The 57,671-nt window shown below is 54.8% G+C and carries 38 protein-coding genes (1 of these 38 running past the window's edge); 21 read left to right on the top strand and 17 right to left on the bottom strand.

Annotated features, from left to right (window positions below; translation table 11 throughout):
- A protein-coding gene (locus tag M504_RS20625) for a PIG-L family deacetylase (protein WP_052201144.1) crosses the window boundary here: on the bottom strand, nt 1–1,299 show its 5' portion. Its footprint begins 1,575 nt before the window's first position; only the first 1,299 of its 2,874 coding nucleotides appear in the window; the start codon lies at nt 1,297–1,299; the stop codon falls past the left edge of the window.
- Between the two features lie 208 nt (nt 1,300–1,507).
- On the opposite strand from M504_RS20625, the gene M504_RS20620 reads away from it, so the two are divergent.
- The 4 genes from M504_RS20620 to M504_RS20605 all read left to right on the top strand — a co-directional run bounded on the left by M504_RS20620 (nt 1,508) and on the right by M504_RS20605 (nt 8,674).
- Nucleotides 1,508–2,692 (top strand): ROK family protein, encoded by a 1,185-nt coding sequence (locus M504_RS20620; protein ID WP_052201143.1) that lies wholly within the window; start codon nt 1,508–1,510, stop codon nt 2,690–2,692.
- Between the two features lie 99 nt (nt 2,693–2,791).
- Nucleotides 2,792–5,656 (top strand): TonB-dependent receptor, encoded by a 2,865-nt coding sequence (locus tag M504_RS20615; protein WP_084214593.1) that lies wholly within the window; start codon nt 2,792–2,794, stop codon nt 5,654–5,656.
- A 79-nt stretch (nt 5,657–5,735) separates the two neighbouring features.
- Nucleotides 5,736–7,214: an argininosuccinate lyase gene (gene argH / locus M504_RS20610; protein WP_047498202.1), complete on the top strand. Its 1,479-nt coding sequence runs from the start codon at nt 5,736–5,738 to the stop codon at nt 7,212–7,214.
- Between the two features lie 74 nt (nt 7,215–7,288).
- A complete protein-coding gene (locus M504_RS20605) occupies nt 7,289–8,674 on the top strand; it encodes an APC family permease (protein WP_047498199.1) in 1,386 nt (461 codons plus the stop codon).
- A 25-nt stretch (nt 8,675–8,699) separates the two neighbouring features.
- Here M504_RS20605 and coaBC read toward each other — a convergent pair whose 3' ends face one another.
- From coaBC to panB, 3 genes are read right to left on the bottom strand one after another with little or no spacing between them, the layout of a single operon-like run.
- A complete protein-coding gene (coaBC, locus tag M504_RS20600; protein WP_047498196.1) occupies nt 8,700–9,905 on the bottom strand; it encodes a bifunctional phosphopantothenoylcysteine decarboxylase/phosphopantothenate--cysteine ligase CoaBC in 1,206 nt (401 codons plus the stop codon).
- A complete protein-coding gene (panC, locus tag M504_RS20595) occupies nt 9,902–10,774 on the bottom strand; it encodes a pantoate--beta-alanine ligase (RefSeq protein ID WP_047498193.1) in 873 nt (290 codons plus the stop codon). The genes coaBC and panC overlap by 4 nt, the downstream gene beginning before the upstream one ends.
- The gene (gene panB, locus M504_RS20590) at nt 10,765–11,682 is read right to left on the bottom strand and encodes a 3-methyl-2-oxobutanoate hydroxymethyltransferase (protein WP_369792926.1); all 918 of its coding nucleotides are present in this window, start codon (nt 11,680–11,682) and stop codon (nt 10,765–10,767) included. The genes panC and panB overlap by 10 nt, the downstream gene beginning before the upstream one ends.
- A gap of 186 nt (nt 11,683–11,868) precedes the next feature.
- Between panB and panD the strand changes: the two genes are divergently transcribed.
- Nucleotides 11,869–12,213 (top strand): aspartate 1-decarboxylase, encoded by a 345-nt coding sequence (panD, locus tag M504_RS20585; protein ID WP_156994094.1) that lies wholly within the window; start codon nt 11,869–11,871, stop codon nt 12,211–12,213.
- A gap of 30 nt (nt 12,214–12,243) precedes the next feature.
- Here the strand turns inward: panD and M504_RS20580 are convergent, their stop codons facing one another.
- From M504_RS20580 to M504_RS20570, 3 genes are read right to left on the bottom strand one after another with little or no spacing between them, the layout of a single operon-like run.
- Nucleotides 12,244–12,792: a hypothetical protein gene (locus M504_RS20580; protein ID WP_047498188.1), complete on the bottom strand. Its 549-nt coding sequence runs from the start codon at nt 12,790–12,792 to the stop codon at nt 12,244–12,246.
- Entirely contained in the window at nt 12,792–15,134 is a 2,343-nt protein-coding gene (locus M504_RS20575) for a tetratricopeptide repeat protein (RefSeq protein WP_084214592.1), read from the bottom strand. Before M504_RS20575 ends, M504_RS20580 begins: the two co-directional genes overlap by 1 nt.
- Before the next feature lie 17 nt (nt 15,135–15,151).
- Entirely contained in the window at nt 15,152–16,954 is a 1,803-nt protein-coding gene (locus M504_RS20570) for a CRTAC1 family protein (RefSeq protein ID WP_232296397.1), read from the bottom strand.
- A 174-nt stretch (nt 16,955–17,128) separates the two neighbouring features.
- Here M504_RS20570 and M504_RS20565 point away from each other — a divergent pair, with 174 nt between their 5' ends.
- The 6 genes from M504_RS20565 (at nt 17,129) to M504_RS20540 (ending at nt 28,635) form a co-directional block, all read left to right on the top strand.
- A complete protein-coding gene (locus M504_RS20565) occupies nt 17,129–18,157 on the top strand; it encodes a LacI family DNA-binding transcriptional regulator (protein ID WP_198137732.1) in 1,029 nt (342 codons plus the stop codon).
- The gene (locus tag M504_RS20560; protein ID WP_052201140.1) at nt 18,154–19,725 is read left to right on the top strand and encodes a sodium/solute symporter; all 1,572 of its coding nucleotides are present in this window, start codon (nt 18,154–18,156) and stop codon (nt 19,723–19,725) included. Before M504_RS20565 ends, M504_RS20560 begins: the two co-directional genes overlap by 4 nt.
- Before the next feature lie 95 nt (nt 19,726–19,820).
- On the top strand, nt 19,821–21,677 hold the full coding sequence (locus M504_RS20555) for a beta-galactosidase family protein (RefSeq protein WP_047498271.1): 1,857 nt from the start codon (nt 19,821–19,823) through the stop codon (nt 21,675–21,677).
- 267 nt (nt 21,678–21,944) lie between these two features.
- Complete coding sequence (locus M504_RS20550; RefSeq protein WP_232296396.1) at nt 21,945–25,442, top strand: TonB-dependent receptor; 3,498 nt, start codon at nt 21,945–21,947, stop codon at nt 25,440–25,442.
- 87 nt (nt 25,443–25,529) lie between these two features.
- A complete protein-coding gene (locus M504_RS20545) occupies nt 25,530–26,981 on the top strand; it encodes a tetratricopeptide repeat protein (RefSeq protein ID WP_047498182.1) in 1,452 nt (483 codons plus the stop codon).
- 25 nt (nt 26,982–27,006) lie between these two features.
- Complete coding sequence (locus M504_RS20540; RefSeq protein WP_052201139.1) at nt 27,007–28,635, top strand: DUF5597 domain-containing protein; 1,629 nt, start codon at nt 27,007–27,009, stop codon at nt 28,633–28,635.
- A gap of 34 nt (nt 28,636–28,669) precedes the next feature.
- On the opposite strand, the gene M504_RS20535 is transcribed toward M504_RS20540, so the two are convergent.
- Together M504_RS20535 and M504_RS20530 are read right to left on the bottom strand one after the other, a co-directional pair.
- Entirely contained in the window at nt 28,670–29,875 is a 1,206-nt protein-coding gene (locus M504_RS20535) for a hypothetical protein (protein ID WP_052201138.1), read from the bottom strand.
- A complete protein-coding gene (locus M504_RS20530) occupies nt 29,872–31,029 on the bottom strand; it encodes a hypothetical protein (protein WP_047498179.1) in 1,158 nt (385 codons plus the stop codon). The genes M504_RS20535 and M504_RS20530 overlap by 4 nt, the downstream gene beginning before the upstream one ends.
- A gap of 78 nt (nt 31,030–31,107) precedes the next feature.
- Here M504_RS20530 and M504_RS20525 point away from each other — a divergent pair, with 78 nt between their 5' ends.
- On the top strand, nt 31,108–31,788 hold the full coding sequence (locus M504_RS20525) for a response regulator transcription factor (protein ID WP_047498176.1): 681 nt from the start codon (nt 31,108–31,110) through the stop codon (nt 31,786–31,788).
- A gap of 122 nt (nt 31,789–31,910) precedes the next feature.
- Complete coding sequence (locus tag M504_RS20520; protein ID WP_198137731.1) at nt 31,911–33,188, top strand: cell wall metabolism sensor histidine kinase WalK; 1,278 nt, start codon at nt 31,911–31,913, stop codon at nt 33,186–33,188.
- Between the two features lie 25 nt (nt 33,189–33,213).
- Here M504_RS20520 and M504_RS20515 read toward each other — a convergent pair whose 3' ends face one another.
- The gene (locus M504_RS20515) at nt 33,214–35,664 is read right to left on the bottom strand and encodes a hypothetical protein (protein ID WP_047498170.1); all 2,451 of its coding nucleotides are present in this window, start codon (nt 35,662–35,664) and stop codon (nt 33,214–33,216) included.
- A 231-nt stretch (nt 35,665–35,895) separates the two neighbouring features.
- Here M504_RS20515 and M504_RS20510 point away from each other — a divergent pair, with 231 nt between their 5' ends.
- The 5 genes from M504_RS20510 to M504_RS20490 all read left to right on the top strand — a co-directional run bounded on the left by M504_RS20510 (nt 35,896) and on the right by M504_RS20490 (nt 42,474).
- Nucleotides 35,896–37,782, top strand: a complete 1,887-nt coding sequence (locus tag M504_RS20510) for a GMC family oxidoreductase (RefSeq protein ID WP_047498262.1) — start codon at nt 35,896–35,898, stop codon at nt 37,780–37,782.
- 141 nt (nt 37,783–37,923) lie between these two features.
- Nucleotides 37,924–38,364: a hypothetical protein gene (locus M504_RS20505; RefSeq protein ID WP_047498167.1), complete on the top strand. Its 441-nt coding sequence runs from the start codon at nt 37,924–37,926 to the stop codon at nt 38,362–38,364.
- Between the two features lie 71 nt (nt 38,365–38,435).
- Nucleotides 38,436–39,674, top strand: coding sequence for a hypothetical protein (locus M504_RS20500; RefSeq protein WP_198137730.1), 1,239 nt, complete (start codon nt 38,436–38,438; stop codon nt 39,672–39,674).
- Complete coding sequence (locus M504_RS20495) at nt 39,671–40,972, top strand: hypothetical protein (RefSeq protein ID WP_047498164.1); 1,302 nt, start codon at nt 39,671–39,673, stop codon at nt 40,970–40,972. Before M504_RS20500 ends, M504_RS20495 begins: the two co-directional genes overlap by 4 nt.
- Before the next feature lie 17 nt (nt 40,973–40,989).
- The gene (locus tag M504_RS20490; protein ID WP_047498161.1) at nt 40,990–42,474 is read left to right on the top strand and encodes a hypothetical protein; all 1,485 of its coding nucleotides are present in this window, start codon (nt 40,990–40,992) and stop codon (nt 42,472–42,474) included.
- Nucleotides 42,475–42,576: 102 nt separating this feature from the next.
- Here M504_RS20490 and M504_RS20485 read toward each other — a convergent pair whose 3' ends face one another.
- The 5 genes from M504_RS20485 to M504_RS20465 all read right to left on the bottom strand — a co-directional run bounded on the left by M504_RS20485 (nt 42,577) and on the right by M504_RS20465 (nt 48,975).
- Nucleotides 42,577–43,674: an amidohydrolase family protein gene (locus tag M504_RS20485; RefSeq protein WP_084214588.1), complete on the bottom strand. Its 1,098-nt coding sequence runs from the start codon at nt 43,672–43,674 to the stop codon at nt 42,577–42,579.
- Nucleotides 43,675–43,755: 81 nt separating this feature from the next.
- Nucleotides 43,756–45,192, bottom strand: coding sequence for a hypothetical protein (locus M504_RS20480; RefSeq protein ID WP_198137729.1), 1,437 nt, complete (start codon nt 45,190–45,192; stop codon nt 43,756–43,758).
- 261 nt (nt 45,193–45,453) lie between these two features.
- Nucleotides 45,454–46,509: a glutaminase A gene (gene glsA / locus M504_RS20475; RefSeq protein WP_047498159.1), complete on the bottom strand. Its 1,056-nt coding sequence runs from the start codon at nt 46,507–46,509 to the stop codon at nt 45,454–45,456.
- 81 nt (nt 46,510–46,590) lie between these two features.
- Nucleotides 46,591–48,036 (bottom strand): DcaP family trimeric outer membrane transporter, encoded by a 1,446-nt coding sequence (locus M504_RS20470; protein WP_156994092.1) that lies wholly within the window; start codon nt 48,034–48,036, stop codon nt 46,591–46,593.
- Between the two features lie 381 nt (nt 48,037–48,417).
- Nucleotides 48,418–48,975 (bottom strand): DUF4136 domain-containing protein, encoded by a 558-nt coding sequence (locus M504_RS20465; RefSeq protein WP_047498156.1) that lies wholly within the window; start codon nt 48,973–48,975, stop codon nt 48,418–48,420.
- A 629-nt stretch (nt 48,976–49,604) separates the two neighbouring features.
- Between M504_RS20465 and M504_RS20460 the strand changes: the two genes are divergently transcribed.
- Complete coding sequence (locus tag M504_RS20460; RefSeq protein ID WP_232296395.1) at nt 49,605–50,402, top strand: OmpA family protein; 798 nt, start codon at nt 49,605–49,607, stop codon at nt 50,400–50,402.
- A gap of 395 nt (nt 50,403–50,797) precedes the next feature.
- Here M504_RS20460 and M504_RS20455 read toward each other — a convergent pair whose 3' ends face one another.
- Both M504_RS20455 and M504_RS20450 read right to left on the bottom strand, forming a co-directional pair.
- Nucleotides 50,798–51,805, bottom strand: a complete 1,008-nt coding sequence (locus M504_RS20455; RefSeq protein ID WP_047498151.1) for a DUF2950 domain-containing protein — start codon at nt 51,803–51,805, stop codon at nt 50,798–50,800.
- Between the two features lie 34 nt (nt 51,806–51,839).
- Complete coding sequence (locus M504_RS20450) at nt 51,840–53,375, bottom strand: DUF3300 domain-containing protein (RefSeq protein WP_047498148.1); 1,536 nt, start codon at nt 53,373–53,375, stop codon at nt 51,840–51,842.
- A gap of 441 nt (nt 53,376–53,816) precedes the next feature.
- Here M504_RS20450 and M504_RS21635 point away from each other — a divergent pair, with 441 nt between their 5' ends.
- Nucleotides 53,817–54,710: a transporter gene (locus tag M504_RS21635; RefSeq protein ID WP_052201136.1), complete on the top strand. Its 894-nt coding sequence runs from the start codon at nt 53,817–53,819 to the stop codon at nt 54,708–54,710.
- Between the two features lie 1,048 nt (nt 54,711–55,758).
- Nucleotides 55,759–57,288 carry a SulP family inorganic anion transporter gene (locus M504_RS20440; protein ID WP_047498145.1) on the top strand — a complete coding sequence of 510 codons (1,530 nt, stop codon included), beginning with the start codon at nt 55,759–55,761 and terminating at the stop codon, nt 57,286–57,288.
- Nucleotides 57,289–57,671: the final 383 nt, after the last annotated feature.

Below are 57,671 nucleotides of genomic sequence, written 5' to 3'. Positions count from 1 at the left end.
GAACTGCCCTTCCTTCACCTGCAGCTCATGCAATGCGTTGTAACGAGCTTCATCTGGAAGCTTTGAGGCCTTCAACTCAGCAATAAGACCTCGCGTCAAAGAGAGGCCTTTTGCCAACGCCGGCGCACTTACCGACGGATCATTCGCGTTGTACTTCTGTGTTGCCTCATCAACGGTGGCGGTAATCGCCTCTAGCTTAGCGCGAACTTCAGCCTGCGCCTGCGTCGGGAGATATCCAGCAATTCCCGCCAGCGATGTATCGATGCCATCGAAGAAAGACTCTTCATGCGTGGGCAGCGTTGATGTCACACGCGATGCGTAAAGATGATACGGGCTGTCAAATTTCCCCGGCGCTGGAATAGCCACACCGCCCGTTTGCGACTTCTGCTCGTTCAGGCCCTCTCGCGCCACCTGCAGATAGTTCCGGCCATACAACGCGTTGTATTCGCTCTCTGGGACAGTCAGCGTTACTGACGGAACACCCTGAATCGGTTCTCCGGTCACATAGTTCTTAAACGCAACAGGTTCCCACTTGTTGGTTGCATAGTCGAAGATGCCCTTTGGAGTCACCTGCGCAAATGGCACACGCGCATAGACCTTCAAAGGCTTCCATGGCAGTAGGCCTTCTTTGATCTGATCAGGAAACATCTTCGGATCTGCAGCTGCATTGAACACTTCCTGTGCCATCACGCCGGCTGTTTGATGATGCCCGTGTCCGTCAGAGACGTATCCCGCAAAGACGCTGGTCACCACCATTGGACGAACCGTTCTAACGACGCGAACCACATCTTCCAGAACGCGATCGTGGTTCCACTGCTTCAAGGCCTCCTCAAGCGTCTTTGAGAAGCCAAAGTCCGCAACACGCGTATAGAACAAGTGCGAACCGTAGTAGCGGTTTGCCGCCTGATGCTCCATGGTGCGCAGAATGCCGAGCTGGTCCCAGAAGTCACCGGTCATCACGTTCTGACCGCCTTCACCGCGATTCAGGGCAAGCAATGATACGTCCGCACCTACGCCGCGGCTCTCGTACGCCAACATGCCTCCGTCCTCATCGTCCGGATGCGCGTTGATCTGGATAAGGCTTGCTCGGGTGTGCAACTCGCGCAGCGACTCCGCGAGTCCCGGTGCACCTCGTTCAATCGGCAACGTCTGAGCGTAGGACGCGTCCACAGCAATCTTCATCGGCTCAGGCACAGGTGTTTGCGCGGCCGCCTGTACCGCTACGACGGATAGCGGTACACAATAGACGAACATCTGTACGGACCTCTTCCAGCTCTCACTGCTCACCAATCGCTTCATCGAACGCGCTTGCCCCCAGATCTATCCCACGCCCCACCGGGACGGAATCACTTCGTTGACAACCTTTCTAAATGACAATTAAAAAGTTTTCACCAACTTTTTAAATATTCCTTATAATCCTTCTCAATCCGTGAAACGCCGTCTGGTCCCAACTCGTCGTCGCTCTTCGACTCGCACCACAGCCTCTCTGCGTTCGAAGACAGAGGTAATGGCCGAGCCCGCGCGTCCGGCGCAATTGCGCAAGACAAATCAGCGGTTGCTGCTTCAACTGATTCGTAAGCATTCGCCCTGCTCTCGCGCTGAACTAGCGCGTATCTCCGGGTTGGCCGTCCCGACAGTCACACTGGTGGTGTCCGACCTGATTGAGCGCGGAGTTGTAGAGGACGGAGGAGAAGGCGTATCTTCCGGCGGTCGTCCACCGGCCATGCTCCGCTTCAATGCATCGCATGGTTATGTCGCTGCAGCAGACATCGGCGGGACGTACGTCCGGATGATGCTTGCTGATCTGAACGGCAATCCCGTTGCCGAATGGGAAGAAAAGCTTAATGAAAAAGGGAAAACGCCACGCGGTGTCATTGCCCACATTCGTCAGGGCCTTGATGCCATGATGGCTGGGCTTCCGGAAAAGCGTAGAATTCTCCACATCACAGCCGGCGCACCCGGTATGACAGATATTGATCGCGGCGTTGTGTTAGCCGCTCCAAACCTTTCGGGTTGGAATGACGTTCCCTTTAAGACTTTGCTGGAACGCGATTTAGACATTCCCGCCGGTGTTGATAACGATGTGAACCTTGCTTCCGTAGGCGAATTTGCAGAAGGCGTGGCGCGCGGCGTTGAAGACTTCATCTTCATTGCAATCGGAACGGGAGTTGGCGCTGGCATCTTTTTGCGAGGCTCACTCCACCGTGGCGCGAACTGGTCTGCGGGAGAAATCGGTTATCTACCGGTCGTAGGCATGGATCGCCAACGCGTTCGTATGCGCGATACAGGGCAACTCGAACGTGTCATCGGTGGCGAAGGCGTTGAACTGCAGTGGAAGAAGCTGCTGCGGCAGGCTGGCGTAAGCGATCGGGCACGCACGCAGATGCGCGCAACCCAGATCTTCGACCTGGCTCTTGAAGGCGACCCCACTGCCGAACAGGTTCTTGAGAATACGTCACGTGTATTGGCAGACGCTCTCAGCAGCATCTCGCTCCTGTTCAACCCAGAGCTGATTGTTCTGGGAGGAGGCGTGGGAGCACACCCGGCGCTCTGTAGCGCCACAGATCGATGTTTACGCGAAAATGATTTCGCTTTGCCAAGGTTGCGTTCTTCGTCTCTGGGCACAAAAGCTCAGTTGTTCGGGGCCATCGCGCAATCCCTTGCTGCTACGGAAACGAAGCTGCTGTTCTGACCGTTCCACGGTGTTCGCCAGAAGCCATTGGCGCTTTCTCACATTACTTGCAGTTGCAGCACGCGGTTCATTGTCTTGTCTCTTTCAAGGAGGAGTTTTATGTCCAGGCTGTCTAGGATTTGTGTCTCATCCGCAATTCTCTTTTCGACGGCTCCCGCTATGTGGAGCCAGTCGCAGTCCATTAACGGAACCATTCGCGGCAGGGTCTCTGACCCCACTGGCGCGGCGATCGCGGGAGCAACCGTCACTGTCACGAATCCTGCGGTTGGCGTATCCCGCACTGTAACCACCGGATCTGATGGCTATTACGTGCTCATCAATTTGCCGTTGGGTGCATACACGGTGAACATTACGTCCTCCGGTTTCTCGCCACTGAATGTTTCTTCTGTCAATCTGAACGCGGGTACCGAATCTGTGATCGACGGTGAACTTAAGGTCGGTTCTGCGGATACTGCAGTGACAGTGGAAGCATCCGAAGTGGCAATCGATCCCACGAACCTGAACGTGCAGCGTACGCTCTCCACGGCTGAAATCCAGAACGCGCCGCTCACTTCGCGCAACCCATACAACTTCATCGTCTTCCAGCCGGGCGTTTCGGGTCACCCGAATCCCGAGCTTGGTATTCCTCGTACTCTGAACACCAACGGCTTGATGGATCGCATCAACTACCAAATGGACGGCATGGTGAACACCGAGGCGGATCGTATCGGCCTGCGTCTCTTCCCGATCGGCAATGTCTTCGTGAAGGAAGTACAGACCATCTCGAACCCGGCTGCACCTGAGAATGGATGGACCACCGGTAACGTTTACAACGTGATCTCGAACTCGGGTAGCAACCAGTTCCACGGTAAGTATGAGTTCATCAAGCGCTGGGTAGATGCAACGGCATACCCGCTGTTGCAGAACAAGACAACGAGCCCGACGAAACCAAATCTGATTCTGGAAGACCATGCAGTCAACATTGGCGGCCCTGTAAAGAAGAACAAGCTCTTCTTCTTCGGTTCCTATGAGCATGTTCTTCGCGGAAGCCCAGCAGTCGTCACGATTACGCCAGCGAACGCCGCGTTGATTGGTCTTCCATCATCAGAACTGGCTACGGCGCCGGGTCTGCTCCATGGAACTTTCATGGACTTCCGTGTTGACTACAACATCAATTCCAAGAACTCCGTCTTCCTTCGCTATAACTACTTCAAGAACAGCTTCCCGTTCAATACTCAGGTCGGCGGCATCAATGCCACCAGCGCGGGTGTGGACTATTCGGATCGCGCCCACGTGGCCGGTGTTCAGTGGATTTCAACCATCAGCGATCACCTGCTGAACGAGCTACGTTTCTCCGTGCCGTACCGCACGAACACTCACTTTGCCGGGCCCAACACGGGGAAAGGGCCAGCCATCGTGATTACTGGCATTGCGGCTTTCAATGGCAGCAGCAACGCGGGTGATATCTACACCGACAAGCAGCCCTCAGGATCTGAAAACATCAGCTATATCCGTGGGTCGCATACATTCAAGGCAGGCTTCCTGCTGGCCCAGATTCAAAATCGTAAGCGTCTGGTTTCCTTCAACCGCTATACCTTCGCTTCCGTTGCAGCTTATCTGAGCGCGAAGAACGGTACGAACCTGTACTCCTATGACAATTTCGCGTCGCAGACCGATGTGAACGGTATTGGCTATGCTTCGCTGTTCTACGGTGGTTATGTGCAGGACACCTGGGCTCTATCTCCGCGTTTGACTGCGGTATATGGTCTGCGTTGGGACCGCTTCGCCTCTCCGAAGGCAAACCCAAATGCGCCGTATGCCGATTCGCGCAACTTCAACGTTCCAAACACGAATTTTGCACCGCGCCTCGGCCTTAGCTATCGTGCAACCAACACGACGACGGTAAAGCTCTCGACCGGCATCTTCTACGGACAGACACCGACCGATCTTTGGGCCAACGCGTTGAACCTTGATGGTTCAAACCGCACGTCATCGTACACTTACACGCCTACCACCGCTGGCGCTCCGGCCTATCCGACGATTCCATCCAGCCTAGGAACGGTTGCAACTCAGAACGTAACAACCGTGAGCCCAACCTTCAAGAACGAATACACCTGGAACGCGAACCTTCAGGTCGCTCAGCAGCTCACGAATAAGACGTCGCTCACGCTGGGCTACATCATGTCGAATGGCCGCAACCTGATGTGGATGCATAACATCAATGGGATTCCAACGGGCACGTTGGCAGATGGTCGTCCTACCTTCTCCAGTGCGGTCAATAGCTCTACACGTTATGACGCCCGCTACAACCAGGTAAATCGCGTGGACTCCGGCGCAAATTCGAGCTTCAATGCCATGTTCCTCAACTTTGTCATGGCTCCGATACGCGGTATGTCTCTGAACGCAAGTTACACGTGGTCGCACACCATTTCGGATGCACCGGACGTGAACTCATTTGAGCAGAACGCAAATGTCACGAACACCTTGAATCGTAAATTCGATCGCGGAAACTCCAACGTCAATCACCCGAATGCATTCAATCTGACGGGAGTTCTAGAGCCGCAGTTTAACTTCACTAACAAATTCGGCCGTGAACTTGCCAATCACAACATGCTGTCAGTCCTCGGAAACCTGATGTCAGGTGATCAGGCAACAATTCTTGCTGCCAGCCAGACGTTCTACAACGATGCCTCGCAGACTGTTGCCCGACCAGCCTTCGTTGGACGCAACACGCTTCGTAGTCCCGCTGTCTATCAGGTAGACGCTCGTTATACGCGTACCTTCCCGAAGATCTGGGAACGAATTGCCCCTTCGTTCCTGCTCGAGGCGAACAATATCTTCAATCACAACAACGTCACGAACATCTCGTACACACAGGCAGTAGCGGCGGCGACGGGCATCTCCACCAGCGCAGCGCCCACCATCAACCGCAGCACCGTACTGGAACAGCGCATCGTGCAATGGGGTGTCGCTGTACAGTTCTAATTCACACCATGAAGAGGAGCGGCAACCACCGCTCCTCTTTTATCCTCTTTCATCCAAGCAGCAACGGTGGAGTTACCCCGTGTCGAACGTCTCGTCCTCTTTCCCCGCGCACATCTATCGTGAACAAGTTCTTGCGCACATCTTCGCCGACGCGCAGCATCTTTTTTTGCCGTCTCTATTGGAGATCGATCGCGCGCACGCAGTCATGCTTTACCGCAGCGGCATCATCTCGCGCGACACGGCATCCGCATGCTTGCAGGGTATTGACGCACTGAATATAGAAGAGCTTCGGTCTTCCATCTACGATGGTTCAGTGGAAGATCTCTTCTTCCTCGTCGAAAAGAAGCTCGCCGACATCGCGGGTGAAGAACATGCCGGAAGACTCCACACCGCGCGTTCGCGAAACGATATCGACCTCACCATGTACCGCATGGTTCTTAGATCCAATCTGCTCAATATCCTCGATGCCTCTCTCACGTTACGTTCAGTGCTGTTGGCAATTGCGACGCAATACCGCGACGCGCTGATGCCGGCTTACACACATAACCAACCGGCGCAGCCAACAACACTAGGGCATTACATGATGGCGATGGTTGAGGTTCTGGAACGTGATGCGGAACGTCTGATCGCCTGCTTTTCCAGGGTGAATCGTAGCCCTCTTGGGGCCTGTGCGATCACGACCACTGGCTTTCCCATCCAGCGCGATCTCACCATGCGTCTACTTGGATTTAACGGTCTTGTAGTGAATAGCTACGGAGCCATCGCAGCAGTCGATTATGTAGCAGAGACGTGCAGCATGCTGGCGACTGCGATGCTTAGCCTTGGCCGATTCACACAGGACATGTTGCTATGGTCCACTGCTGAATTCAACTTCCTGCGCCTATCCAACGGGTACGTGCAGATCAGCAGCATCATGCCGCAAAAGCGCAACCCTGTCCCCCTGGAACACACGCGAATCCTTGCATCCCGGGCGCTTACTGAATCGCAGTCCGTGCTCGGCTCACTGCATAACACCCCCTTCGCCGACATGAATGATGGAGAAGACTCGCTGCAACCTCTCGTTGCCCTTGCCTTCTCTGACGCACAACGTGCGCTCACACTGATTGCTGGCGCACTCTCGGAAGCGACCTTCAACACAGAGCAGATGCGAGTGCGTGCGGGAACCAGCTTTCTACCCGTCACCGAGGTCGCCGACACTCTCGTGCGCCAGACAGGGATTTCATTCCACGCAGCCCACACAATCGTCTCCGCCGCCGTTAAGTCTGCGAGTTCGGATGATGTCTCAGCTTTTGTGGACGATCTCTTCTCGCGTACACAAGCATCGGGGCTCAGCATTACGAAGGACCTACTGCAACAGGCGATGGATCCGGAGTATTTCGTTGCGATCCGCAACATCGCTGGCGGCCCTGCTGTCTCTGCGATGCAACCACAGATCGATCGCGCATCTCGTCAGCTACTACTTGATCAGCAATGGATGACCGCGACGCGAGCCAGTCTTGGAGAGGCGAAGGTGCTTCTTCAGAGCGAGTGCGAGTCAATTATCCAAGCCCATTCATAGACCGGCAACTGTAGGATTATCGAAACGAAACCAGCTCGACCAAATTTCCTGCATCCTTCCACTCAGAGAGCCAGATGAACGCAGTCAATCCATCCGAGTCACACCTTCGCCGACAACTCGGATTTACGGGAGCGCTCTCTGCCAACATCATTGATATGGTCGGCGTGGGTCCGTTCATTACATTGCCGCTCATTGTGACGGCAATGGGGGGACCGCAGGCCATGTTGGGATGGTTGCTCGGAGCGCTGCTGTCACTAGCTGACGGCTGCACGTGGAGTGAACTCGGAACGGCATATCCCGAAGCAGGGGGCTCATACGCCTATCTGAAGGCCGCCTATCCGCCAAAACTTGGCAAGGCTTTCAGCTTTCTCTACGCCTGGCAGCTTATCTTCTCCGCCCCGCTTTCCATCGCCTCCGGTTGCATTGGCTTCGCACAATACGCCACGTGGTTTCTACCGGGCTTTACCCATACCGCGCAAACCGTTCTGGCGCTTACGGCATGTCTGGCGTGTACCGCGCTCCTCTTCCAACCTATCCGAAAGATTGGCGCGGTAACGCGCATTCTGGGCGGGGTGGTGATCGCGACCCTGCTTGGCGTCATTGCAATCGGCTTCACACACTTCTCACCATCATTGGCATTTAGCTTCCCACCCAACGCCTTTCACCTGAACGGTGCATTCTTTAGCGGCCTTGGTGCTGGACTGCTGGTTGCAGCATACGACTACTGGGGCTACTACAACGTATGTTTCCTGGGAGCTGAAGTCCGCGATCCAAGCCGCACCATTCCGCGCGCGGTGATCGGCGCAATCGTCATCGTCGGCACGTTGTATTTGCTCATGAACATTAGTGTGCTGGGCGTTCTTCCGTGGCAATCGCTCACACATAGCAGCAGCGGCGAACGGCAGTACACCATGGCCGTCTTCGTACAGACGGCGTTTGCTTCGCACGCATGGGCGCATGCAGCCGCGTCTACAGCGGTCATTCTCATTGCCATTGCATCATTAGCCTCTGTGTATGCGCTTTTACTAGGCTATTCACGCATCCCGTATGCAGCCGCACGCGACGGGAACTTCCCTGCTATCTTCGCGCGCCTGCATCGTCGTCACGGATTCCCCGTAGTCTCACTTTGCGTACTCTGCCTTGTCACTCTGGTCTGTTGCCTCTTCCGGTTGCAAGAGGTGATCGCGTCACTCGTGGTACTACGCATCGTCTTTCAGTTTTTGCTGCAGGGCATTGCCATTCTGCTTCCAAAACATAGGGCTGAACGCGCACGCGCTGGGCGATTCCGCATGCCGCTCTATCCGCTGCCCAGCCTCATTGCTACAGGCACATTCGTTTTCATTCTTTTGTCTCGCCCAAAGATTATTAGCGAGTTCCGTTTGGCGCTCTTCGTACTAGTCAGCGGCCTCATTATCTATGCCATGCGATCTCTTCATCAACGCAAAGAAAAGAGCATCTGAATCGCAGTTCGCGGATCGTTGAAATTCAGCGTTCGCGAGCGCGAATAGCGGATCGAGCCCAGGTTAAGATTCGATCTGCCAACTCTCGCTTCGAACTGCGCGGCATCACTTGTTCTTCATCGTGAGAGATGAGAATGCCTTCGTTCATGTCAGCTTCAAAGCCACTGCCTGCGCGAGAAACATCGTTCGCAACAATCAGATCAACGCCTTTTGCGCGAAGCTTGCGTCTTCCCTCTTCCAAAACATTCTCAGTCTCAGCCGCAAACCCAATGACGATTGTGCCCGCACGCCGCTGCTCTGCGACCTGACGAAGAATATCCCGAGTCGGTTCCAACTCCAGTGTCAATGAGCTTTTCTTTTTGAGTTTCTCCGACGCTGGGTGCATCAATCGATAATCCGAAACTGCAGCAGCCATGATGACCATGGACGCCTCAGGGAGACGCTCGAGCACAACGGTCTCCATCTCTCCTGCTGTAGTCACACGGATCGATTCACACTGCGCCGGTGCTGGCACAGCCAGCGATGCACCGACAAGAATCACCTTTGCACCACGCTCTAACGCGGCTTCAACAAGTGCCACTCCCATCTTCCCGCTGGAACGATTGCCAATGAATCGGACAGGATCGATGGGCTCACGTGTTCCTCCAGCAGTGATGAGGATCGTTTCGCCAACAAGATCCTGAGCGTGCTTCGCCGTGGCGAAGACGTGATCTGCAATCACACTTGGATCGGCGAGTCGCCCTGCACCCACCATTCCACATGCGAGTTCGCCACTCTCGGGAGAAACAACCCGGACGCCACGCTGTCGCAGTATCTCCAGATTTTCCTGCGTCGCCGGATGCTCCCACATATGAAGGTTCATCGCAGGTGCGACCACAATTGGAATGGTCGCGGCCAAAGCGGTTGCAGACAAGACGTCATCAGCAAATCCATGAGCCATCTTGGCGAGCATGTTAGCCGTAGCAGGAGCCACAACCAGTACGTCTGCGTCTTGCGTCACCTGAATGTGTTCGATGTCAAAACTCTGCTCACTGTCCGTTGAAACAGGCTGCCACAGCGACGTCATCACCTGGGAGCCGCTCAACGCCGCAAATGTTAACGGTGTGACGAACCGTTCAGCATTTGCTGTCATTACGACTTGAACTATCGCGCCGCGACGTTGAAACTCGCGGAGGAGTTCAGCGGCTTTGTAAGCTGCAATACCTCCGCACACTCCAAGAATGATCTTCATAAGCCTGCACCATCAATTCGCAACGTGCAGTTGTCAATCAATCGCGTTGAACCGATCCACGCCGCTACTGCGACGAGGGTCTCAGTAGGTAACTCAACCGCTTCCAGCGTCTCAAGCGTGAGTGGATCGACGAGTTCTGCATAGTCGACTTTCAATAGATCCGAATGTGCGAGTTCCCTTTGCAGAGCTTCACGTAGCACCTGAGTGCCACGCTCGCCTTGCAGCACCAGACTCTCCACTGTGCGGAGTGAGCGAGAGAGAGCATCCGCTTCGACTCGTTCCTTTTCGCTTAGGTAACGGTTCCGGGAACTCATGGCTAACCTGCTTGCTTCGCGAACCGTTGGACACACAACCAGACTCAAATCAAAATTCAGATCGAGAACCATTTTACGAAGCACCGCAACCTGCGCAGCATCCTTCTCTCCAAAGAAAGCAGCGTCCGGCTGAACAATGTTGAAGAGCTTCGCAACTACCGTGGCAACGCCACGGAAGTGTCCTGGTCGAGATGCCCCATCCAGCCGCGCGCCCGTCACAGGGACGTCCACAATAGTTTCTGTTCCTGCCGGATACATCTCCTCGGGAGAAGGTGCGAAGAGGAGATCAACTCCTTCTTCTTCCAACAACGCGCAGTCTTGTTGAAACGTGCGTGGATAGCGTGCCAAATCTTCTGTAGGTCCAAACTGAAGCGGATTGACGAAGATGCTGACAACAGTGCGATCGCAGCGCTGCCGTGAAGCACGCACTAATGAGAGATGTCCCTCGTGCAACGCTCCCATGGTCGGCACCAGGCCAATCGTTTGTTGCGCATTGCCGCGTTGATAAGCCTTACAGGCAGCACGCATTTCCAATGGCGATGAAATTATTTGCATGCTGCTACTTCCCGCTGATGCGCAGAACCGATGTACCGTTCTGGGGATGCCTCCGCCTTTGGCATGTGATAGCTCTCACGATCATCGGGAAATGTTCTTGCCACCACAGCATCACGAAAGTCGCGGATTCCTTGTTCCATCAGCGAACGTCCATCCCCAAAAGAGCGCACGAACTTCGGCTTCCGTGTGAACGACAGAGAGAACACGTCATGGAATACAAGGATTTGACCGTCACAATCAGGACCAGCGCCAATCCCAATCGTTGGGATAGAGATAGCGTCAGTGATTTGAGCCGCGAGTTCTCTGGGAATTCCCTCAAGCACCAACGCAATCGCACCTGCTTCTTCGAGAGCTTTGGCGTCATCGCGCAGACGTGTCGCCGCTGCATCAGAAAGCCCTTGCACACGATAGCCACCCATGCGATGGATTGACTGCGGAGTTAATCCGATATGTCCGACGACAGGAATCTCCGACTGCGTTAATGCCTTGACATGAGGGACGTAAGCAATCCCACCTTCCAGCTTGACTGCTTCGCTGCCACTCTCTTTGAAAAAGCGCAGTCCGTTTCGAACAGCGTCTTCAATTGACACTTGATAGCTGCCGTAAGGCATATCCACAACGAGCATGGCTCGCTGCGTTCCCCGCCGTGCAGCACGCGCATGATGCAACATGTCGTCCATGGTTACGCTAAGCGTATTGTCGTATCCGAGAACAGCCGTGCCCACGGAATCGCCCACTAGGATCATGTCGATTCCTGCTTCGTCTGCCAGACGAGCGGTCGGATAATCGTAAGCGGTAAGTGCTGTAAGGGGGGTGAAAGCGCGCTTGCTTTGTAGCAGCGTTTGCGGCGTGACCTTTGCCACAGCCGCGGGACGCAGAGCATCCCTGATCTCAGTTTGACTCATCATGACTCCAGTGCCACTCCGTCACATACGCGGATGCAGCCCGTAGAACAAGTATAGTCACTCACGCCAGGACAGCCAAAATCGCACCCGGGTAGAGTCTTTTGCGCACACGCCTTACACTGAAGTGAGGCAGGCGACCGCTCACCACGAGCGGCGACAAGCCGGAGGATTATGGAAGTAAGTGTGAAAATGATGAAGTCGAAGCTGCACCACGCAACGGTGACGCAGTCGGATCTTCACTACGAAGGCAGCATTGGCATCGATACGGATCTTCTGGATCAATCAGGCATCCTGGTAAATGAAGCTGTACATGTGTGGAACGTAAATACCGGCCAACGCTGGGAAACGTACGCCATTCCTCAACCTGCAGGCATGGGACAGATTCAGGTGAACGGCGCCGCGGCAAGACTTGCACAGGTGGGCGATGTCGTCATCATCGCTGCATTCTCATGGATGCCAGAAACTGTCGCGAAAACACATGCGCCGCTTGTTGTTCTCTTGAATGAGGACAACAAGCCAATTTCGGACAGATAACGGATCAACGTCGTCTGTTAAGATCTCACGTCAAAACATGGAGCCGGCAATCTGCTCCGCGATAGCTTGCACGACTGCCTCTGAGGTCACATCGCTTCCTTGCCAATGGATGCTTTCCTTCGTGGGACGAGTGAATCGCAACAGCATGAGCCGATTGCGGACGTACGCCACCACTCGGTCTTCGACTCCAACATTCCTTGCTGACGAGCAGGCGATCGATTGATTCCCCACTCCGGTCAGCGAATGAGACGTACCAGGGCAGGACGATCGGATAGCGGCTGCGTAGTCTTTCTTTGGATTGCTCATTGTCGTGACGTTGATCCGCAGAGCCGACCGTTGGTCAGGCGTTGAGAACTCACACATACCGTCTGGCCGTGGATCACTTGCCGGATAGGGTGTCTGTGGCGATCTTGACGAATGCGGCGAACCAGGCAACAACGTAACGTGCATGGCCACGTCTGCTCCCAGCGCACCGCTGGCTGTTGCCTGGTTCAACCACGGACACAATGATTGCGCGCCTGAAGAACGGATTAACGCGACGAACAGCATCAGCGTGAACCAACGGAGTGAAACACGCATCAATGTGAACTCCCCATAGGTGTTTCCGTCACGGCACTGCCGTCTGCAGAATGCGTGTGATGCAGGCCAGAATGGACATGCCATGGAATACTCTCGGTAGAAATCTCTGGATGCATTCTCAGAAAGTCCTGCGAGTACGTCGGTGCTCCTGGGTCAGTCTTCTTGAGAGCGAACAGTGCTCCTTGCAACTTCGCACTGTCTTTCATGCCGCTGCGACGATACAGCAACGACAAGTTATAGTGTGCAGCTACGTCGTCGGGATCGATGTTTTGCAGCGCCTGGAACTGCTCCATAGAGGACTTCTGATCGCCGGACTGATAGTACGAAACGCCCAGTTCTCTTCTCGCATCGATGGACCTTGGATACTGGGCGACTACCTGTCTCAGGTCAGCGATCTCTTGCGATGTATTCCCGTCACGCCGTTCCACAAGTGCAAGGTAGTAAAGCGCACGCGCATTGGCGGGACTCAGTTCCAACGCCTTCTCCAGTGCAGTGCGCGCTGGTTGAAACTTTTCCCACTGAATGTTTGTGAGCGCCATGTTGGTGTAGCCATCCGCATCGTTCGGGTGAAGCTTCAATGCTTCATGAAAGGCGTTGAGCGAATCGCCATACTGCAGTTGATCCAGCAACGCGATGCCGAGATTATTCCATCGCATCCACGCCGGGTTATCGCCTGCAATTGCAGGCTCCGCATGGTTATCGCCCATGGCAAGAATGCGAGTACGAGAAGCGATTTCAACTACTGGTAATTCTTTGTAACCGCTTACCTTGCCAAAGATATTGTCGGAATAGCTATGACGAAGATGCCGATAGTTAACGCGCGCCGTGATGGAAACGCCCTGCTTCACATCAGCCGGCACGCGAAACTCATAACGCACAAGGACAGAGCGACCGGCCTGCACAGTGTTGTCGTAAGCGACTGAATGAATCGTCCATACCTTATGGTTGTCGACGAAAGTACCGCCAGTATTCACAGGCCGGTTCGTGAAGCTGTGCGCCGATTCGTCCAGCGATCCATCCGGTTTCAGATAACCGCTGTGATAAATCACCTTGCCTGTCGTAGAGTCTTTCGCTTCGAACTCCATCCATGCTTCGAAAAGATCGCGCACTTCAGGAATAAGTGAGTGTCCAATATTTTTGTTTTGAACAACAACGTATGCTTCAACAACATCGTTCGGTTTCACGCTGAAGTTCTGCTCGCCTAGCGGTGCGACAAGGTTCTTCCCATTGATCTTCACACCAAACAGATCGACGTTGAGGAACGTGCCGCGCTTCAAAAACGCAAGCGTCTTGTCGATCTGTTCATCAAAGGCGTAGTAGGTCGGCACTGCGGTGTTTCCAGCAGTCCAGCGATGCGATGCAAAACTGCCATGCTTAGCTCCCGGCTCGGGAAGAGCTACGTCAAAGCGCTCCATATGGCAGCCCTGGCAAGGCAAGTAATTCCCCTTATAAAACGTGAGCGGATTCTGCTCTGAGAACTTCGAGTTCTGCCACTCGTCATACGTCGTGAACGCGCGAATCCATTTGTACTCATTCAATGAATCAGGCAAGTTCGCTTTGTGACATGCCGCGCAAAACTCCGGCTGCTTCATCAGTGGACGCATCACCGCAGCAGCATGACGATCAGGATGCGCGAGGATGTCCTTGTACGGAACCTGCCCCGATATGCGATTTCCCTGCGCATCTGTTACGACGGAAGGCACACTCATCACATAACCGCCATTGCCCAGCGTGGATTGCACCTTCCCGATGGAGTGGCACGTCATGCAGGTAACGCCGTCCTGATCGAAACGGCGGTCCACCATCGAGTTCTTCGTTAGAGCACCGGAAAGCACCGCAATAGGGTTGTGGCAGCTATCGCAATGACGCGAAAACTGAATGCCTTTCGTATTGATAACGATGTTGACGCTCGTCCGATAGAACGGCGTACGAAACGAGTTGGAATGAAGCGACTGACGCCATTCCGCAAAGGCTTCCTTATGGCAATATCCGCAATACTGCGCCGTCGGAAAAGCTCCGGGCTGAATAAAGTCACCACCTTCTACCTGCGCATTACCCGGCAGAGAGATGTTGTCCGACATCACACCGAAGTCATAACTGTGGCGGATCATTTCAGCCCATTTCTTACGTTCTGGATCAAGTTCCGCATGAGCAGGGATCGTCGCAGGAGTATAGACCGGAGTGGTGTACTGCGGTGGTGTCGCGGTGTTTCCCTTCGCGCTCTGTTGGCCCGCAAACGTTTTCCCAACTGGCAAAAGAGCGAACACAAGCAGAGCGGGCATCCCGAATACTAGAAGGAGACGACCTGCGGTTTGCGGATGGAGACGGCGTTTCATAGCCATAGTGTTTGTACTTCCGCTTACTTTTTCGGAACGGCATGAACTGGCGCAGGAGCATCGTACACCCCGGCAATCACCCCATGTCCTTGTTCAATGGTGTAGAACCGGTCGACAGTCGGCAACTTGAGTTTTTCAATGCTGCCGTCAGTCCAGTGAATCTCGACACCATCGATACTGCTCGAACTACCAAGTCCGAAGTGAACACGGGGATCATTGTTTGACTCGTAACTTCCACCGCTCAGCACATCGCCACGCTGCCGCAAGCCTCCAGCTGTCAAATAAACCGTCGTTCCCGTAGCATCTTTCGGTGTTTTCGCTGCACCCACAAGTTGCAGCCCAACCCAGTGATTCGTATTGTTATCGACATTGCGCAGCAGCGACGGCGCCTGATCCAGGTTGTTAATAACCACGTCAATCCTGCCGTCATTGAACAGATCGCCAAACGCTGCCCCGCGTCCCGGAATGACTTCGGCGAGTCCTGACCCCACTACCGGCGGCATCATGATGAACTTCGTTCCCTGATTCGTGTTGTGGAACAGAAGCGGCCTTTGTTTGAACGACGTTCCCCAATCTGAATGATCGGCCTGCGGATACACGTGTCCATTTGCCAGGAAGATGTCCTTCCACCCATCGTTATCAAAGTCGATAAACCCGGTGGCCCACGTCAGGAAGGGATAGGTCGGTGCGGCAAGTCCCATCTCCGGTGTGATCTCAGAGAAGTTCAGATCGCCTTCATTACGAAACAGCGGCTTGTAATCGTCAGAGAACGTACCTGTGTACAGGTCAAGCAAACCGTTGTTGCGATAGTCACCAATCGCTAGTCCCATGTTGGCTTGATCGCGTCCCTGCTGGTTCAACGCGAAGCCGGAGATAAGACTGACGTCTTCAAACGTGCCATCGCCCTTGTTGCGATAGAGGTAGTTCGGCGACGAGTCATCGGTGACAAGCAGGTCCTGTTTGCCATCACCATCCATGTCCACAAACGTGGAACTGAAGCCGTAGTTGCCCTTCTTGTCTGCGACTCCGGCTTTTTCACTCACATCGGTAAACGTACCGTCACCATTGTTATGAAACAGATGATCCGGCTCACCGCGAAGCCCTTTCGGGCCACACATAGTATGTGTTCCGCGAAACGAGCAATTCAGAAATCCCACCTCCGCAGAGCCCGACAACGGCAGATGGTTCATATCGAAATGAACATAACCAGGCACAAAAAGATCCAGCCGGCCATCGCCATCGTAGTCACCGAAGGTAGCGCCCGTGGACCAGTTACCAAGTGTCACACCCGCCTTCTCCGCCACGTCCGTGAAGGTGCCGTCATGGTTGTTGTGATATAGCCGGTTCTTACCGTAGTTCGAGACATAAAGATCAGGCCAGCCGTCGTTGTCGTAGTCGCCCACGGCCACAGCAAAACCCCAGCGATCATTCGCAACGCCAGCTTTTGCCGTCACATCCGTAAAAGTACCGTCGTGGTTGTTATGAAACAGCGCTGCATGCGGTGCGCGGGCCTTCCCCTTCTCCGCGTCCCAGGTGGAGCCGTTTACGAAGTAGAGGTCCAGCCAACCGTCGCGATCATAATCGATCATCGCGACGCCGGAACCTGTTGTCTCCAGGATCAGAGATTTCTCTGGCGTCCCCATCGTGTGGTGCCAGCTCGTTAGCCCCGCAGCCGCCGCATCTTCTTTAAAAACAACGGGCCCAGACTTAACGAAACCGCTCTCCGTTATGGGTTTGTGATCCTCGCCATAGATGGGCGCAGCGGGTGGTCCACTAGACGATCCTCCCTGCGCGTGGCATCGGGCCACCACCACGGAAGACAACATCAGACAACACAAAAAGCCCAGTCTCAAAGGCATACACCCGGTCCGGAAAATGCTTGCAATCAGAAATCGCAGCAGTGATGTGCAGACGAGCATAGAACCTATCATGGTCCCGACACGCGCCACAACGGGCAAATCGGTTCAGACGTGTCCGGTTATAGTGGATGCGATATGAACATGCGCGAGATCGCACGGCGGGCAGGCGTTTCCAGTGCTACGGTTTCGCGCGTCATCAACGGCTCAACGATCGTCCGCGAAGATACAGCGCAGCGCGTTCGCAAGGTCCTGGCAGAAGTCCAGTTCATCCCCAACCCAAGCGCTACCACGCTGAAGTACGGACGCAGCAAAACCTACGGACTCATCGTTCCGGATATGCTGAATCCCTTCTTCGCGGAGTTCTTCGGTGCGTTTGAGGATTTGCTGGTTGAGATTGACCACGAAGTCCTTCTGACCAGCGCGCAGGATGCGGAAAAATTGCTCAAGTCCATCCGTCGGATGCTGATGCGGCAGGTGGACGGAGCGGTGTTGATGGCCTCCGAATTCGATACGCAGTCTGTCGAGCCCCTGTTGCGGCGGCGCGTTCCCTTAGCCACCGTGGATCGCAGAACGGTTCATGCAGGTTGCAGCGACGTCTCCATCGATTACGAACTCGGTTTCGTGGAGGCTGTGCGCCACCTCGTGTCGCTTGGGCACACTCGCATTGGTTATATCGGCGGTATGAAGGGACCTCATACAACAGAGGTTCGCGCAAACGCTTTCAAAATGGCCGTTCGCAATGCGGGACTCACTCTGCATTCTGAGTTGATGCGCCTTGGCAATTACCGCGTCTCCGGTGGAGAGCGCGAAGTGACCGCATTGATGAAAGTAGCAGAGCCCCCCACCGCGATCCTTTCGGCAAACGATCTGACCGCCTTTGGAGCTACGCAGGGGTTGCACAGACTCGGTCTGTCGACACCACGCGATCTGTCTATCGTGGGCCTGGACGACATTCTTCTCAGTGAAGTCTGCCAGCCCCCTCTATCGACCATCCGTACACCGCGAAAACGGCTCGCGAAAGTCTGCCTTGAGGCGCTCGATTTCTCGAAAGCAAATATCGAAAGCCAGGGCATCCAGCTTTCTGTTCCAACGGAACTGATCGTGCGTGAGACAACAGCCCCGCCACGGCACAAAAAACAGACCAGCAAAACATCGCGCCGGAAATCATGATCGACGGAGTTTCTCGCTTCGGCATAGGTATCTGGTTTCTCCCGGCATACGGCCTCATCACCATGCTGATCGGCTGGAAGTCGCGCAGGCGATTTGCCACGGCTGGCGACTACCTGAACGCCTCGCACACTCTGCCGTTGCCAATTGTCATCATTGCGTATCTCGCTTCGAACTGCGGCGCACTCGAGATTGTCGGCCTCAGCGCCATGGCTGCGCATTACGGCGCACTCGCATTTCACTTCTATCTCATCGGGGCCATCCCCGGCATGATCTTCCTTGCGTTGTGGATGATGCCAGTCTATCTACACAACGGCGTTACCAGTGTCCCAGAGTACTTAATGGTTCGGTACGGTCCACGCATGCGTCTATTGAACGCATGTGTCACCGCCTGCATGATGCTCCTGCTGTCTGGCATCAGCCTGTATGCCATGGCGCAGGTGCTTACCGTCACCATCGGTATGTCATTCGAGTGGGGAATTCTCTGCTGCGCATTCATTGTCATCGTCTATGTCTTCCTTGGGGGCATCCGCGCCACCATCTATAACGAGCTCTTCCAGTTCTTCGTGATTGTTGCCGGCCTTTTGCCACTGGCGTTGCGCAGCTTTCGGTTGCTACGACTTCACGGACAAGCTGACGTGTCACAGAATCTGCATCTATGGCACGGCATGCAAGCCTTCGCACCGCAGGCACGCATGGATGGTTTCGGTGTAGTAGCAGGTCTGGGCTTCGTACTGGGTTTCGGCTACTGGTGTACGGACTTTGTCATGATGCAGCGCGCCTTTGCCGCACGCACTGAGAATGACGCGCGACAGGTTCCCCTTTGGGCTGGTTTCGGCAAACTGCTTTTTTCGTTGTTAGTCGTTGTCCCGGGGCTTGCAGCGCTACATGTTCTGCCACAAACCGCTGAACACTATGACCGAACTTTGCCGCGGATGATGACGGTTCTCTATTCCCCGTGGTTACAAGGGCTAGGGCTGACTGCGCTGGCGGCTAGTCTTATGTCCAGCCTTGCATCCAACGTGTCCGCTTTCGCTGCGCTCTGGACGGAAGACATTTATCGCACCACCATTTGCAAGAACCGCGATGATTCCCACTATCTCCGCATGGGACATTTCGCAGTAGTGGCTGCGACGTTCCTGAGTCTGTCTGCCTCCTATCTGAATTTTCTTTTTCGCGATCTCATGGAACATATCCAGTTGATCTTCTCAGTGTTCGCTGCCCCATTCTGGGCTGTGTTTCTGCTGGGAATGTTGACACGCAGGACAACCGAGCGCGGAGCCATCTTCGGCTTCGTTCTGGGTTCCAGCTTTTCGTTTGCACACTCCGTAGCCGTATCGCGTGATTGGTTGCACTACGGCAGCACCATGACAGCCAATTTCCATTCCGCAATCTATGCCTTCACCATTGCGGCAATTGCAGCATGGTGCCTGAGTCCACAAGGAAACGCCGCTGTAGAAGGCCGCTTACGATGGAACATCGTCACAGTTTCCCGCACAAATGCGTATCTTGTGGCGCTCGCGTTCTTGCTGCTCATCGCATGCGTCTGGTTCAACATGCGGTGGTTTTAACGATCCGAGTGCGCTGCGAAACGCACTCGTGAATAACTGATCGGACCGCAAATCATGAATCCGTATACAATTCTTCCAAATTGCGCGGTGTTCCCATGACTTTGCCTGTCCTTCGTGCTTCTCTCCTCGCTGCCTGCGTGCTCGCCTTCCTCCCTGCTGCTTCTCAAGCGCAGCGTAGGACGATCCACACCTTCACTGTTTCTGGACGAGACTTTCTGATGGATGGCAAGCCCTACCAGGTCATCTCCGGCGAGATGCACTATCCGCGGATTCCCCGCGAATATTGGCGCGATCGCCTGCAAAAGGCAAAGGCCATGGGCCTGAACACCATCACGACCTATGCCTTCTGGAACCTGCATGAGCCGCGTCCGGGCGTCTACGACTTCAGCGGGCAGAACGACCTTGCAGCGTTCTTGCGCGATGCTCAGGCCGAAGGTCTGAATGTGATTCTGCGGCCTGGGCCGTACGTCTGTGCCGAATGGGAGCTTGGCGGGTATCCTTCCTGGCTGCTGAAAGACCGCACCCTTACTCTGCGATCCACCAATCCTGCGTATCATGCGGCCGTACAACGATGGTTTCAGCGGCTGGCCACTGAGGTGAAACCGCTGCTGCTGAAGAATGGTGGCCCTATCATCGCCGTTCAGGTTGAGAACGAATATGGAGCCTTTGGCGACGACCTCAACTATCTGCGGCAGGTGAAGGATGACATGTTACATGCGGGTCTCGGCGACGGCCTTATGTTCACGTCAAACCAAGCATCAGACCTGGCCAAAGGCTCGCTTCCAGATCTTCCCGCCACCGTCAACTTCGGCTCTGGCAATGCAGAAGCTTCCACCGCCATGCTGGAAAAGTTTCGACCCAATGGACCACGCATGGTGGGCGAATATTGGGCCGGATGGTTCGACAAATGGGGCGAAGAACATCACGAAACGGACGGCCGCAAAGAAGCGCAGGAGTTTCAGTGGATGCTGGAACACGGTTACTCCGTCTCCATGTACATGTTCCACGGCGGCAGCAGTTTTGGATGGATGAACGGTGCCGACTCTCACACCGGCAAGGACTACCATCCGGACACGACCAGCTATGACTACGACGCTCCGCTGGATGAATCCGGCTCGCCGCGCTACAAGTATGCGTTGCTGCAACAAGCCATCGCGACCGCAACGCACACCAAGCCGATGCCGGTACCGAAAGCCTCTGAACGTCGCGTCTTCCCCATTGCAGCGGCAAAGGAATCAGCATCGCTCTGGGACAATCTGCCTGCATCCGTACACTCTGAGACGCCGTTGACCTTCGAAGATCTGGATCAGAACTACGGCTACGTGCTCTATCGCTCCAAGCTGCCTGCACATGCCGGAGGCACGCTGACCATCAATGGCCTGCATGACTACGCAGTGGTCTACGTTGACCGGAAGCAGGTCGGCATACTCGACCGCCGCTTGGATCAATCCACTTTGACACTGCCTTCGAATCTTCGTGAGGGTTCTGCCCTCGACATACTGGTGGAGAACACAGGCCGCGTGAACTACTCGCACGCCATCTTGACGGAACGAACAGGAATCACGGGAACGGTTCTGCTGGGTGGCGCAGAGGTAGAGGGGTGGGAGATGTTTTCATTCCCAATGCAGGACCTTTCACACTTGCAGTTCCGCTCCGGTCCATGCACTGGCCCGTGTTTCTTCAGAACCGCCATGTCAGTCGACCAGCCAGCAGACACATTCCTCGACACACGGGGACTTCACAAAGGACAGCTCTGGCTGGGAAGCCACAACCTCGGTCGCTTCTGGTCGATTGGACCGCAATTCACGTTGTATTCGCCCGCCCCGTGGCTTCACTCCGGAATGAACACCATCACGTGGTTCGACCTTAAAGGCGATAGCCGAAACGAAGCGCTGACCTCGGTACATGACCCTGTCTACGGAGCCGTAACGCACAGCCGCGAATCACAATAGCCCCATATATCACCCCAAGGCTGCACCGAACGAACGTTATCCGGCCTTTGAGACGACTCAAAATAATGTACTTGACACTCTATTGTTCGGCTGAGTAGTTTCTCTGGCCACGTAGATGTATACGGATTCAGCGGCTCTGAAACGCCCCTCTTGTATACGAATTCAGAGACTCTGCATCACTTCTTGTTCCTCTTACCGTTTTGAGGTCAATTTGGCATGAAAGCAAGCAGGGATTACTCAGAAACACACAGCAGAAGCAGGCAATGGATGTGGGCCGTACTCCTGGCAGCACTCCTCCTCACGCTTCCCACACTTCACGCCCAGGTAGATCAGGGCACAATCACCGGAACAGTGACCGACCCCTCAGGCGCCGTAGTACCCAACGCTGCGGTCACGGTGACAAACGTCGATACCGGTTTCACAGTGTCCGACAAGACCGACGCAGGAGGCGTCTACACCTTTTCGCCTCTGAAGATCGGGCGTTACAGCGTGAAGGTGGCAGCACCCGGTTTCATTACGAAGCAGCAGGACAATGTGCAGCTTCACGTGGGCGAACGCACCGGCATAAACATTGGCCTTGCAATCGGCTCAGAGGAAACAGTTCAGGTCACAACTGAACCTCCGCTACTGCAGACGGAAGACGGTTCAACGGGGCAGGTAGTAGATGCGCAGACTATCGTGGACACGCCGCTCAATGGCCGTAACTACGTCTTCATCGCGCAACTATCGGCTGGCATCGCGCCGGGCAATGGTTCGCGCGGTTCCGGCAAAGGCGACTTCTCCGCTAACGGCATGCGTTCTGAGCAAAACAACTTCCTGCTTGACGGCGTCGATAACAACGTCAACGTGGTGGACTTCTTCAACGGTGCGTCCTACAGCGTGAAGCCGCCACCGGAAGCACTGGCAGAGTTCAAGGTTCAGACCGGTTCCTACAGTGCAGAATACGGTCACTCCGCAGGCGCAGTTGTGAACGTGTCTGTGAAGTCTGGCACCAATCGCATTCACGGTTCCGCATGGGAATACATCCGTAACGATGCGTTTGACATTCACGAGTGGGCATCGTTCGGCAATCGCGTTGTTCCCAAATACCGTCAGAACCAGTTTGGCGGAACGATTGGCTTCCCGATCTTCAAGGACAAGCTCTTCCTCTTCGGTGATGTGGAAGCAAACCGCATCATCTTTGGTGAGAGCGGAAACTACACCGTTCCCACAGCGCTGATGCGGCAGGGTGACTTCTCGGAGTTGCTAAACACAAACCTGACTGGTGCAACCCCTGTACAGCTTGTACAGCCTAACTCCGGTAACCAGGCGACCCCGCTTTCATGCAACGGCAGACTCAATGTCCTTTGCCCTGCCCAGATCAACCAGACCGCTCTGAATATTCTCAAGATGTATCCGGCACCAAACCAGAGCGTAAATGGCCTGATATCCAACAACTACTTCAGCAACCGGAATGCGGTGGACAACACTACGCAGTTCGATATCCGCATGGACTACAACGCCTCGCAGAAGGACCAGGCGTTTGTTCGCACCAGCTACTCGAACACGCCAGGCACGCGTACTCCAGTGTTCGGCAACATACTTGATGGCGGCGGCTTCGGCGACACGGGCACGATCATCAACCTGTCCGAGGCGCTGGCAGCAAGCGAAACGCACATGTTTAATCCGAACTTCGTAAACGAAATCCGGTTCGGTTATAACTACGGAAATTTCGGCTTCAATCCTCCAAACACGTTTACGAGCGGCGTTGCGGCCGGCATCGGCCTGGGTGGCATTCCGGGAGGCGCCAGCAACGGTGGCCTGCCAAACGTCTCTGTCACCGGAATCTCCTCCTTCGGCTCACCCACATGGGCTGCCACGAACGAGTATCAGAACGTCTACCAGATTCTGGACAACGTGACGAAGATCGTTCGGAACCACAGCATGCGTATGGGCGTCAGCTTTCAACGCATCCGCTTCTCTACCCTGCAGCCGATTGAACCTCGCGGCGCTTACAACTTCACTGGCAAGTTCACGGCGGCGCAGGGTTCTCCGACTGTTGGCGGCATCGCATACAGCGGCTCCGGCGTTGCGGACTTCCTCACCAACAACATGGACACGGCATATGTGACCAACATCGCCACCACAGACGATGTGCGCTGGATTCGTGCCTTCTACTTCCAGGATGACTGGAAGATCACGCCGAACTTCACACTCAACCTGGGCCTTCGTTACGAATATGCGCAGCCCTACCTGGAACGCCACGATCATCAGGCGGCTTTCACCGTAAACAGCATCGGTGCCAGCTCGGGTACGGGAACCTATCTTTTGCCCGCTTCTCAATCCGGCGTGACGTTGGCACCCAGCTTCACGAATACGATGGCGGCAAACCGCATCAACATCCAATACACGGGTAATCGCTTCCTTGTGCAGCCACAGAAGTCGAACTTCGCCCCACGGGTCGGTTTCGCCTACAAAGTTAGAGATCGCCTTGTGATGCGCGCGGGTTACGGCGTCTTCTTTGGTGGACTCGAAAGCGCAGGCTACTACCCGAATCTTGGTCTCAACTATCCGTTCGAGTTTGAGTCAGGATACAACTCCACCACACTGCACGGAGCCTGCACTACGACGAATTGCCAGAACAACGGCATCACGCTGGAGAGAGGCTTCACGGATGCTATCAATGCAGGGCTGCAGAATTCTGTGTCGAATCCGACCCTACGCGGTTCGGATGCACAGGTGAAGACGCCTTACAGCCAGCAGTTCAACGTTGCCTTCGAATACTCAGTTTCACCCACGCTTGCTGCAAGCGTGTCCTACGTAGGATCGAACTCACGTCACCTCATCGTGTTCCCCGATAAGAATGGTCCAGTCGCACTCCTGGCACCGGGTGTAGACGTCACGCCGTATCGTCCGTTCCCGACGATTGGCGGTACGGCATACAGCTCGTATGCAGGCGCGTCAAACTACAACTCACTCCAGGCCAAGCTGGACAAACGCATGAATAATGGCCTCAGCTTTCTGGCCAGTTACACCTACGCGCACGCACTCGATAACTCTCCCACACCGCTGGGCAGCACCGGCGATGCGGGTTATCGGAACCCAAACCTGATCGGCATCGGTGCCGATTACAGCAATTCGCCGATCGACGTTCGCCATCGCTTCACCATCAATGGTTCCTATGCCATCCCGTATGGTGTGGGACGCAAGTACGGCAATCATCCCGGTTTCATGAACATAGTGTTTGGTGGCTGGACCAACAGCCTGACGTTCATCGCGCAGACGGGAAACCCCTTCAGCATGAACAGCAGCGTTACCACGCAATCCGGCGCCACCACGCACCCGTACCTCATCAGCAGTCCGTTCAAGGGAGGCGGATCACCTGACGCAAGCCGTACCGACCTTGCAGGGTTCACTTGCCCCACACAGACGCGGACGCCCAAGCACTGGTACAACCCCTGCTCCTTCGTGAATCCTCCGGCAGTTCCGGCGGGTGCACAGATCAGTGGGCTCTCAGCGCTGCGCTATCTCGGGTCACCACGCAACACGATCTATGGCCCCGGCTACGAGCGCATCAATGGCTCGCTGTTCAAGAACTTCACCATCTGGCGTGAAACTTCTCTGCAACTGCGTGCCGATTACTTCAACCTGCTCAACACTCCTGCCTACGGCAACCCCGATGCAAACATTGGAACCGGCGGCGGACAAATCACCTCAGCCCGCAGTCTGGGACAGTTCTACCCGGACTCGCGATTCTGGCAGTTCGCCGCGAAGATCAACTTCTAACGCGTCTGCTGTGCTTACACTGGAATGCAGCCGGGAGACCGGCTGCATTTCCTGCTTAGGAAACACTCCACTTTGCTCGGAAGGTTCGTGCGCCGCATCCTACTCATCCCTTCGGTTGCACTCACGCTCATAGGCGTGCGGATGGCTGCGCAGACATCTTCCGCAAAGAACAACGTCGTTCATTCCGGGACAGCATCATGTGCAGCTAAGACCATGACACCGGAAGATGCGGCGAAAGAGCGCAAGGCTCTTGCAAGTCTGGATGCCAATGACATTGCCTCCGCGCAGCCGGATCTCCTTGCTCTTGCAAAGAAGTATCCTTGTCGATTCGAACTTCAAGCAGCCGCAGGCATGGCTCTTGCTGAATCAGAGAACATCAACGCGGCTGTTCCATTTCTTCGCCAGGCCCACGCACTTCGTCCAACCGACGATGCCATCGCGTTCAATCTTGCACTAGCAGAATTGAAAACAGGCAACAGCGATTCAGCATTGCCACTGCTGCAAAAGATCGCATCCCGTACTCCAAGCCGGGCCGATGTCCAGTTGGTTCTGGCTGCGGCTCTCATACAAAGCAAGCGCCCATCCGATGCAGTCGTAGCCTTCCAAAAAGCGAGCGCAAATCTCAGTGCCGCTGGTCAGGCAACACCTCTGGAACTGCGCATGGACTGGGCGTCAGCGCTTCTGCAAAGCCATCGCGCATCCGAGGCGCGCGACGTGCTGCGCTCAGCGGACGGTCTGCAACAGTCGGCTCCTGCCCTGGCGCTACTCGCAGAAGCGGCCGAAGCCACTGGCGATTTCGAAGAAGCCGCTCGTTCCTTTGAAAGTGCTGCGCGGCTCGATCCATCCGAGCCGATGATTGTCGCGTATGGAAATGAGTTGCTACAACATCGCACCTTCGGTCCGGCTATCGAAATTCTGAAGTACGGCACGCAAAAATTCACTGATAGCCAACGAATGCATCTCGCATTGGGGGCGGCGTATTTCAATAACGCAATGTATTCGTTGGCCGCCCCAGAGTTCTACACCATGCTGCTGCATTCGCCCAACGACACATTGGCTGCGGACATGCTAGGCCGAAGCTGCGCCGATACAACAGCTGCGTCGTTGAAAGAGTGCACTGCACTGGAAGGTTTCGCGAAGGAGCATCCCGAAAATGCCGTCGCTGCAACTTATGCAGCCACTGCGATCCTTCAACGCCCAACAGAAACGCGCGATACGCAGACCGCCGAGCAACTGTTGCAGAATGCGCTGCACGCAGACCCGAAGCTTGCAGACGCCTGGTATCAGATGGGCGTCCTACAGCAATCGCGCAATCAATGGAACGAGAGCGCTACATCGTTAGAGCGTGCTATCGCACTACAACCTGATTTCGCCGACGCGCACTATCGCCTGTCGCGCGCGTATAGCCGCATGGGACGTCGCGAAGAAGCAGTGGCGCAAGTGCAGCTTGAGATGAAGTATCGCCAGGAAAACAAGGACGCCAACAGCCTGAGGATGCAGAAGATCGTCCGCATCCTTACCGTGGATAAACAGCCATAGCAGCCGATGGAAAGGATAGCTTTCGATGATTCAGTTCTCTGCCCTGCAACGCTTGATTCTGCGGTTCATGGCTGCTGCCCTATGTTGCGCGATCACGTCTGTGTGTCATGCGCAGACATCGCAGCCGCCGCATATGGTGGTGCGCGATGGTCATCATGCCTTATTTGTCGATGGCGCTCCGTACCTTGTACTGGGAGCGCAGATCAATAATTCCAGCACATGGGCTTCCACGCTGCCGAAAGTGTGGCCTGCTCTGCAACGCATGCACGCCAATACCATCGAGGCACCCATTTATTGGGAGCAGCTTGAGCCACATCCGGGACAGTTCGACTTCTCTTCCGTCGATCAGCTTGTGAAAGGCAGCCGCGAACACAATCTTCGGCTGGTCGTGCTTTGGTTTGGAACGTGGAAGAACGGCAACATGCACTACGTCCCGGAGTGGGTAAAGACGAATCCGCAAAAATATCAGCGCGTGATCAACCGCAATGGCGATCCCATTGACGTACTTTCCGCGCAGTCACAAACAAATCTTGATGCCGACAAGCATGCCTTCGAAGCACTGATAGGCCATCTTGCAGAGATCGATGCAAGCGATCACACGGTCATCCTGGTGCAGGTAGAGAATGAGTCCGGCAACATTGGATCTCCCCGCGATTTCTCTGCTGCCTCGAACCGCGAGTTCGCCGGCGCCGTTCCTGCGGAGCTTACACGTGTTCTGCATACGAAATCTGGCAGTTGGAGCGAGGTCTTTGGTGGAGACGCCGATGAAACTTTCCAAGCGTATCACCAGGCGAAGTACGTCAATGAAATCGCCGCGGCAGGCAAGACGAAATTCAACATACCAATGTATTGCAATGTGTGGCTCTCGTACCCCATTGCAGAGCTTCCAGAGCGACAGGTGCGCAATGCCAGCATTCAATATCCGTCTGGCGGACCAACGCAGTGGATGCTTCCGTTGTGGAAGGTTCTTGCACCATCTATCGATGTGATCGGCCCGGACATCTACTCCTCTGATCCGGCGTTCTACACAAAAGTGTTGGAGACATATGCAAGGCCTGATAACGCTCTGTGGGTTCCTGAGACAGGTAACGGCGATGACTATGCGCCGTACTTCTTCCTGGCCCTTGGGCATGGGGCCATTGGCTTCTCACCGTTCGGAGTGGACGACACAGGATGGACCTTCAAAGAAGGTGAAGGTCCTGTAGCGCACACAAGGAATTACGCGTTGTTGAATCCCATGGCACGCGAGATTGCCCTGCTGAACTTCCAGGGGTCCTTGAAGACCGCAATGGAGCTGCCGGGCCAGCCTGAACAGGAATTGGATTTCGGCAAATGGAAAGCCTCGGTCCGCTTCGGCTTTCCGCAACGCGACGGACAGCGTGTCCCCGGTACAGCGAACCATGAGGGACGAGCGCTTGTCGCACAGCTTGGACCGGACGAGTTTCTTGTTACCGGGATTGAAAGCAGCGTTGCTTTTCACACGGAAGGAAAACTGCCAGGCATCCGCATGCAGATTCTCTCTGCCGAAGAAGGCCGCTATGAAAACGGCACATGGAAACCCATGCGCCTTTGGAACGGTGATCAGACGGACCGCGGTCTGAACTTCCATCGCGGCCCCGACACGGTCGTGAAGATCCGGCTCGGAACCTTCTAACCTGATTTAGCTTCGTGCAAAGTACATGCAGGTATCAGACGTACTTTGCACGAAGAGCCTGCGAGATGGTGAGCGGGCGGCTGGAGATTGTGTTTGGTTTCGTGCCCGGGCTGATCAACACCGCGCGCGAACTTCCCTCGGCCCATGCCAGAGTGGTGAGACGGCCCGGCGCGGTGATCCGCTTCATCGCGATCCAGTTATAGAACGCGTTCATTTCCGCATCTACCAACGAACCCTCTGGATCGGGCGTCGTGGAATCCGGTTCTTCCACCATCTCGTTCAAGCCACGGTGGCGTTGGCGTGGGCCGTAACGCAACAGGAGCGTCGCCGGTTGCGCACGCCGCGCCAGTTCCCTGCCTGCCCACTGAACGAACGACGTGCTGAATATCTGCGTTCCAGAGCCTTCAGTAAACAACTCTGTATAAAAGCGCTGCAGGACAGGGTCAGGAGTGACGCGCGAACCTCCGGAGGCTTGCGCCGACATCTCGGAAAGCTGTGTGCGCATCTTCTCCGCACCTGACTGGCCGCTCTGCAGGATCGACTTCATCTGCGCCAACACATGACTGCGCAACGGCGCGAGCTGCGCATAACTCGTACTCACGACAGGACCGGAGGAAGCAGCTACATCCCACGCAGCACCGCCATCCACGTACCAGTGTGTGTATGACGCTGGCATTCGTTTTGCGCGGTCGGCTATTTCCACCAGCATTTGCGCCTTCGCGCTCGCGGCGTCGATTCCTTCCAGCCGAATCCCCTGCCGCGCCAGTTTACGCATCAACGATGGACGCGAGACATCCGCCCCTTGTCCCAGCACAATCAACAACAACCTGTCCGTTGTGTCCGCCCGTTCGGGGATGGCTTCAAAAAGAGCTCGCGATGCCGCATGGAAAGCGTTGATCTGTCCTGTAGACCAAAGTGATGCCGTGAGTTGCTCGACAAACGCGGCGGGTGAGCGGACCCAGTTCGTGCGTTCAAGTTCAAGCGGCAGAGTGATTGCTTGCAGCGGACTCAGTAACGACGCACGACGCTGAGACTCCATCGACTCAAGCGAAGCACACTGCCACTCCAGCGTCTCCCTCTCCACTGGAAAACGCATATCCAGTGCGATGATCTGGGCCAGAAAAGACGGGCACACGCTCATCGGCAAGGCACGCAACAATGCGAGATGGCGAACGGCAAAAGCCTGTGCTAGAGGTGGATACGCTGTAAAGCTTGCAGGCTGCAGATCCGCGGGCGTCATCGCAGCTCCTCAATACAGCGGCCCGGTGTATCCGTACTGAATCCAAGGCGGCATCCCACAGTAGGCACCAGGTCAATCGACTCAATCGGCCGCTCCACAACAACGTTCTGCCGGATATGAGGTCCCATCGCCAATAGCCATGTGGTCCGCGCCATATCGCTGCCCGTGCGGTGATGCTGGAAGCCGTTACCGGATGGATCGTCGTCGGCGTCGCGTCCGAAGTCCGGCATGATGTATACCGTTGTGCGATCGCGGTATTCAGGATGCGTCTGCACGGCCTGCCACAACTCCGCGCAGAGACGATCCGCACGACGAATGGCATCGATGTAGAGCGAATACGCTCCGGAGTGCGCTACGTCCATGTCATGCAGTGTCAGCATCATCAGCGACGGCGCCTGCTGGTCCATCAACCGCCGCGTTATGAACAGCGACAGTTCATCGGCGCTATCCAGCGTTTGTGCATGTTTCACAAAATCGGCCACGGAAAGTCGCAACGTGGACTCCAACGATTCCAGGTGCAATTCACGATCCTGCGACGTCGACAGCACCTGGTAATCCGGCATCTCGTAGTTGTCCTGCAGCAGATGCTGCAGGTCCGCTCCGGGCGATGTGTTTTGCATGGCGGTGCTAAGAAGTCGCTTCGGAAGAATGACACCCGCGCCGTATTGCGGGCCGAACCGCGCATTGCTGCTACCGCCAATTTTCTGAAAGCCATTGCTGGGTGCAATCACCCAGGTATCCGTCACCGGTCGTTTCAACGCACGACGATAGTACTCAAACAAAGTTGGGTTCGGCGGCGGCTGTGCGATGAAGTTATTGAAGCGCTCATACACGCCGGTAACGATGCTTGCCGTGGCAACATAGTGCCCGAGAATGCCACCGTTACGCACCTGCGTAAAGAACGTGCCTTGCGGCAGCAGCGTATGCAGAAGGTTGGGGATGTTCTCTTGACCCTCCTCTGCAAACGTCTCTTCATCGCGTGCGCCACCGCCGAAGGTCACGACGATGGTCTTCTGCGATGGCTGCACTGCGGCTGTCAACGGAGCAGCAAAACCACTCCGCACGGTCGTCGCTGAGATCGCACCGATAGCGCCGCGCAGAAAGTCTCTGCGGGAAGCAGCAATTTGCTGTGGCAGGATGGATCGCTGAAACATCGCAGATAGTATGCTCCGCGGACAGCAGCATCGACAACTTCAGCATTGCTTAAGGTATCTCGGTCTAGACTGAGACTCATGAGAGTGCTCGTGGTGGAAGATGAACCTCGCCTTGCAGAAAACATCGCGACCGCCTTGCGGGAAGCTGGGTTCGCCGTTGACCATGCTGCAGATGGATTAGACGGATCGTATTGTGCAGAACAAGGCCTCTACGATTTGATCATTCTGGACTTGATGCTTCCTGGCCGTGATGGCAAAACGGTGCTGCAACACATGCGCCGTACCAACATCAAGACACCGGTGCTGATCCTTACCGCCCGAGAGGGCAAGGACAGCCTGATCGAACTGCTGAATGCTGGAGCAGATGACTATATCGGCAAGCCTTTTGATCTTCGCGAACTCATAGCTCGTGCAAAAGCGCTCATCCGCCGCTCGAAAGGTACAGCGTCTCCCAATTTGCAAGTGGGGGACATCTCGATTGATACGGTGCAACAGAAGGTCACGCGAGCTGACGAAACCATCGATTTGTCTCCGACGGAATACCGCATTCTGGAATATCTCGCACACCATACAAAGTCGATTGTTCCCAAGAAGGTCCTACTAGAACACCTTTATGACTTCGAGTGGGAACATACTGACAATGTCATCGAAGTTCATATCTTCAACCTTCGACGTAAGCTGACAGTTCCAGGAAGAGAATCCATCATCGAAACTGTGCGGCATCGGGGCTACAGAATCCGAAGCAAAGAGAGTCTTTGATGAATTCTCGTATATCGCTAAGCCGCAGGTTGACTCTCACAGTATTGCTCTTGGAATTTTTCGCTGCAGTCGTCCTCGTTGGAATTGTCACGAACCATGAACGGAAAGTTCGGTTCGAGGCAATGGATGCAAATCTGCGAGCGACATCGAATGCGCTCTTCGGCGCCGTCCAGGAAGCAGACACTGAGAATGGAAGCGTCAAGTTAGACGCTCGTGGTATCGCCATCCCTGAGCAAGCAATTTATTCCGTGATTGCAGACGACAAACAAACCCTGGGCTCGCAAGGAGACATGCCCGCGTTTCCCCAGAACCCCGCCAGTGTGGCGAAGGTTCGGGTGCATCGGCGCCCCTACCGTTTCTACACATTGCAGGGTCAACGCACCATCGATCCTCAAAGCCCTCGCGCTATTGTTCACCATGTCGTCGTTCGATATGGCATGCCGGAAGGGCGCACCTGGCATGCTGTCTTTGAAGCGACACGATTTTTCGCGATCGCTACCATTGCACTGCTGGGCATCACAGCACTCTGTTTATCCTGGCTCGTGCAGCGGTTCCTATTGCCGATTCGTGAACTCGCCGAGGAGGCTGATCGAATTGACACGGAACGGTGGGCATTTCTCGCGCCAGAAAGCAGTAGGCACTTCACGGAATTGCAACCACTCGCTTCAGCAATTGAAAAGACCGTTGCACGACTGCATCGGTCGTTCGAGCAACAACGACGCTTCACAAGTGATGCTGCACACGAGCTGAAGACAGACCTTGCCATTATCAAATCGTCTGTGCAGTTATTGGGTTTGCGACAACGAACCGTTGAGGAATATCAATCGGGCTTAGCGTCCGTGACGCAGGACATCGCGAGGCTCGAGGCCACCGTTGGCAAGATGCTCACTTTGGCGAGACTTGAGCAGAGCGCACAAGCCGAAACCGAATCCTGCGAGTTGCTAGAGGCACTCGACGAAAGCATCCAGCAGGCCAGAGCCTTTGCAGAACTGAAGGATGTCTCGGTGACGCGGCAAAACCTGTCGACCCCAGCCTTTATCGCCATGGCTCACGAAGACGCGTTGCTTCTCTGTTCAAACATCCTGATGAATGCGCTTCAACACGCGCCCGAGGCCTCGACCATCGAGGTTAGTATCGAGCACACCGACGCATCGGTCTCAATGAGATTTCGAGATTATGGGCCGGGCATTCTGGAAGCGGATCTGCCCTATCTCTTTGACCCGTTTTACCGTGGGGATGCATCGCGCAGTCGCAAGAGCGGAGGAACCGGGCTGGGCCTTTCCATCTGCAAGGCTCTTTGCATACACGCCGGTGGAACCATCTGCATCACAAATCACAAGGACGCGGGCGCCGTAGTTACAGTCATACTACCCTCGCTTCCAATTCAGTCGACGACTTAGCTTTTTGCCCCCGCTTGTATTGCGTTCAGAACGTCTTGATGAATTCGATAAGTGCCCGTTTGTCGTCATCACTCAGTGCTGGCTCTTCCTTCGCGTAGCTTGTGCCGAAGTAGTGGCCACGGTTCGAGACGTAATCCGGACATTTGCTAAGTGCCAGCATCTCCGGCAATACATTGGCGAACACCTGCTGTGCCTGCTGGTCACTTGCTCCCGCGGGAAGCTTCGCGAGATCAAGCTTCAGCTTTACCAGGAGCCGAACGGCACGTTCCTGTCGCGCCGGCCGTTCAGCCGGGCTCACACCCTCCCCAAGCAGATCCAGATTCGCAAGGAGATCAACAGGCGTCCCTGTCGGAATAGGGCCGATGCGAATCGACTCTTCACCAAATACAGCAGGCAAAATCCTGCTTCCCGGACTCAGAAGAGGTCTCAGCTCTGGAGGTATGAAGCCTGCCGGAACCGATAAGAAGCTCTGTTGTGTCGTTCGATCGATCGCACCAGGCAGCTTATCTGGCAGTAGAGAATCTTTGTCGCGTCGCTCCGGCCACAGCATCTTTTCAATCGAGTCCTGGAACGATCGCATACGCGCCTCAACAGATGGACTCGGATCGAAATTTCCAACACTGTTGTTCAACAGGAAGGGCGCGGTTGACCAGGCACTGATCAACGATGGCGGTCTTGTGTAGCCACGACCACCCGCGGGAAGCACATACTGGCTTGGCTCTCCTGTGTACGGGTGATAGACCGTGATCGTTCCAGCGGATGGAAGGTCCTTATAGGTGCTCGACGAGAAGTTATCCCAGATGTTGCCTGCAATCGCATTTGTGGCGAGGGGACTGCACGCATTCGTCTTCAGGAGCGTTACGGGTACGCGTTGATCCGTTGATAAATAGTTGTTCTCCAGAAAATCAGGCTGATGCACAATCGCCTGCATCTTCGTTTTGAAGTCATCCGTCTTTGTCCAGGCCCAGTACTTGTTCCAGCAATTCAGATAGTCCTTTCCTGAACAGCCATTTGGATCGAGGCCCGGAGCAGGTTGCGGGATCTTGCTGGAGTGGCAGCGTGCACAACGGTCCGCGAACACAGTCTTTCCACGCTCAAGTTGGGTCTGATCCTTCGTCAGATAAGCTGCGCCGCCCGGTGCATCCTTCAAGTGATGACCCGCGGTGCTCTTCAGGAAAAACAGCGCCATGTTCGGAGTTTGTGTTTGTGTCACCTGCCAGTAGATTGACTTCTCGTTTGCTGTCTTGATCTGGATCGGGCTTACTTCCTGGCCGCCCACGAGCGGACGGAAGTGCTTGGTCCATTCTTCGCTATACAGTCCGATGTTGAGATACACCCGATTCAGTGCGCCCAAAACACCTACAGAGTCGGCACCGTCCTTCAACACACGAGGGGTCTCCACTAGATCGGGAGCCTGGTAGAAGTTCGTCAGCGGGCCCGCGGAAATGAAGTCATTGAGCTGTTTGTTGTCCTGTTCGCCGCCGCGAAGCGTCTCACGTCCCCAGCGCTGCGCTGCTGCCATGCGCGCTGGCAGGTCATAGACCGCGTTCATGCTGCGTGGATTGTTGATGTTGTCCGTGGAGATGAGCGATGTATCCAGTGTTCCCGGTCGCGACGCGTGAAACAGTTGCACCGGGAAGCTGCCCATGTCCGATTGCCACGCAAAGATACGGTCAATCCAGAAGTACTGCGCGCCAACATTCGAACTCAGGTTTTCCCACTTGGGGTTTTCTGGATCGGCCGGGGGCTTCAATGGATTCGGACCTACATGGCAGAAGCCACACGACATACCCACACGGTACGGTCGCACAAGGCTCTTGTCGTTGTAATAGCTCGGATCGTTGTAATACCGTTCAGGATCCCAACGCTTCGCCGCTTTTTCATCAAACGCAGGATTGGGAAAGAGTCTGAGACCAACTATGCCGGTTCCATATCCGTAAAATGAACCGGCAGGTAGGCTCTTTCCTCGAGCCCCAAGCTTCACGCCAGGATACTTCGCCTCATTTTCAAAAGGGTCAGGGCCGCACGCAGGATCGCGCGTGTCGAGCCACAGGCCATATCGCTTAGGATCTGGACCAGTCGGCTGGACGTAGCAAGGCTCATTCACCAGGCCCAGATAGTTCCACCGATTGCTGCGGGATGCTTTCAACCCGGGACGCGAAGAGATGGTCTTCAGAAAATCGAGCGTGCCTAAGCTGGTGGTGGCCAGCGTGTCCCATAGGCGATCATCGCCTCCAGTCCACGCGATCCACATGTTGCGACCTTTAATCTCCTCTGGAGACAGGGAGATGGCGCCGTCCATATCGTGGTAGTAATCTTCATCCGCAGCCGGGAACGAAGCGACCGTGCGACCGGCAAGCATTGCTTCATCCTTGGGATGAAACAGGATGATCGGGTGAATAAGAAAGTACACCACTACCAGAGCGCAAACAATCAGAGCGACGACTGTCCACGCAAGACGCTTCAGGACGCTCATGCGGCCCTCCGGATCTGGATATGTAGAAGACACGATCTGTTCGACGTGGCCAAGTCAAACGAACCGTGAAGGTGTACTTTGTACCACAACGCCTAACATGCTGTAAGTAACAATCTGAACTGATTTCGAGAAGACTCCAGCGGATGAAGGCTCTGTATGGTCTTGATATCGCGTTCATTTTGATCAGTATGAAGAACCGCGAGCATTGATCGCCAATTGTTTGAGGTGCTGATGGACCAGGTTGCGGAAGCAGAATATATCGTCGTCGGTTCAGGTGCAGGAGGCGGCACAGTGGCTGCGCGGCTGGCCGAGGCTGGGCACACGGTGGTGTTAATGGAGGCAGGCGGGGACCCACGCCTGCAACACGGAGGAGACCCCACCTACCCGGATTCTGACCGGCTTCCCGCGGCCTACGATGTTCCGTGCTTTCATGCATTCGCTTCTGAGAATGAAGCGCTGCGTTGGGATTTCTTTGTTCGGCACTATCGCGATCAACAGCAACAAGAGAAAGATCCTAAATACGGCAAGGATTATGCGGGAGAGCCGGTAGATGGCGTCTTGTATCCGCGGTCAGGGACACTCGGCGGCTGCACTGCTCACAACGCAATGATCTTTGTCTATCCCGCGGATGAGGATTGGGCAGCCATTGAAGCGCTCACCGGGGATAGCGGCTGGAATCCGAAACAAATGCGACGCTACTTTCAGCGGCTCGAAAATTGCCGATATCTTCCACTTCACCGGATCGCTGCGTTCTTCGGTTTCAACCCATCCCGGCACGGCTTCAATGGATGGCTGCACACAGAGAAAGCGATTCCAATGCTTTCTCTCGCCAATCGCGATTTGCTAAGTACGATTCTTGTATCCGCTCAGAATGCGAATCAGGAGCTTGGCCACTTCAGAAAGCGCCTGCGCTGGTTCTTCCAAGGGCTACTCGATCCGAACGACTGGCGAACATGCGGAGAAGACGCATTCGGCCTCCGCTATCTCCCCTTAACTACACACAATCACGCCCGGAACGGCACGCGGGAACGAGTGCTTGATATCCAAAAGCGCTATCCCGAGCGCCTCCGCGTGGAACTCAATGCCCTTGTAACTCGTGTCCTCTTCGACGATGAAAATCGCGCCATTGGCGTTGAATACCTGAAAGGCGAACGACTGTATCGTGCGCATTCCAAACCCAACTCGTCGGCAGGAGAACGCAAGACGATGTTTGCAAGCCGCGAAGTGATCCTGAGTGGTGGAGCATTCAATACACCGCAGTTGCTTATGCTTTCTGGTCTTGGATCTCAAGAGCATCTCGCTCATTTCGGAATCCCTTTACGAAAGCATCTTCCGGGCGTGGGAAGAAACCTTCAGGACCGATACGAAATCAGCGTCGTATACCGAATGAACTTCCCCGCATGGCATATCTTGAAAGGCGCCCGCTTTGACACCACCGATCCGCAGTTTGCCCAATGGGAACGCTGCCGTGATGGAGCCTATGCAACCAACGGCTCTGTACTTGCAGTATTTCGTCGTTCCGGAAATCGGGTTCAGCCGGACCTGTTCTGTGTCGCCTTCCTTGGCAGTTTCAAAGGATATGTCCCCGGATACTCTCGCGACTTCATTGACGATCAGAACTGTCTTACGTGGGCGGTATTAAAAGCTCACACGAACAACCGGGCAGGCTCCGTCTCATTGCGGTCGGCCGATCCCAAAGACACTCCCCTGATTGATTTCGCATACTTCGAAGAGGGCACACCGGATAACGACGACGATCTAAACGCAGTTGTCGAGGGATTGCAATTCGTCCGGCGCATTAGTTCACCCCTCATAGCGAAAGGCCTGATTGAGAAGGAGGAGTTTCCCGGTGCGGAGATAGTTAGTGCCGACCAGATTCGACAGTATGTTCGCGACCAGGCGTGGGGCCATCATGCTTCCTGCACCTGCCCGATCGGTGATCCGGAGGACGGTGGTGTTGTAGATAGCCGCTTCAAGGTGCATGGCACCACAGCACTGCGAGTCGTTGATGCGTCGATCTTTCCCCGGATACCTGGTTTCTTTCTGGCCTGCCCCGTCTACATGATTGGCGAGAAGGCCGCCGCAGACATTCTTCAAGATGCGAAAGCATCGTTGTGATAAGTAAACCCGTCCTTCGCTCCGTGCTGCGGTTCTGATTTTTGTTGACAGACTGGACCGCCAAGCGAATAGTGTTGCCTTGAGCAGTCCCCGCAGCCGCATTCGTAACAAGTTTGTCCAAATGGCGACAAGGTGGTGCGCATGTCTTATTCAGCTTCCGATCTTCTGAATCTCTCGGACAGTCAGTTAGACGACGTGTTCAAAAGTGGCACCGTGGGTCCTATCCCCAACGGCGAGGCCGACGGCAGGGCCATTCTCGCGCCTGACACTAAGTTCACCCATGAAATCGCATCCATCGTCAACATTTTTGCCTGGCAAGGTAAAACCTTTGACGCCCAGCATGGAACGTTGACAAACCGCATCTCGTCTCTTGGTGTGAACGCGATTGTCGCGCAGGTGTATGTTGGGCCCAGTCTGTTCGACGGAAAAGATTGCATTGTTCTCGATTATTCGAAGACATCACTTCTGGCAAAACATGTGCGAGACGAAATCCGTCTCATCGCTCCTCAGCTTTACCTTGGCCTTGTCTATTGGGATACAAAACGGACAATCCATTTTTCGCTTCAGTTCGGCGTGGTGTAACAAGCCGATCTGACGTCGCCTGTCCGCAACACTCACAGGCTGCTTTGTAACTTTGTTTCGGGAGTGTCTGGATGTCTGATTCCCCTGTCGAAGTGAACCGAAGCAAGCCAATTCCTGGGGCCCAGACGGGTTCACGGATAAAGAACGTCACTGCAGATATCCTCACACGCCTCATCCAGATAGAGCGACGTATCGACCCGTGGTTACGTCCTGCATTCGACGCGACATTACGAGATCCGATCGCGCGCGCGATAACCGCATACATGAACGCCCGACGCGTCAACGAACATCTGGCATTGGCGCAGGAAAAACTACTGCCGCACGAGGATGAATTTAACCAGGATGTTATCGCCAGCTTCCGACAGCAGATGGCAGAACTTTGGAAGCCCGGCCGTTTTGAGCGCGGTGGCAATACGAAAACACACGGTATCGTTCGCGGTGAATTCATCGTGCATGACGTGTTGCCAGCACATTTAGCAAAAGGAGTCTTTCGCGAGGCACGCACTTTTCCTGCGTTTGTCCGCTTCTCTGGACCGGGACCCTACATCACACCGGATATTGATGACGTCGGTTTTATGAGTATCAGCGTGAAGCTTATGGAGGTGCCTGGGCCAAAGCTGATGCAGGAAGAACAGTTCACCCAGGATTTTCTCGCTGTCTGCACACCCACGTTTGTTACCGGTGATATCCGGTCGAATGCTAATCTTCAGCGGGCCAGCCTGCAGAACGCTTCCATCTACCACTTCCTGAATTTTAAGCAGAGTCACCTGCTCGATCTGGTAATGCAGGGCTTGTGGACGAAGACTCAAAGTAGTCCCCTTGAGGCGCCCTACTTCAGTTGTGTTCCCTATCTCATGGGCGAAGGCCAGGCGATGCAGTACTCATTTTGGCCCACCTCTGAACGGCGTACTTCGGTTCCACGACTTCCGCAACGGCCACCCGATGACTATCTTCGTTTGGCACTGGAGGATCGACTCTCACGCGAAACAGTGGACGTGGAAATGAGGGTGCAGCTACAGACAGATTCGTTTCGTATGCCTCTCGAAAATGCCAGCGTGCTATGGCCGGAAAAGCTCTCGCCACGCATAGCAGTGGCCACACTGCGCCTGCCACGACAGGCTGTCGACTTTGCCTATGCTATGCGAATGGCACGTCTTCTTTCGTTTAACCCCTGGCATTGCATCGCCGATCATCGGCCGCTCGGCAACCAAAGCCGAGCACGCAAAGTCATGTACGCAACTCTTTCAGAACTCCGGCACCGGATGAACGCTGAACCGCATTTCGAGCCTACCCCGGGTGATCTGCCATGACTCCGCAGACCAGCGTGATGTACGCCGCGCCTCTGAGGCCTGAAGCCATCACAACAGTCCACCAACTTCTCTGCAGCATGAACAAGCAGCCGGGCGTTTACGATCCGCAGAACAGCCTTATTCCGCTTCACATGTTCGCGCAACTTCACTATGCGCGTTTGTTGGTTGTGCAGGATCTCGCGGCTCAGGACTGCGCTGTTTACGGCCTTCCAACAACGGGCTACCCTACGTATCTTGTCTTTCTTGCGGAAATCGACGGCGAAGAATCTGGGTTACGAAATGACATGGTGCGTGTGGCGGGTGAGGGACTCGCAGCCCTGTTTGCGCATTGCTCGACCTACACCGACGGAACCAATTTAAGCGAGTGGTTGGAACAAAACCGGGTTCAGGCAGCAGCGGCCTATGTGAACTGGCGCGGTCGTACCGTCGTGCAGGTCAGAGAAGAGGAAACGCTGCGACGCTTTCTGAAGCAGAAGTTGAATGCAGACGTGGCTTACAGGCGAGCAGGCTCAGCCGAAACGGTTCGCCGGGCACTCCAGGCTTTTGTGGAGCAATCCAAGGTTGAAGGTCGCCTTCGACTCACACCTTCTTCTCCCACTCCCCTTGGATGGCGCATAGGCAATGCTTTGCATCTGATCTTGATTCCACTCGCACTAGTTCTTCTTTTGCCGGTTCTGCTTGTCCTTCTTCCCTTCTTGCTTTTTCAAATAAGAACTTGGGAAAAGAACGATCCTGCCGTTGCCCCTCCCGTGGACCCAGCGCATTCGGAAGAACTTCTCGCAATGGAAAATCATGAAGTCACAAATCAGTTCAATGTCTTCGGTAGTTTGAAGCCCGGCCTGGTGCGTCTTTGTATCGTTCGCTTTCTCCTGTTATTGACCGACTACACAGCACGTCACGTGTACTTTCGTGGAAATCTTTCCCGCGTCTCCACGATCCATTTCGCACGATGGGTTTTCATGGATGGCCGCAAGCGTATGCTCTTTTCCAGCATTTACGACGGCAGCTTGGAAAGCTACATGGACGACTTCATCAACAAGGTTGGCTTCGGACTCAACCTGACATTCAGCAACGGTATAGGTTACCCACGCACACGATGGCTGCTGCTGGATGGATGTCAGGATGAGCAAACATTCAAGCGCGTACTGCGTCGTCATCAATTGCCCACAGAGGTTTGGTTCAACGCACACCCCGGTCTCACTGCTGCGAACAAGCATCGCAACCTCCTTATCCGTGCCGGTCTGCAAAAGCGATCCATGAGCGAGAAAGATGCGGCAGCGTGGCTAGCGCTGATCTAGGAAGGGAGCAAAGACGTATGAATTCCGTTGAGTTTGAAGCGATTCAGGGTATCGTGCGTTTTGGCTACGGCAAACTGACAGATTGCAGCTTCCTCCTGGTCACGATCAAGAATGCGGACAAGGCGCGGCTTTGGCTAAGCGCGGCGCCGGTATCCAATGCGGTCGCTCGCTCAGAGGCACCGCAGACAGCACTTCAGATTGCGTTTACTTATGAGGGGTTGAATAACCTTGGCTGCACCGCCGATCTACTATCGCAATTCTCGACCGAATTCAAAACCGGGCTAAATAACAACGCGCGTGCCAGACTGCTGGGAGATGTTGGCAATAGCGCTCCTGAGCAGTGGCTTTGGGGATCTGCAACAAGCAACGTCGATTTACTTCTCATGCTGTATGCACGCCCAGGCGCGCTCGATGCATGGAAAAATACGGTGTTAACGGCAGGATGGGGTGACGCGTTTGCCACTGTAACGGAACTCAAAACTTCGTACCTCGGCGGCGTGGAGCCCTTTGGGTTCACCGATGGAGTGAGTCAGCCCGAACTCGATTGGGAGCGATCACGGCATCCTCAACAGATTGAGGATACCTACACAAATCGGATCAGCCTTGGCGAGGTGCTGCTTGGCTATCCCAATGAATACAACCGCTACACAGATAGACCGCTAGTACCCGCCGGCGCCTTCGCAGCCGATCTCCTACCGCTAGCAGAAGAGCAGCCAGGCATGCGGGATTTCGGTCGCAACGGTTCCTATCTTGTATTGCGCACGTTAGAGCAGAACGTGGAGGAGTTCTGGCGTTTCCTCCGCGAACATGCCGGAAGTGATGAGGCTGCGGAAGTAATGGCTGCAGCAATGGTCGGGCGCAGAAAGGATGGCGCGCCATTGGTCGAGCCATCCACTATCGCCATCCCGGGCGCTGATGCCAACGACAACAGGAATCATTTCGACTTCGCTTCTGACCCAGAAGGGATGAAGTGTCCATTTGGCGCCCACATCCGCCGAGCTAACCCGCGCAATGGCGATCTACCTTCGCCTCCAGTGAGTGGCATCAAACGTCTGCTTACGCTCTTAGGATTGGGCGAGAAGACCTTACATTCTGATGCGAAAGCGTCGTCAAGATTCCACCGCATCCTTCGGCGCGGACGCGAATTCAAAGACGCTTCTACCTCGACGCAGGCAAACACGCAAAGCGCGAACGAAGGCATTCACTTCATGTGTCTCAATGCGAACCTGGCGCGGCAGTTCGAGTTTCTTCAGAGTGCGTGGTTGATGAGCACAAAGTTTGACGCACTGACAGATGAAAGCGACCCATTGCTTGGTAGCCGCGAACCCATTCAAGGTGCTGCGCCCACTGATCGTTTCACGCTACCGGAATCACAACCGGGAGAACGTAGAACTGTTGAGGGACTTCCGCGTTTCGTGCGCGTGCGTGGAGGAGCATACTTTTTTCTACCTTCGCTCGCTTCGCTGCGCTACTTGGCGGCTACTGGTTCATCTCGCGAATAGCGATTGGAGATCGCCTCGATTCACGCGAACGATCGAAGTGGGTCATGTGGGGCGTGTTTCAGACCACCACAAGAGACGCCTCAGTCATTGAAAGAATGAATCTCATTTGGCATGTGCGACTTCCCAAGCCCTCACTTTAGGTTTGGCGGCATCGAAAAGACGCTCGTAATTTCCTTTGCGCACCTTCTCGCTTGTGTCCTTGTTCAGAAGCCTCCACAGCGGTGTGTATTGGCGGTAGACCTTTAGATAGCTCTCCTGGTTTGAAGGCGCGACTTCATCGGTCCCAAAGAGAAAGCGGTCGGGATAACGGTTAATCAAATCTGCGGTGATCTTGGTTGATTCGGGAGAAGCCATTAAATACTTTGCGACTTCGTCCCACGAGATATCGAAGTAGACATGACTAAACTGCGGGTCCTTGAGAATTGCTTCGAGCGCAGCAGCATGACCATTGACGGGACGGACAACTCGTCCCATGCCGGTATGAGCCCAGATGACGGTGGTCTGAGGATGCCGTCTTAGTACGTTCTTCATCTGCGCAAGATACGCAGGCTCAGATCCGGCCTTGGCGAAGGGCACATCCATATCGTTGTGAATGAGAACAACCAAGCCAACTTCTCCGGCGAGATCCAAGACCCTATCGAGGGCGGGGTTCAGAAGCGAGGCCGTTTCTCCCGCTACTTTCGCCGAGACGAACTCTTTGTGAATCGTGAATTCGCCAATCCCGCAAAATACGCCAGGAAAGATCTTCAACACTCTGCGAATATGATCGGCAGCATACATATCGGCAGGATTGAAGCCGGTAATCATGGGGTCGAATCGTGCCTGCTCCTCTTTGGTGAGAGACCGGTACGTCATCGCTATGTATGCATCCGTGAACGAATAGTAGTAGAGTGGCGCGTCGGTTTGCAGATAATAGGTCGGAGCGAAATCCCCGGAGTTTGCATATGCCCATTGCTGTTGCAGCGGTATACCAAAGAGGGCCACACGCCCGACCTTTGTCCCCATGATGGCTAGAAAGTCGTGAATATCAGTTCCTTGCTGAATGTAGTTGGTCAGATGAAAGTGAACATCATTCAATTCGTACTGACCAGCAGGGGCCGATTGTGAGATTCCGAAGCTGCTGGACAGCAGGAACACGATGCAAGCGCCGAACACGCGCTTGATCAGCTGGAGCCGCCGTAATTTAGAGATGCCCCACATGAGAGTCTTCCTCCGATACGTTGCTTGGTTCATTTGTGTGAGCACAGGCATTTCTTACGACAATCAGAGCGTGTCTTTCTCTCAGAAGGCTAGCTCGAGAGTTGTATGAAAGATCGGCCCGGTACCTCCCAGCGGGTAAGGAACAGATGAATAACCGACGGGAGACCTGTATACGTAAAGGAACTCAGAGTTCCACCTGACGACCTTATTGCCGAATGGGAAGTAGTTCGCACCCGCCCGGAAGTCCCACGGGCGGCCATATTGGCCAATAATTTCCGAACCTCCGGCATAGAGCTGAAGCGACTTGGGTTTCAACATCGCAGAAGCCTGGAGTTGATAGCCATAGGCGTAGTCGGTTGGCAAGTTTGAAGTATTGGTTCCGCGGAAGTCGTTAAACCATTGCCAGTAATATTCGCCCTCGAGCGCAAAGCCACGACGCTTGATCCCGGCATCGAAAGAGACCATCTTATATCTCGCATCAGTGATCGTGATTCCGGGTCCAAAGAGATTGGGAGTAAAGATTACTGAACCATCGGACAAGCGCATCTGGACGTTCTCGAACGAATCGCTATTCGGCTGGCTTTGCTTATTTTCGTCACTGTGGTTGAAATGGAAACCGAAACGCGTGACTGTTGACTTATTATTTTCGAAGTCGCCCCAGCCCGGGCCATATTCACCCTTCGGCATCCACACCAACACAGAAGAGATGGTATTGAAACGATTGGGAAGTTGCGCTGCGCTGACACCAAGCGTGCTTCGGTTATTCGCGACCATGGCTTGATACGTTAGCCCTTTGGCGATGGTGCCACTAGCCTTAATACCGGAGCTATAGGAGGGCCGAAAGAATTCGTCCGCGATAAGACGGCTATCAACACTCAGCCAGAACGGGAAGTTTCCCTCAACGCTCCTCGCACCGGGCAATGAGAAGATTCCGGCGCCAACGGTAAGATACTTATTAAAGGTGTAATTTAGATTTCCAGCTAATACGACCTGGGCTCCCTGTCCCTGTGTTGCGTTCGAAGTCCACGCGTACAGGAAGTAGCGAAACTTCGGGCTCATCGCCCAGCCGAGAAACTTTATCTGTACCTTGTTGAGCTGGAAATCTTGCCGCCGCTGGAGATTACTGGTTACGCCAAAGGCATTTGTGTATGTCGGCTCGAGTGCGCGCTGATTGAGATAACGCCCATACGCATAGATGCTGAGATTTACGTCGCCATACTCCGTGTTGGCTATTTTGTAACCCTGATTAAGGGTATAAGGGCTCCAGAAGTTCGACTTCTCCTTACCGGAAGCGAGGGTAGCAGAGGCCTGTTGCGTTTTCGCCTCTGAAGACCCTGTCAACGTGGATGCCGCGCCTGCGGTTGTATTCTCAGGAGTCCGCGAAGGTGTTGCGTCGGCGGTCACCTTCTCGAGATCCTGTGGCGATGTTCCAGCCTGTTTCGCCAGCATCTGACGCATGGCTGCGATCTGATCCATCAGCTCTTTGTTTTGTTTTTCGAGTTGTCCGTTTTGATCCACAAGCTGGTCAAGTTTCTTTAATAGCTCTGCAGGACTAACGGCCTCGGCATTGTTGCCTGCCTGAGAAGCTGTTGTCTGCGCGTCCGCGAATGCGTGGCCAGCAGTGATCGCAGACAATACGAGAAACAGTCTCGCTATCGCTTTTGCTGGTAACTTCACGGCACAACCTCCAAGTAGACGTTCAGTTTTGGGAAGGTTCAGTAGACGGGAGCACATCGGTAAGTCCGCAGTGTGCTCCGCATCTGGCCTGCGGGGAAGGCCTTATTTCCACCCGACGGAGCTCGGCGAGAAGAGGTTGTAGTTCAGTTTTTGAGAGACGAACTCAATCACCTTCTGAGCCTTGACGCTATTGCCCGCCTCATCGAGCGGAGGCGCAAAGACAGCGATAGCGCCTTTACCGGGCACGACCGCCACGATTCCGCCACCCACACCGCTCTTCGCGGGAAGACCAACGTGCCATGCCCAACCACCGGAACCGTCGTAGAGGCCTGCCATTGTCATCGTGCTGAGGATGTGGGGCACGTCTTCCGCTTTGATAACTTGTTCGCCGGTGGCAGGATTCTTACCGTTGTTTGCGAGCGTAGCGCCCATGCGAGCGAGTTGAAGAGCATTCACTCCGACCGAGCACTGCTTGGTGTAGATATCAACTGACTCAAAGGGATCCGCGTAAATCCGGTCATACTTGGCTAAGAGATAGGAGAGCGCTTTGTTACCAGTGTTTGTGGCTGCTTCGGATTTGTATATCTCGTCGATGATGGTAAGTTTTTCGCCGGCCACTCTGCTGTAAAAGTCGAGGACCTTGTTCCACTTCGCATTCGCATCGTTTCCGGAAATCAAGCTGGTAGTCGCGATGGCTCCTGCATTGACGAAGGGATTTCCGGTGTGTGTCTGCATATCCACAACGGCGATCGGAGAATTGAAGGCGCGTCCTGTGGGCTCGGAACCAACCTTGTCAAACACCTTGTCCGCTCCCATCTCTTCCATCGCAAGCGCCAGCGTAAAGACTTTAGAGATGGACTGGATGGAAAAGGGATCCTTCACATCCCCCAGGGTGACGACTTGATTATCGGTAGTAACGATGGCGATTCCAAAGAGCTTGGAATCAACTTGGGCCAAGGCTGGGATATAGTCCGCGTTCTTGCCACCGGTATCGCCGCGAAACTGTGCGTATGCCTCCTTGACGACGGATTCCACCAACTCCCGTCTGGGAGCAACGGGGCTGGCCTGTCCCTTTTGTCCCAGGACCGGAGCCGGAGCAATCGTCACGACGGATGTCATAACGGATAACAAGGCAACGATTATTCGCTTCGCAATCATGTCTAACTCCTTATTCGTTCGCTTCCTAGATAGCTGCTTGAATGAAGATTTGTTTACTAACTTCCAGTCAAAACTTTTGGGTTAGTAAGTAAATGTCTTCGAGAAGTTGTATTTGACCGAGAACTGGAGCCTGTAGTCGTCGTAGCTAAAGCCATCCGTGTAATTCCGGCGGCGGCCCCATTGAAATTCGCCACCCATCATCGCGTTCTTCACCGGATGGTAGAGCAGGTTGGCCAAGCCATACTGCCCCTCGCGGAAGTCTGAGGGATTCTGTGCGTTGGAGTTTGTGATGTGCACCAGGGACCAACCGCCGCTACTGGTGAATCGTTCGTTCCACGTATGATCCAGGAATGCGACAGCTCCCAGTACGGGTAGGGCTACTCCCACGATGGGTTTGTGAGGATCGCTGAAGTTGTTCCTGATGCCAACATCAACTGGCGCATCGTTCATGTAGTTCTCGACGCCCTCTCCATAGATGAGCTGGAATCGACCTGTATCCTTTTTGGTGAAATAGAGGTTGGAGCTCAGGTTTACTCCCCAGCCAAAGACAGTGCCACTGAGATCGCGCGCCGCTGTTTTGTTGAGGTCAACCCAACTGATCTTTCTAAACATGGCCGCACCTTCTACATAGCCCCAGCTTCTTCCGATACGGCCATCCATTGAAAAGTCCGGCATATCGAACTTAGGCTTCACTCCCTGCAGCTCAACGCGATCTGCATAGATGCCCTGATCCGCACTGGCGCCCGGCCGCTCAACGGCAAAGGTTAGGTGGCTCTTCCCTCGGATCGGCATCCAGCGGAACTGCACGTTGCGGAAGAAGACCATTCCGTTGGGCCCCCAATATTCAAGCGTGTTGGGGAACACATCAATGTCCATGAACGGGCTCCAGTACTGGCCAGCTCCGAATTGTCCCAGCTCTCCGTAAGCATGCCGCAGGCGAAATGTAGTCTGCCCCGCATCGACGCCTGTACCGAATAGTTCAAACTCAAAGGTCGTCTTCAGATCCCCAAAGCGGGTGGGGTTGGATGTCTTGACTCCGAAGCGTGTCTGACGAACACCGAAAAATGTGCTGCCATCGGGTCCGTATTCATTCGTGTATGAGGGCAGTTGAGTGGGTCGCAAAACATCGAACCAGTTCGGATTCGACTGGCCGAAGTTGTATCCGGAGTCGAGCATGACATGGCCGTAGATCTCCAAGGTGCTTGCCCCTGAGGCTGCAGTCTTCGTGGGACCCTGCGCTTCTGGAGGCGCCGGCGTTTGAGGGGCCGCTGTACTCAACACTGCGGGCGGCGTCTCAGGGGAGGCCTGCGTCGCTCCTGCCTGTTTCGACTCAAGAGCTTTAAGCTGTTCTTTTATTTCCTCCATCGACTTTTCGAGTGACTGGAGCTTGTCTTTCAACTGCTGCGTCTCTGCAGCTTGAGAATCTGTCGGCACCGTCTGTTGCCCGTATGCCCGCACTCCGGACAGAAGCAGGACAGCGAGAATGACGTGGCCGAAGTCCCGTAAACAAATCCGGCGTTCCCTCATAACGACCTCCAATTTGTTTCACTATGAAACTGTCAGAGAAAGCGTAGTTATCGAAACTGTCAATTCTGCCTTTATTGAACCTGTCAATTCCGCCAGACTAAGTTTTGTCGAAAGTAGACACTGACAGTGATGAGAGAGATGAACGTGCGAAACTCATCGGCCCATGTCAACAAGTGTGGGACCCAAATAACATCACACTGTTATTCGGCCCTGATCTTGGACTTCCAGCCCTTCGAAACACACAGCCGCACTAGAGACGAGCTAAAAGTTGCGTCTCGGACGATGAGGGCGATGGAGAAAATAGATAATGAAGAGTGCGATACGTATCCGGGAGCTAACTTCGGTTCTCCGGTATCTGCCTGTTCTGACTCGCTCGAATGGCTACTTCACCTTTGGTGGGTAGTTCTTCAAGAGCTTGGCGGTCGCCTTCCTGAGATTTTTTTCACGCTTCTCTGGCTTTGCCTTAGTATCGAGGCTCTTGCTAGCAACGCCTCGCCACACCAGGTCGTGGTCTTTCGAGTCATACATATCCAGAGCCAACTGGCCGGTGTAAATCGTCGAAGTCTGCCCGGTTGTCATGCCGCCGCTAGGACCGTACCATCCGCCCCTGTACCATCCCCCACCATATCCCCAGTCGGTGTTGTACGACGTGAACTGCTTCTCCTGGCCAATCGCAGTTTGATAGCCGACAAGCAGATCCGCGTCGTCTCCATCCACCTTTGTCAGTCCCTTAGTGGCTAATTCAGTATCGATTGCCCCCTTGATCTGCTTGTCGATGAGGTCATCCAACTGATTCGCGCCTTTAATGGCTACCCATTTATAAGTTTTGAATTTGGAAAAGTCTGCGCTTTTGTCGAAGTTATAGCGAACGTCCTGAGCAAAAGCCATGTTCGCCATCACGAGGAGCATGACTATCCAGACAAAAGTAAATTTCTTCATTTCAAATCTCCTTTCGATCATGTGCGACAAGCTACCAAGCGCCACTGCTTTTAGAAATCGCCGCTTGTTCAATTCAGGCTGATACTACTCAGCCGCACTTCGACAGTGAAACTGTCAATCCTGACAGAGTGTAAGGAAATTTCTGAATCCATATGTACGCGAGTATGTCGCAACCCGAAATAACCATACCTACGAGGGACTGCATTCTCAATCTCCTTACTTACTTCGGCCACTACGCAAAGACACTCGTCCGCAACCAAGATACTGCGCAACGAGTTACCATCGCGTCGCAATACTGTAAGTTCTGCTAGTTTGCGGTACCTGTATGCTGAACTATCTTAACTGCGTCTAGCACTCGTGGTTAGCGTGTTCTTAAGCTGTCGCATCGGCCCCGTGCCAATAGATCCCAGAATTCTCTTGCTCGGGACACGCCAACGGTAGCAGACTGCGCGCTTCAGTCTGTTGCTACAGTGGCACTTTTGATTCGCGTGAAATACCGGCAATTTCATCTTGAGAAATGGAGAAGATCAATGTCACTGCCTAAGACCGTATACGCAGCAGTTCTACTCATTCTTGGTCCAACGTTGTTCCAGACGAACAGCGTCGCACAGTCCGTAAAGGCCGAAGGCATGATCAAAGCACGCAGCGGAGAACATATGGTCGTGCAGACCTCGGACAATCCCAATCTAGTAGTCCAATTAACCGACACAACGGATGTGGCCCAGGTGCAGGGAATGCTCAAAGCACGCAGGAAGCAGATGTCCATGGCCGCGCTAATTCCTGGCCTCGAGGTCAAGGTCGAGGGCGAATACGACGAACAGCAACAGTTGGTAGCGAAGTCGGTTCGGTTTAAGGGCAATGATCTTGAAAGAGCCGAATCCATTCAGGCTGGCATGCACGAGACCAAAGTACAGGTCCAAAAGAACCAGGAAGAGTTGGAGAAGCATAACGCCGAACTGAAGGCACAGAACGAGGCACTGCGACAACATGAGACGAAGATCGCCGCCAATAAGGCCGCGGTCGATGCAGCTGTCGTTCGCTTCGGCCAACTGGACGACTACTACATCCTGGACGAAGTGACGGTTTACTTCGCTAACGGTAAGGTCACCGTCGATCCCAAGTACGCTTCTCAACTAACTGCGCTGGCCGAGAAAGCCAAGGGGATTAATGGATACATGATCGAAGTCAAGGGCTATGCCTCGGCGTCAGGCAGCGCCGCCATGAACCAGAAGCTCAGCGAAGACCGTGCCGGCAATGTAACGAATATTCTCATTCAGCATGGTCGGGTACCTCTGACAAGAATGCTGGCGCCTGGCGCGATGGGCGAAAGCGAACAGGTCGGCAACGAAAGCACGAAGGAAGGGCAGGCCGAGAATCGTCGCGTCGTCGTGCGGGTACTGCAGAACAAAGCTATCGCTGGAGTGTAGGAAGTTAAGTTATAAGCTGAAGCTTTCACGTAGCTTTTTAACGCATCCTATCCATCTCGTGTTGGACTTCCTTTACCACGCGACTAACCCTTTGCGGATTTGATATGTCAAATCCGCAAAGGGGAATACTGTCCCGGCTATTGGGCACACGCCTTCGCCTCGTGCCTGATGTTTTCTGTTGCTAGAGGTTAAGGATGAGATGTTCGAGGGTCCAAACGACTTAGCAAGACCGGAATAAGGCTCATCTTGATCGAACCTTCAATCTTGCTTATTCATGCATAGAACGTTGTTCTTCACGACAGCTGCGTTGCCATCGCAATATCCAATCACATCCGGCTCAAGCCCGTTCGACTTCGCTGATTAACCTACGACCGTTACAAACAGTTGTTCTGTCTCTAGTTGGTCTCGTTAAGGACTGGCGTCCACGATTTGTCCGGGTTGAAGCGATCCATCTTCGCGAACTGGTTTGCTGTACCAGCGCCAAAGTCCCTTTCATAAACAACGCCATCGTTGCTCACGATGAAGGTTTTTACTCCGGTCACGCCGTATTCAGCCGGCGCAGCCACAAGGGCGAAGCCTCCGATCATCGCGCCGTCGATCACGTAATCCAGCTGCCCAAGCGGCGCGGCAGGACCTTGCCCTTTTAGCACCCTGAAGAAGTAGCCGTGATACGGCTCGCCACGGCCGTAACCTTGCTGGATTGCCTCGGCTGCTTTTTCGCCAATGGGACCGCCCCACGTGCCATCCTCGTTTTGCCACGCAAGACCATCCTGCTTGCCCCGAGTACTGATGATGTTTTGCGCGTACTGATTGACCTGATACCCCTCACGCGGCTTGAGAGCATAGTCCTGTTGTGCGTCCACAAATCCGTGACAGATTTGAATGGCATCGAGCTCATTCTCGCCAATGCGGCGATACAACAGTTCGCGGCGCCCGGCCCTACTATCAAACGACCACTTATCTCCTATCTTGACGATCGGCACAGGAAAGGGCCAGTCTTCATTCCCCACAAGCAGGAATGCGCGGCGACCACCTCGAGGAGAGATGGAAACGCTCTTCTTCTCATGTGCCTCAGCAGCGAACTCTTCGGCGCGTCGCTTGTCCTGTGCGGGTTCACCGCTAAATACAATGCCATCCCCATCGTGGCCGAAGATTTCTATAAGCGCTGCCTGGTCGAACTGCGCAGCCGCGTTGACTAATGCATCGGCAGCCTGCTCCGGACTACTGAAAGTCTTGGCTACCATGTCGGACTCGGTCGTGGGGGACGCGACCACAGCAGCCGGAGCCCCTGCATCCGCAGTTTGTTGCGCCGCAAGAACCGGCGCGAACAGACATGCCAGAGCTGCGAGGCAGATAGTCGAAGCAACCCAAGGGAGACTTCCCTTCGTAGATATCGTTCTCATGACAGCGCTCCTCTATTTGGCCTTCATAACCCAGCTACCGGCGTCGACCACCGCCGCCTCCGCGCATACCACCGCCACCGCCTCCGCGGCTTCCCATGCTGGAAGCCCCTCGTGAGCTGCTGGAGCGTGCGCTTGATCCGCTGTAGCCTCTGGAACCGCCTCCGAACGCGCCCCCACTGCTACCACTGCCGCGCGACAAATCCCGGCTCCCAACGCGGTCTGCTCCCCCGCCAGCAGCTCCGCCGCGGCTACCTGGACCGCCGGCTGACCGATCCGCCACGCCAGCTCCACCTCCGGCACGGTTTCCTCCTCCGAATCCGCCTCCCGAACGATCGCCTAGGCCAGCGCCTCCCCGGTTATTGCTGGCCAAATTGCCTCCCTCTCGCCCGATCTGTTGCCTCGCGTTGGCTTGGCGATTGCTCAATGAGTCTCCGCGTGACAGGCCACCAAAACGGTCGGCAGTCGCGCGATCTCCATAAGGAGCGCCACCGCGATGCTGCGGATTGTGCTGCCAACTGTTGCCCCCAGCGGGCAGTTGCGACGGCCGGCCGGCACCTCCTGCTCCGCCGACACCGCCAACTCCACCCGGCCGGCCTACCCCGCCAGCGCCGCCGACTCCACCGGCACCGCCAACGCCACCTACACCCCCAACACCGCCAGCCCCACCTACGCCGCCCACACCGCCGGCACCTCCCACACCACCGCGAGAAGGTAGCTGAGAAGGCCGGTTGCCGCCGCCGATGTTCCCTCGGTTGCCGCCGCCAACGTTCGTGTTGCGGTTGAAGTTGTTGTTGTTGTTGATGGTGATGTTGTTATTGCCGCCCCAGCCGCAGCCCCAGCCCCAACCGCCACTCCAGAACGCCCCCATCGCTATGCCCACACCGAACGAGATCGCCATGCCCGCCGCATAGTATCCCGGCGGCGGATAGTAAATCGGGGGATAAGGATAGACAGGCGGCCCATACACCACCGTAGGATTGTAGGAAGGCACATAGACGACCTGCGGATTCGCCTGCTCAATGATGATGGTGCTTTTGCTCTCAATGACCTTGGTTTCTACCTTCTGTTGCTCGCTCGATTTCAGATTGCCAGTATCCTGCGCCTTCTTACGCATGCGTTGAACACTATCCATCACATCTTTCTGCTGCGCCAGAAACGCATTACCAAGATCAGTGGTCCACTGAATGTCGTCCGCAAGGCGTTTGACCAGGTCCGGCAGACCTGCAAGTGCCTGGACGCTCGGATCCCAGGCCTGTTTGGCAACAGCATCCGCAAGCGCCTTGTCCTTTAGTCCAGGATTTTTGGTTAAGTATTGATGCAGTTGGATAATTTCAAGAGGATAAGTAGAAGCCGCCAGCGTCTGCGCCAGCATTGGATCGGGATAGAGGGCAATTGGCGCAACCAGCGAATCGAGTTGGTCGGAGGAGATTTTCGCGGACGGTTGCTGAGTTGTATTCGCCTGCGCAGTCTGTGTGTAAGCTAGTCCGTCCCCAGGAACCAAGGCAACGATACACAGCGCACCAACCAAGCGCTGGAAGCTGGAACCAAGCATTCTTGCTCTCGGATTCATTTGTGCCTCCCTCTCCTCGTTCCGATTGAAATCGCGGCCCGATTTCATCAGGCGGTTCAGCTATTGAGTGACCGCCTCTCTAAGCTGATTCACTCAAGCACTTACAACCGCCTAACTAACGCATCCTGGAAGACGCTATCTCCTTACCTGATCCGGGACTGCAAAGGAGATACTAGCGTTCACAAAATTTCCTGCAAACTGTCGAAAGATACAGGGGAAGATATTGAGATCTAGAAGCAGATCCCGCTGCCGTTCAAAGCCGGGACCCATCAGGCAATCCGCGCACCGTCGCGTTCCTTGCCACATTTACATCCCATATCTGGAATCCATTACTCTTGGAGTTATCAACGATTGATTCGGGCATCTTCGAGTAAGTGATCGCGCATAAGACAATCTTTTGTTACATTTGCTGCCATGCGCAGACGCTTGATCTACTCTTGCATGGCTTTGGCGCTCGCACACTCACACAATCTTGTTTTTGCGCAGTTTTCGGACCCTCGCACCTACACCAATTCTCCGGTGGATCTCAATCAAATCGAACTGATGTATGCCTATGTCCGATCCGATGCTTCGATCGACCCCTCGATTATTGTGGGAAATGCGAAATTCAATCTGAATCAGGGAGTCATCGCTTACACACGGTATTTTGGTGTGCGTCATCGACTGACTTGGATACAGCCCAGTATTCCGATTGCCTCAGCTTCAGGTTCGATCGCTGGGACCACGATTAGTGGGGATGTGAACGGTGCGGGTGATACCAGCTATCAGATCGGCACGTTGTTGAAAGGTGGCCCAGCGCTCACTGCGTCAGAATTCGAAACATATAAACCTAAGACCTCTATAGGAGCCAGCTTTACCTTTACGGCGCCCACAGGCCAGTATGACCATAACAGGCTTCTCAACCTCGGTTCGGATCGCTGGTCATTCAAGCCCGAGGTTGGCCTATCCCATCCGTTCGGACCGGAGCAAAAATGGGTAATCGACGCTTATGTCAATTCCTATTTCTTTTCAGACAATACGATGTACCGCGGCGCGGAGGTATTAAAACAGATGCCTCTCCCTGGAGTGGAGGCGCACCTCAGTTACTCACTTAATAACTCCGTCTGGGCTTCGCTGGATATTCGCTACTCATTTCGTGGGGACACGTTGATCAACGGTGTAAATCAGGACAACGTGCAGCGCAACTTCATCGTGGGCAGCCAGTTAAATGCCTCCATAAACGCAAGAAGCACACTGATTTTTGTGTATGCCCATGCATTAGTACATGACAATGGTCCAAACATCAGTGGATTTGCGGTGCGATATGACTATGTCTGGGGCAAGGGTCTTAGATAAAGCATCACTTAGCAAAGGGCGCCGTACCGGTGAGTTTTGTGCGGTGCCTTTTCCGCAGCGTATCTTTTCGCCATGCTGATAAATGGCGCGACTCCGGTTACAGTCGCGATGATGAGATGATTTTTGACACCCTCTCGTTTTACAAGCCCATGCGCCCCGCCGCACGATTCCGTATGTAGGCGCGGCCACCAGGTTTTAGCTGCCACAGTCTGGGAGTGAGCGCACCGGGCTTTACCAGTTCGATATAGAACTCCAGCAGCGGGTCGTGAGGCGAAGAAACGATCGAATGGCCCCTCGCAACTAACCGAACTCCATCCGCAAGAGCAGCCGTTGCATATTGCCCCGCACGGAATGAAAACGGTACAGCGATTGGCAAGCATGGTGATACACCATGATTTTTGGGATTGCGCGATCCACTCACAGATGAGGTTCTTTCGCACGCCCGACAAATTCCGTGGGCAATGGCACACCGATTGTGACATGATCGTTCTCCACGATGAGGATCCAGCCGCAAGTCGCCCGGATCATGCTGCTGATGGCGCTCTGCTTCGGCTTGCACGTGTGTTCGTCGAATGCCTCATCCCCGAACTGGGCACTCTCCCATGCTCCTCATCACAACCGGCGGCACCTGCCCTCACACGTCGGAAGCAAAACCTCTAGTCGCACACGCCGTTCGCAAGACTGGGAATTGCTAGAGGCGTCACTGCCCGAAACTACGCATACTCACCAGCCGATTGTCTCCCGGCAAGTGCTTCGTGTTGAAGCCAGACACGACTCGCATCCGAGCTCTGACAACGGTGGCAGGTTGCACACACAGCTCGTATCGATAGGTCTCCCCTTTCCCGAGCCAGTTACAGAGCCTCTCGCAAGAGTTTCGGCCCTTGCGGGACGCTCTGCTCCACGCGCACCGGGTTCTTCACGCGGTCCCCCTCTTTCCTAATTCGTTCCCCGATCGCTTCGCACGTTACGCGCAGAACATACCGCGCTGTCGTGCATACGGAGTATTGCGGCCTGCATACGCACCAGAGTGTGCGACGGAGGAATCCTCATGAACAGTACAAATGAATCTTCAAAGAAGCCTCATGCCCTGATCAGCGACATTTCGGCGTCGCTGGTCGTGTTCCTGGTCGCGCTACCGCTTTGCATGGGCATCGCCGTTGCATCAGGTATGCCGCCCGCGCGTGGTCTGGTAACCGGCATCGTCGGCGGCATCCTGGTGGGGGCCTTGTCCGGGTCGCCATTGCAGGTGAGCGGACCCGCTGCAGGACTGGCCGTCATCGTTTTCGAACTGGTGCAAGACCACGGGCTTGGAGCTCTTGGTCCAATTTTGGTCGTTGCGGGAGCCATTCAGTTGCTGGCGGGCGTTCTGCGTGTAGGCCGCTGGTTCCGTGCAATCTCGCCGGAAGTCGTACACGGCATGCTCGCGGGTATCGGCGTCCTCATCGTCATTCAACAGTTTCACGTCGTGTTGGACCGTGCACCCAAGGCCACCGGCCCAGCGAACATTTTCGCCATGGGCGAAGCTCTTGCCGTCGGATTGTTCCCGTTGGATGGCAGCAAGGAAGAATGGGCACTGCTGGTGGGTGTGCTGACCCTGATCGTGATCCTGCTTTGGGAGCGCTTTCGGCCAGCGAAACTTAAGCTTGTGCCCGCTGCTCTTCTTGGCATCGGAGCTGGCACAGCGTTGGCCCAGACGCTGCATCTGGGCATCCGTCGCATTGATGTTCCGGCAAACCTGGGCGACATGGTCAGCTTCACGCCGCTAACCGCCTTCACCGCCACACGCTGGACATCACTTCTGGGGACTGCAATCGCACTGGCCTTCATCGCAAGCGCCGAGACGCTTCTGTCAGCCGCTGCTGTCGATCAGATGCAAACCAAGGTTCGTGCCAACTACGACAAGGAACTAGCCGCCCAGGGTATCGGCAACATGCTCTGCGGTTTTCTTGGCGCACTGCCAATGACAGGAGTCATTGTGCGTAGTTCCGCCAATGTGCAGGCCGGAGCCGAAACGCGCAGATCCACCATTCTGCATGGACTGTGGCTGCTTATCTCAGTTGCTTTATTCGCCAGAACGTTGCGGATGATCCCGATGGCGTCACTCGCAGCGGTGCTCGTGCTGACCGGTATACGACTGGTGAAGCTAAAGGACATTCTTCATCTGCGTCGTTTCGGCTGGCCACCTGTCATCGTGTACGGCCTGTCGATGGTGACTATTGTCGCCACCAATCTGTTGACGGGAGTCCTGGTGGGCATCGGTCTGTCGCTACTATGGACACTCTGGAAGCTGACTCATCTGCAGTTGGATGTGGAGACCACGGAACAACGCACGGATATTCATCTGGCCGGAGTTGGAACGTTTCTTGCAATTCCGAAAATCTCCCGCACGCTGGACGACGCTCCAAGCGGTCCCCCCATTTACATCCACAGCTTCTGTCTCCGGTACATCGACCACGCGTGCATTGAAATCATTGAAGCGTGGGTAGATCGTCGCCAGGCTGCAGGCGAAATCGTCCACTTGGAACGCGAACACCTGCTGAAGCGTTACCAGACCCCGGTCTCACAGGCGGTGGATTAAAGGCCTCCGAGTTCGTCGCGGTCAGCTATTCCGTGAAACGGAGGATCGGGTCTAGCTATCCACCTCTTCGGCTCTTTGTCGGGAAGTATCGTCGTCGACCGGGGAGAAAAACATCGATGCCTTCTGTCGTCTCGACTTGGAAGATGCCGTCTGAGCCCTCACTAAGACGAGACGTCATGGGCCTGTGCGTGGGAAAACGCCCCACGTGGCTAAGCTCGTCTCGAACAACGGCAGGTGCCCGTTCAAAAACTCTGGACACAACGTATTTCTTCAGACGATGGCGCCGGAACGGACCGTGGCCAACTGCTCTCTGGAATTGATGTCTCGCCTGCTTTCCCGATGTCGAACTGCAAACTCAGCGAACACCCAGCATGCTCCGATTG

The sequence above is a fragment of the Terriglobus sp. TAA 43 genome (genome assembly GCF_000800015.1).
Classification (GTDB): Bacteria; Acidobacteriota; Terriglobia; order Terriglobales; family Acidobacteriaceae; genus Terriglobus.
The sequence above is the reverse complement of the archived record's forward strand: the minus strand, read 5'-3'. Positions and strand labels throughout refer to the sequence as shown.

Excerpts from the sequence above, each read along its gene's own strand:
- M504_RS20620 (WP_052201143.1), top strand. The coding sequence starts at position 1,508 with ATGGCCGAGCCCGCGCGTCCGGCGCAATTGCGCAAGACAAATCAGCGG.
- M504_RS20615 (WP_084214593.1), top strand. The coding sequence starts at position 2,792 with ATGTCCAGGCTGTCTAGGATTTGTGTCTCATCCGCAATTCTCTTTTCG.
- M504_RS20605 (WP_047498199.1), top strand. The coding sequence starts at position 7,289 with ATGAACGCAGTCAATCCATCCGAGTCACACCTTCGCCGACAACTCGGA.
- coaBC (WP_047498196.1), bottom strand. The coding sequence starts at position 9,905 with ATGAAGATCATTCTTGGAGTGTGCGGAGGTATTGCAGCTTACAAAGCC.
- panC (WP_047498193.1), bottom strand. The coding sequence starts at position 10,774 with ATGCAAATAATTTCATCGCCATTGGAAATGCGTGCTGCCTGTAAGGCT.
- panB (WP_369792926.1), bottom strand. The coding sequence starts at position 11,682 with ATGATGAGTCAAACTGAGATCAGGGATGCTCTGCGTCCCGCGGCTGTG.
- panD (WP_156994094.1), top strand. The coding sequence starts at position 11,869 with ATGATGAAGTCGAAGCTGCACCACGCAACGGTGACGCAGTCGGATCTT.
- M504_RS20580 (WP_047498188.1), bottom strand. The coding sequence starts at position 12,792 with ATGCGTGTTTCACTCCGTTGGTTCACGCTGATGCTGTTCGTCGCGTTA.
- M504_RS20575 (WP_084214592.1), bottom strand. The coding sequence starts at position 15,134 with ATGGCTATGAAACGCCGTCTCCATCCGCAAACCGCAGGTCGTCTCCTT.
- M504_RS20570 (WP_232296397.1), bottom strand. The coding sequence starts at position 16,954 with ATGTTGTCTTCCGTGGTGGTGGCCCGATGCCACGCGCAGGGAGGATCG.
- M504_RS20565 (WP_198137732.1), top strand. The coding sequence starts at position 17,129 with ATGCGCGAGATCGCACGGCGGGCAGGCGTTTCCAGTGCTACGGTTTCG.
- M504_RS20560 (WP_052201140.1), top strand. The coding sequence starts at position 18,154 with ATGATCGACGGAGTTTCTCGCTTCGGCATAGGTATCTGGTTTCTCCCG.
- M504_RS20555 (WP_047498271.1), top strand. The coding sequence starts at position 19,821 with ATGACTTTGCCTGTCCTTCGTGCTTCTCTCCTCGCTGCCTGCGTGCTC.
- M504_RS20550 (WP_232296396.1), top strand. The coding sequence starts at position 21,945 with ATGTGGGCCGTACTCCTGGCAGCACTCCTCCTCACGCTTCCCACACTT.
- M504_RS20540 (WP_052201139.1), top strand. The coding sequence starts at position 27,007 with ATGATTCAGTTCTCTGCCCTGCAACGCTTGATTCTGCGGTTCATGGCT.
- M504_RS20535 (WP_052201138.1), bottom strand. The coding sequence starts at position 29,875 with ATGACGCCCGCGGATCTGCAGCCTGCAAGCTTTACAGCGTATCCACCT.
- M504_RS20530 (WP_047498179.1), bottom strand. The coding sequence starts at position 31,029 with ATGTTTCAGCGATCCATCCTGCCACAGCAAATTGCTGCTTCCCGCAGA.
- M504_RS20525 (WP_047498176.1), top strand. The coding sequence starts at position 31,108 with ATGAGAGTGCTCGTGGTGGAAGATGAACCTCGCCTTGCAGAAAACATC.
- M504_RS20520 (WP_198137731.1), top strand. The coding sequence starts at position 31,911 with ATGGATGCAAATCTGCGAGCGACATCGAATGCGCTCTTCGGCGCCGTC.
- M504_RS20515 (WP_047498170.1), bottom strand. The coding sequence starts at position 35,664 with ATGAGCGTCCTGAAGCGTCTTGCGTGGACAGTCGTCGCTCTGATTGTT.
- M504_RS20510 (WP_047498262.1), top strand. The coding sequence starts at position 35,896 with ATGGACCAGGTTGCGGAAGCAGAATATATCGTCGTCGGTTCAGGTGCA.
- M504_RS20505 (WP_047498167.1), top strand. The coding sequence starts at position 37,924 with ATGTCTTATTCAGCTTCCGATCTTCTGAATCTCTCGGACAGTCAGTTA.
- M504_RS20500 (WP_198137730.1), top strand. The coding sequence starts at position 38,436 with ATGTCTGATTCCCCTGTCGAAGTGAACCGAAGCAAGCCAATTCCTGGG.
- M504_RS20495 (WP_047498164.1), top strand. The coding sequence starts at position 39,671 with ATGACTCCGCAGACCAGCGTGATGTACGCCGCGCCTCTGAGGCCTGAA.
- M504_RS20490 (WP_047498161.1), top strand. The coding sequence starts at position 40,990 with ATGAATTCCGTTGAGTTTGAAGCGATTCAGGGTATCGTGCGTTTTGGC.
- M504_RS20485 (WP_084214588.1), bottom strand. The coding sequence starts at position 43,674 with ATGTGGGGCATCTCTAAATTACGGCGGCTCCAGCTGATCAAGCGCGTG.
- glsA (WP_047498159.1), bottom strand. The coding sequence starts at position 46,509 with ATGATTGCGAAGCGAATAATCGTTGCCTTGTTATCCGTTATGACATCC.
- M504_RS20470 (WP_156994092.1), bottom strand. The coding sequence starts at position 48,036 with ATGAGGGAACGCCGGATTTGTTTACGGGACTTCGGCCACGTCATTCTC.
- M504_RS20465 (WP_047498156.1), bottom strand. The coding sequence starts at position 48,975 with ATGAAGAAATTTACTTTTGTCTGGATAGTCATGCTCCTCGTGATGGCG.
- M504_RS20460 (WP_232296395.1), top strand. The coding sequence starts at position 49,605 with ATGATCAAAGCACGCAGCGGAGAACATATGGTCGTGCAGACCTCGGAC.
- M504_RS20455 (WP_047498151.1), bottom strand. The coding sequence starts at position 51,805 with ATGAGAACGATATCTACGAAGGGAAGTCTCCCTTGGGTTGCTTCGACT.
- M504_RS20450 (WP_047498148.1), bottom strand. The coding sequence starts at position 53,375 with ATGAATCCGAGAGCAAGAATGCTTGGTTCCAGCTTCCAGCGCTTGGTT.
- M504_RS21635 (WP_052201136.1), top strand. The coding sequence starts at position 53,817 with ATGGCTTTGGCGCTCGCACACTCACACAATCTTGTTTTTGCGCAGTTT.
- M504_RS20440 (WP_047498145.1), top strand. The coding sequence starts at position 55,759 with ATGAACAGTACAAATGAATCTTCAAAGAAGCCTCATGCCCTGATCAGC.